Annotated in this window: 47 protein-coding genes and 1 rRNA gene (1 of these 48 cut by a window edge); 34 read left to right on the top strand and 14 right to left on the bottom strand. The window is 69.0% G+C overall.

What is annotated here, in order from left to right:
• The 9 genes from ACIPV5_RS00240 to ACIPV5_RS00200 all read left to right on the top strand — a co-directional run.
• Window positions 1-1,405 carry the 3' portion of a sugar ABC transporter ATP-binding protein gene (locus ACIPV5_RS00240; RefSeq protein WP_372984112.1) on the top strand. 143 nt of this gene lie to the left of the window's left edge, so 1,405 of the gene's 1,548 nt are visible here — the last part of the coding sequence; the start codon falls outside the window, past its left edge; its stop codon occupies window positions 1,403-1,405.
• A 180-nt stretch (window positions 1,406-1,585) separates the two neighbouring features.
• Window positions 1,586-2,581, top strand: a complete 996-nt coding sequence (locus tag ACIPV5_RS00235; RefSeq protein WP_053097901.1) for a substrate-binding domain-containing protein — start codon at window positions 1,586-1,588, stop codon at window positions 2,579-2,581.
• Window positions 2,582-2,667: 86 nt separating this feature from the next.
• A complete protein-coding gene (locus ACIPV5_RS00230; protein WP_053097899.1) occupies window positions 2,668-4,275 on the top strand; it encodes a sugar ABC transporter ATP-binding protein in 1,608 nt (535 codons plus the stop codon).
• Window positions 4,272-5,339 carry an ABC transporter permease gene (locus tag ACIPV5_RS00225; protein WP_053097897.1) on the top strand — a complete coding sequence of 356 codons (1,068 nt, stop codon included), beginning with the start codon at window positions 4,272-4,274 and terminating at the stop codon, window positions 5,337-5,339. Before ACIPV5_RS00230 ends, ACIPV5_RS00225 begins: the two co-directional genes overlap by 4 nt.
• Window positions 5,336-6,373 (top strand): ABC transporter permease, encoded by a 1,038-nt coding sequence (locus ACIPV5_RS00220; RefSeq protein ID WP_072591968.1) that lies wholly within the window; start codon window positions 5,336-5,338, stop codon window positions 6,371-6,373. Before ACIPV5_RS00225 ends, ACIPV5_RS00220 begins: the two co-directional genes overlap by 4 nt.
• A 166-nt stretch (window positions 6,374-6,539) precedes the next feature.
• The gene (locus tag ACIPV5_RS00215; protein ID WP_053097891.1) at window positions 6,540-6,830 is read left to right on the top strand and encodes a type VII secretion target; all 291 of its coding nucleotides are present in this window, start codon (window positions 6,540-6,542) and stop codon (window positions 6,828-6,830) included.
• A complete protein-coding gene (locus ACIPV5_RS00210) occupies window positions 6,830-8,143 on the top strand; it encodes a putative T7SS-secreted protein (RefSeq protein ID WP_400338819.1) in 1,314 nt (437 codons plus the stop codon). Before ACIPV5_RS00215 ends, ACIPV5_RS00210 begins: the two co-directional genes overlap by 1 nt.
• Window positions 8,140-8,640, top strand: a complete 501-nt coding sequence (locus tag ACIPV5_RS00205; RefSeq protein ID WP_400338816.1) for a hypothetical protein — start codon at window positions 8,140-8,142, stop codon at window positions 8,638-8,640. The genes ACIPV5_RS00210 and ACIPV5_RS00205 overlap by 4 nt, the downstream gene beginning before the upstream one ends.
• Window positions 8,640-8,924 carry a WXG100 family type VII secretion target gene (locus ACIPV5_RS00200; RefSeq protein ID WP_400338814.1) on the top strand — a complete coding sequence of 95 codons (285 nt, stop codon included), beginning with the start codon at window positions 8,640-8,642 and terminating at the stop codon, window positions 8,922-8,924. Before ACIPV5_RS00205 ends, ACIPV5_RS00200 begins: the two co-directional genes overlap by 1 nt.
• A 1-nt stretch (window position 8,925) precedes the next feature.
• On the opposite strand, the gene ACIPV5_RS00195 is transcribed toward ACIPV5_RS00200, so the two are convergent.
• The 4 genes from ACIPV5_RS00195 to ACIPV5_RS00180 all read right to left on the bottom strand — a co-directional run bounded on the left by ACIPV5_RS00195 (window position 8,926) and on the right by ACIPV5_RS00180 (window position 13,961).
• The gene (locus tag ACIPV5_RS00195) at window positions 8,926-10,794 is read right to left on the bottom strand and encodes a glycoside hydrolase family 127 protein (RefSeq protein ID WP_400338812.1); all 1,869 of its coding nucleotides are present in this window, start codon (window positions 10,792-10,794) and stop codon (window positions 8,926-8,928) included.
• Window positions 10,791-11,681 (bottom strand): carbohydrate ABC transporter permease, encoded by an 891-nt coding sequence (locus ACIPV5_RS00190; RefSeq protein WP_082297903.1) that lies wholly within the window; start codon window positions 11,679-11,681, stop codon window positions 10,791-10,793. Before ACIPV5_RS00190 ends, ACIPV5_RS00195 begins: the two co-directional genes overlap by 4 nt.
• A gap of 5 nt (window positions 11,682-11,686) precedes the next feature.
• A complete protein-coding gene (locus ACIPV5_RS00185) occupies window positions 11,687-12,592 on the bottom strand; it encodes a carbohydrate ABC transporter permease (RefSeq protein WP_053097880.1) in 906 nt (301 codons plus the stop codon).
• Between the two features lie 70 nt (window positions 12,593-12,662).
• Complete coding sequence (locus ACIPV5_RS00180; RefSeq protein ID WP_056280597.1) at window positions 12,663-13,961, bottom strand: sugar ABC transporter substrate-binding protein; 1,299 nt, start codon at window positions 13,959-13,961, stop codon at window positions 12,663-12,665.
• Window positions 13,962-14,153: 192 nt separating this feature from the next.
• On the opposite strand from ACIPV5_RS00180, the gene ACIPV5_RS00175 reads away from it, so the two are divergent.
• Window positions 14,154-15,176, top strand: coding sequence for a LacI family DNA-binding transcriptional regulator (locus tag ACIPV5_RS00175; RefSeq protein ID WP_053097877.1), 1,023 nt, complete (start codon window positions 14,154-14,156; stop codon window positions 15,174-15,176).
• Between the two features lie 49 nt (window positions 15,177-15,225).
• Here the strand turns inward: ACIPV5_RS00175 and ACIPV5_RS00170 are convergent, their stop codons facing one another.
• The 3 genes from ACIPV5_RS00170 to ACIPV5_RS00160 form a co-directional block, all read right to left on the bottom strand.
• Entirely contained in the window at window positions 15,226-15,963 is a 738-nt protein-coding gene (locus ACIPV5_RS00170) for a hypothetical protein (protein WP_400338807.1), read from the bottom strand.
• Window positions 15,963-16,595 carry a hypothetical protein gene (locus ACIPV5_RS00165; RefSeq protein WP_400338805.1) on the bottom strand — a complete coding sequence of 211 codons (633 nt, stop codon included), beginning with the start codon at window positions 16,593-16,595 and terminating at the stop codon, window positions 15,963-15,965. Before ACIPV5_RS00165 ends, ACIPV5_RS00170 begins: the two co-directional genes overlap by 1 nt.
• Before the next feature lie 106 nt (window positions 16,596-16,701).
• On the bottom strand, window positions 16,702-17,547 hold the full coding sequence (locus tag ACIPV5_RS00160) for an NAD-dependent epimerase/dehydratase family protein (protein ID WP_400338802.1): 846 nt from the start codon (window positions 17,545-17,547) through the stop codon (window positions 16,702-16,704).
• 57 nt (window positions 17,548-17,604) lie between these two features.
• Here ACIPV5_RS00160 and ACIPV5_RS00155 point away from each other — a divergent pair, with 57 nt between their 5' ends.
• The 5 genes from ACIPV5_RS00155 (at window position 17,605) to ACIPV5_RS00135 (ending at window position 23,682) form a co-directional block, all read left to right on the top strand.
• A complete protein-coding gene (locus tag ACIPV5_RS00155) occupies window positions 17,605-18,618 on the top strand; it encodes a LacI family DNA-binding transcriptional regulator (protein WP_394195398.1) in 1,014 nt (337 codons plus the stop codon).
• 245 nt (window positions 18,619-18,863) lie between these two features.
• Window positions 18,864-19,583 carry an L-ribulose-5-phosphate 4-epimerase gene (locus ACIPV5_RS00150; protein WP_363522687.1) on the top strand — a complete coding sequence of 240 codons (720 nt, stop codon included), beginning with the start codon at window positions 18,864-18,866 and terminating at the stop codon, window positions 19,581-19,583.
• Window positions 19,580-21,181, top strand: a complete 1,602-nt coding sequence (locus tag ACIPV5_RS00145) for a xylulokinase (RefSeq protein WP_400338797.1) — start codon at window positions 19,580-19,582, stop codon at window positions 21,179-21,181. The genes ACIPV5_RS00150 and ACIPV5_RS00145 overlap by 4 nt, the downstream gene beginning before the upstream one ends.
• Before the next feature lie 48 nt (window positions 21,182-21,229).
• Window positions 21,230-22,753 carry an L-arabinose isomerase gene (araA, locus tag ACIPV5_RS00140; protein ID WP_400338794.1) on the top strand — a complete coding sequence of 508 codons (1,524 nt, stop codon included), beginning with the start codon at window positions 21,230-21,232 and terminating at the stop codon, window positions 22,751-22,753.
• Window positions 22,753-23,682 carry an aldose 1-epimerase family protein gene (locus ACIPV5_RS00135; RefSeq protein WP_400338792.1) on the top strand — a complete coding sequence of 310 codons (930 nt, stop codon included), beginning with the start codon at window positions 22,753-22,755 and terminating at the stop codon, window positions 23,680-23,682. The genes araA and ACIPV5_RS00135 overlap by 1 nt, the downstream gene beginning before the upstream one ends.
• A 455-nt stretch (window positions 23,683-24,137) precedes the next feature.
• Here ACIPV5_RS00135 and ACIPV5_RS00130 read toward each other — a convergent pair whose 3' ends face one another.
• Entirely contained in the window at window positions 24,138-24,803 is a 666-nt protein-coding gene (locus ACIPV5_RS00130) for a type 1 glutamine amidotransferase domain-containing protein (protein ID WP_400338789.1), read from the bottom strand.
• A 93-nt stretch (window positions 24,804-24,896) separates the two neighbouring features.
• On the opposite strand from ACIPV5_RS00130, the gene ACIPV5_RS00125 reads away from it, so the two are divergent.
• Window positions 24,897-25,796: a LysR family transcriptional regulator gene (locus ACIPV5_RS00125; protein ID WP_400338785.1), complete on the top strand. Its 900-nt coding sequence runs from the start codon at window positions 24,897-24,899 to the stop codon at window positions 25,794-25,796.
• Window positions 25,797-26,175: 379 nt separating this feature from the next.
• Here the strand turns inward: ACIPV5_RS00125 and ACIPV5_RS00120 are convergent, their stop codons facing one another.
• Window positions 26,176-26,763 carry an antibiotic biosynthesis monooxygenase gene (locus ACIPV5_RS00120; protein WP_053097861.1) on the bottom strand — a complete coding sequence of 196 codons (588 nt, stop codon included), beginning with the start codon at window positions 26,761-26,763 and terminating at the stop codon, window positions 26,176-26,178.
• Window positions 26,764-27,133: 370 nt separating this feature from the next.
• Between ACIPV5_RS00120 and ACIPV5_RS00115 the strand changes: the two genes are divergently transcribed.
• Both ACIPV5_RS00115 and pulA read left to right on the top strand, forming a co-directional pair.
• Window positions 27,134-28,318, top strand: a complete 1,185-nt coding sequence (locus ACIPV5_RS00115; RefSeq protein WP_400338782.1) for a thiolase family protein — start codon at window positions 27,134-27,136, stop codon at window positions 28,316-28,318.
• 415 nt (window positions 28,319-28,733) lie between these two features.
• Complete coding sequence (pulA, locus tag ACIPV5_RS00110; RefSeq protein WP_400338779.1) at window positions 28,734-34,793, top strand: pullulanase-type alpha-1,6-glucosidase; 6,060 nt, start codon at window positions 28,734-28,736, stop codon at window positions 34,791-34,793.
• A gap of 69 nt (window positions 34,794-34,862) precedes the next feature.
• On the opposite strand, the gene ACIPV5_RS00105 is transcribed toward pulA, so the two are convergent.
• Complete coding sequence (locus tag ACIPV5_RS00105; RefSeq protein ID WP_400338776.1) at window positions 34,863-36,902, bottom strand: beta-galactosidase; 2,040 nt, start codon at window positions 36,900-36,902, stop codon at window positions 34,863-34,865.
• A gap of 169 nt (window positions 36,903-37,071) precedes the next feature.
• Here ACIPV5_RS00105 and ACIPV5_RS00100 point away from each other — a divergent pair, with 169 nt between their 5' ends.
• From ACIPV5_RS00100 to ACIPV5_RS00085, 4 genes are read left to right on the top strand one after another with little or no spacing between them, the layout of a single operon-like run.
• Window positions 37,072-38,574 carry a CoA-acylating methylmalonate-semialdehyde dehydrogenase gene (locus ACIPV5_RS00100; protein ID WP_400338774.1) on the top strand — a complete coding sequence of 501 codons (1,503 nt, stop codon included), beginning with the start codon at window positions 37,072-37,074 and terminating at the stop codon, window positions 38,572-38,574.
• A 26-nt stretch (window positions 38,575-38,600) separates the two neighbouring features.
• Window positions 38,601-39,782, top strand: coding sequence for an acyl-CoA dehydrogenase family protein (locus ACIPV5_RS00095; protein WP_072591951.1), 1,182 nt, complete (start codon window positions 38,601-38,603; stop codon window positions 39,780-39,782).
• Window positions 39,779-40,681 carry a 3-hydroxyisobutyrate dehydrogenase gene (gene mmsB, locus ACIPV5_RS00090; RefSeq protein WP_053097851.1) on the top strand — a complete coding sequence of 301 codons (903 nt, stop codon included), beginning with the start codon at window positions 39,779-39,781 and terminating at the stop codon, window positions 40,679-40,681. The genes ACIPV5_RS00095 and mmsB overlap by 4 nt, the downstream gene beginning before the upstream one ends.
• Window positions 40,682-40,725: 44 nt before the next feature.
• Window positions 40,726-41,502 carry an enoyl-CoA hydratase-related protein gene (locus ACIPV5_RS00085; protein ID WP_053097849.1) on the top strand — a complete coding sequence of 259 codons (777 nt, stop codon included), beginning with the start codon at window positions 40,726-40,728 and terminating at the stop codon, window positions 41,500-41,502.
• Window positions 41,503-41,623: 121 nt separating this feature from the next.
• Here the strand turns inward: ACIPV5_RS00085 and ACIPV5_RS00080 are convergent, their stop codons facing one another.
• Genes ACIPV5_RS00080 through ACIPV5_RS00070 form a run of 3 tightly spaced genes read right to left on the bottom strand, consistent with a single transcriptional unit; the run spans window position 41,624 to window position 43,072 of the window.
• Window positions 41,624-42,067, bottom strand: coding sequence for a YdeI/OmpD-associated family protein (locus tag ACIPV5_RS00080; RefSeq protein WP_400338772.1), 444 nt, complete (start codon window positions 42,065-42,067; stop codon window positions 41,624-41,626).
• Complete coding sequence (locus tag ACIPV5_RS00075; protein WP_400338769.1) at window positions 42,064-42,534, bottom strand: SRPBCC family protein; 471 nt, start codon at window positions 42,532-42,534, stop codon at window positions 42,064-42,066. Before ACIPV5_RS00075 ends, ACIPV5_RS00080 begins: the two co-directional genes overlap by 4 nt.
• Before the next feature lies 1 nt (window position 42,535).
• Complete coding sequence (locus ACIPV5_RS00070) at window positions 42,536-43,072, bottom strand: MarR family winged helix-turn-helix transcriptional regulator (protein ID WP_053099260.1); 537 nt, start codon at window positions 43,070-43,072, stop codon at window positions 42,536-42,538.
• A 133-nt stretch (window positions 43,073-43,205) separates the two neighbouring features.
• On the opposite strand from ACIPV5_RS00070, the gene ACIPV5_RS00065 reads away from it, so the two are divergent.
• From ACIPV5_RS00065 to ACIPV5_RS00055, 3 genes are read left to right on the top strand one after another with little or no spacing between them, the layout of a single operon-like run.
• Complete coding sequence (locus tag ACIPV5_RS00065; RefSeq protein WP_400338763.1) at window positions 43,206-43,982, top strand: electron transfer flavoprotein subunit beta/FixA family protein; 777 nt, start codon at window positions 43,206-43,208, stop codon at window positions 43,980-43,982.
• A 1-nt stretch (window position 43,983) separates the two neighbouring features.
• Window positions 43,984-44,955 carry an electron transfer flavoprotein subunit alpha/FixB family protein gene (locus ACIPV5_RS00060; protein ID WP_053097841.1) on the top strand — a complete coding sequence of 324 codons (972 nt, stop codon included), beginning with the start codon at window positions 43,984-43,986 and terminating at the stop codon, window positions 44,953-44,955.
• Window positions 44,956-44,957: 2 nt separating this feature from the next.
• A complete protein-coding gene (locus ACIPV5_RS00055) occupies window positions 44,958-46,670 on the top strand; it encodes a cytochrome b/b6 domain-containing protein (RefSeq protein WP_400338759.1) in 1,713 nt (570 codons plus the stop codon).
• Between the two features lie 109 nt (window positions 46,671-46,779).
• Here ACIPV5_RS00055 and ACIPV5_RS00050 read toward each other — a convergent pair whose 3' ends face one another.
• Entirely contained in the window at window positions 46,780-47,286 is a 507-nt protein-coding gene (locus tag ACIPV5_RS00050) for a GNAT family N-acetyltransferase (protein ID WP_053097837.1), read from the bottom strand.
• 130 nt (window positions 47,287-47,416) lie between these two features.
• Between ACIPV5_RS00050 and ACIPV5_RS00045 the strand changes: the two genes are divergently transcribed.
• The 9 genes from ACIPV5_RS00045 to ACIPV5_RS00005 form a co-directional block, all read left to right on the top strand.
• Window positions 47,417-47,977, top strand: a complete 561-nt coding sequence (locus tag ACIPV5_RS00045) for an acyl-CoA thioesterase (protein ID WP_056280685.1) — start codon at window positions 47,417-47,419, stop codon at window positions 47,975-47,977.
• A 4-nt stretch (window positions 47,978-47,981) separates the two neighbouring features.
• Window positions 47,982-48,806 (top strand): hypothetical protein, encoded by an 825-nt coding sequence (locus ACIPV5_RS00040; RefSeq protein ID WP_400338757.1) that lies wholly within the window; start codon window positions 47,982-47,984, stop codon window positions 48,804-48,806.
• Between the two features lie 130 nt (window positions 48,807-48,936).
• The gene (locus tag ACIPV5_RS00035) at window positions 48,937-52,638 is read left to right on the top strand and encodes a proline dehydrogenase family protein (protein WP_400338754.1); all 3,702 of its coding nucleotides are present in this window, start codon (window positions 48,937-48,939) and stop codon (window positions 52,636-52,638) included.
• 90 nt (window positions 52,639-52,728) lie between these two features.
• Window positions 52,729-53,163, top strand: coding sequence for a hypothetical protein (locus tag ACIPV5_RS00030; protein ID WP_072591946.1), 435 nt, complete (start codon window positions 52,729-52,731; stop codon window positions 53,161-53,163).
• On the top strand, window positions 53,163-53,393 hold the full coding sequence (locus ACIPV5_RS00025) for a helix-turn-helix transcriptional regulator (RefSeq protein WP_053097831.1): 231 nt from the start codon (window positions 53,163-53,165) through the stop codon (window positions 53,391-53,393). The genes ACIPV5_RS00030 and ACIPV5_RS00025 overlap by 1 nt, the downstream gene beginning before the upstream one ends.
• Before the next feature lies 1 nt (window position 53,394).
• Window positions 53,395-54,411: an NAD(P)-dependent alcohol dehydrogenase gene (locus ACIPV5_RS00020; protein WP_400338751.1), complete on the top strand. Its 1,017-nt coding sequence runs from the start codon at window positions 53,395-53,397 to the stop codon at window positions 54,409-54,411.
• Window positions 54,412-54,576: 165 nt separating this feature from the next.
• On the top strand, window positions 54,577-55,464 hold the full coding sequence (gene ddaH / locus ACIPV5_RS00015; RefSeq protein WP_053097827.1) for a dimethylargininase: 888 nt from the start codon (window positions 54,577-54,579) through the stop codon (window positions 55,462-55,464).
• On the top strand, window positions 55,461-56,672 hold the full coding sequence (gene rocD / locus ACIPV5_RS00010; protein WP_053097826.1) for an ornithine--oxo-acid transaminase: 1,212 nt from the start codon (window positions 55,461-55,463) through the stop codon (window positions 56,670-56,672). The genes ddaH and rocD overlap by 4 nt, the downstream gene beginning before the upstream one ends.
• A 595-nt stretch (window positions 56,673-57,267) precedes the next feature.
• A 16S ribosomal RNA gene (locus ACIPV5_RS00005) occupies window positions 57,268-57,550 on the top strand; the annotation flags it as partial.

The raw sequence follows: 57,550 nt of genomic DNA, 5'->3' as shown, positions 1-57,550 counted from the left end.
CAAGTCCACCCTGGTCGCGGTGATCACCGGCACCCTCGCGCCGGAGGAGGGCACGGTCCTCGTCGACGGCGAGCCCCGTCGGTTCTCGGGGGTCGCCGACAGTCGAGCGGCGGGGATCGCGACGGTGTTCCAGGAGACCCAGCTGAGCCCGAATCTCAGCGTCGCGGAGAACGTGATGCTCGGGCGGGAGCGCCGAGGACGGTTCGGCATCGACTGGCGGAGGACGAGAGCGGATGCCGCGGAGGCGCTGGCCAGACTCGGGCTCGACGGCCTCGATCCGAAGACGCCGCTCTCGCTGCTCACGCCTGCGCAGAAGCAGCTGGTCGCACTCGCGCGCGCGGTCGTCGACGAGCCGAGGGTGCTCGTCCTCGATGAGCCCACCTCCAGCCTCGACGTCGCCGAGGTCGCGACCCTGATGCGCGTCATCCGCGGTCTGCGGCAGCGGGGGGTCGCGATCCTGTTCATCTCGCACTTCCTCGAGCAGGCGTTCGCGATCAGCGACCGCATGACCGTGCTGCGCAACGGGCGGCGCGTGGGGGAGTATGCGACGCGAGACCTCGACCGGGCCGACCTGATCTCGAAGATGCTCGGCAAGGACATCGACAGCCTCCGAGCGCTCGGCTCTGAGCGCAAGGCCCACCACTACGCGTACGACGGAGAGCCCGCGATGCAGGCGTCCGGTGTGGGGCGACGCGGTGAGCTCGAGCAGATGGATGTCGAGATCCAACGCGGAGAGATCGTGGGCCTCGCGGGGCTGCGGGGTTCCGGGCGCACCGAGCTCGCGTCGCTGCTCAGCGGTTCGGCGCGGGCCGACAGCGGCGAGCTCTGGGTCGACGGCGAACGGGTGCAGCTGCGGAGCCCGTCGGCGGCGCTGCGACACCGGATCGCGCTGTCGGCCGAGAACCGGGGGACGCAGGGCATCATCGGCGAGCTCACGGCGCGCGAGAACATCATCCTGTCGCTGCAGGCGCTGCGCGGGTGGACTCGTCCGCTCTCGCACGCGGAGTCGCGGGGACTCGTCGAGACGTACGTCGAGGCCCTGCATCTGGATCCCGCCGACCTCGACCGCCCGGTCGGCCTGCTCTCGGGCGGAACCCAGCAGAAGGTGCTGCTGGCCCGTGCGCTGGCGGTGCGTCCGCACGTGCTGATCCTCGACGAGCCCACTCGGGGGATCGACATCGCGGCGAAGATCGATGTCCAGAGACGCATCAGCCAGCTCGCCGGTGACGGAGTGGCCGTGGTCTTCATCTCGTCCGAACTCGAAGAGGTGGTGCGGCTGAGCGATCGCATCATCGTGCTGAAGGACCGCGAGAAGATCGGCGAGCTCAGCAACGGTCCCGGTGTCACGGTCGACACCGTGGTCGAGATGATCGCCGCTGAGCTCAGTCACAGCGTCGAGCTGTGATCGGTAACAAGATCTTTCCCTTCATGCATCGTTGATTTTCGTTCGACCTCTTGTGTTCCAGAAATTGTTCCCGGTAACATCACCGCAGGACATGCGATGCAGGTGTCCTGCAATCACGATCGGACCATGACTGGTCCACCACCGCCGGAGTGACCACCGGCATCTCAACGAGGAGAAGAAATGTCCGCGAAGAAGCGCATTCGCATCGCGTTCGGCCTGGCAGCAGTCGGCGCACTCACCATCGGCCTTGCGGCCTGCTCGACCGGCGACTCGGGCGACGGGGGTGGCGACGGCGACGACGTCACCACGGTCGGCTTCGTGGCCGTCGGTCCCGAGGGCGCATGGCGCGAGGCCAACGAGCAGAACATCCAGGACACCTTCACGGAGGAAGCCGGATACGACCTCAAGTACGCACCCGCCACCAACCTCGACCAGAAGTCGCAGATCGACGCGTTCACGTCGTTCGTCGACGAGGGCGTCGATGTGATCCTGCTCTCGGCCACCGAGGCCTCGGGCTGGGAGGACTCGCTCAAGCGCGCACAGGAGGCGGAGATCCCCGTCATCCTGCTCGACCGCGGCATCGAGCCCGACGACGACAGCCTGTACGTCACCCGCATCGCTCCCGACAACGTCGAGGTCGCGAAGGAGGTCGGCACCTGGGCTGCGGCGACGTTCCCCGACGGAGGCAACTACGTCGTGCTCGAGGGCCCGGCCGGCGTCGGCGTCGTGAACGAGCGCAACACCGGCTTCGACGAGGGCCTCGGCGACTCGTCGCTCACCAAGCTCGACGCGCAGACGGCGAACTGGTCGGCGGAAGAGGGCAAGAGCGTCTTCGAGACGATGCTCAAGTCCTCGAACAACGACATCCAGCTCGTGTTCGCACAGAACGACGAGATGGGTCTCGGCGCTGCGCAGGCCGCTGAGGAAGCCGGCCTGGTGGTGGGCGAGGACGTCAAGATCGCCACGATCGACGGCACGAAGAACGCCATGCAGGCGCTCGCCGACGGCCAGCTCAGCTACGTGCACGAGTACAACCCGCTCTTCGGCGAGACGGCCCTCGAGGTCGTCGAGAAGGCTCTCGCGGGTGAGGACGTCGACTCGTACATCGTCGTCCCCAGCGAGGCGTTCGATTCCGCAGAGGCGGCACAGGCCGTGCTCGCCGACCGCAAGTACTGACCCCGCCGCCGGAGCGATCAGCCAGTGAGCCCGGGCGGTGCCGCCACAGCCGCACCGCCCGGGCTCTTCCGGAGGAGGAGACACCGATGAACGAAGCACTGCCCATCGTCGAGATGCGTGGGATCTCGATCGAGTTCCCTGGCGTGAAAGCCCTCGACAAGGTCGATTTCCGGCTGTTCCAGGGCGAGGTCCACGCGCTCATGGGCGAGAACGGCGCGGGCAAGTCGACCCTGATCAAAGCCCTGACCGGCGTCTACCGGATCGACTCCGGGTCGATCGTCGTCGCCGGGCAGGAGCGCAGCTTCGGCGGCGCCGGCGACGCGCAGGATGCCGGGATCTCGACGGTGTACCAGGAGGTCAACCTCGCCCCCAACCTCTCGATCGGCGAGAACGTGATGCTCGGTCATGAGACGCGAGGTGTGTTCGGCATCAACTGGACGGCCACCCACCGTGCTGCGACCGACGCCCTCTCCCGACTCGGCCTGGGGCACCTCGACACCCGCCGGCCGCTCTCGACCCTCTCGATCGCGCTGCAGCAGCTCGTCGCCATCAGCCGCGCGATGGCGATCAAGGCCAAGGTGCTCATCCTCGACGAGCCGACCTCCAGCCTCGACGCCGCCGAGGTCGAAGGCCTCTTCACCGTGATCCGGGCACTGCGAGACCAGGGGGTCGCGATCCTCTTCGTCTCGCACTTCCTCGATCAGGTCTACGCGATCAGCGACCGCCTGACGGTGCTGCGCAACGGACTGTACGAGGGTGAGTACCTCACCCGGGACCTCGACCGCCACGCTCTCATCTCGAAGATGATCGGCAAGGACCTCGATGCGCTCAAGTCGCTCGGAGGCAACCGCCGCCGCGCGCCACGCGAGGCCGATGAGAAGCCGCTGCTCGCGGCATCCGGAATCGCACGCCGCGGAGCGGTCGAGGCGACCGACCTCGACATCCGCCCCGGCGAGGTCATCGGGTTCGCCGGGCTGCTCGGCTCCGGGCGCACCGAGCTCGCCCGACTGCTCTACGGCGCCGACCGCACCGACGAAGGCACGATCGAGCTGCATGGACGCCGGGTCGACCTCAAGTCGCCCGCCGATGCGCTGCCTCGTCGGATCGCCTTCTCGACCGAGAACCGCCGCGACGAGGGGATCATCGGAGACCTGACCGTGCGCGAGAACATCATCCTCGCCGTGCAGGCGGAGCGCGGATGGGCGCGTCCCATGAGCCGCAAGGAACAGGATGCGATCGTCGACCGCTACATCGCGCAGTTCAACGTCCGTCCGGCCGACCCCGACCGGATGATCAAGAACCTCTCCGGCGGCAACCAGCAGAAGGTGCTGCTCGGCCGCTGGCTCGCCACGCAGCCCGAGCTGCTGATCCTCGATGAGCCGACCCGCGGCATCGACGTGGGTGCGAAGGCCGAGATCCAGGAGGCGGTGGCCGAGCTCGCCGAAGACGGCGTCGCCGTGGTGTTCATCTCTTCCGAGCTCGAAGAGGTCGTGCGCCTCTCCGAGCGGATCGTCGTGCTGAAGGACCACCGGAAGATCGGCGAGATCCAGAACGGACCGGACGTCACCGCGCAGGTGATCGTCGATGTGATCGCCGCTCACGGAGTCGAGGCCGCTGCCGAGACGCTCGACGACACCGACGGCGCCGTGCCCGATAGCATCGCCCCCACGACCGACAAGGAGGCAGCGCGATGACCGCGTCAGCCGGCACCACCATCTGGCGGGACCTGATCCACAAGCCGTTCTTCTGGGGCATCGTCGCGATCTTCGCGCTGCTCGCCCTGAACGTGATCAAGGACCCGACGTACCTCGCGCTCTCGATCAACCCCAACAACGGCAACCTCGTCGGCAACCTCATCGACATCCTGCGCCAGGCGGCGCCGATCATGATGATCGCGATCGGGATGTCGCTCGTGATCGCCACCGGTGGCATCGACCTCTCGGTCGGATCTCTGATGGCCGTCGCCGGAGCGGTCTCGATGGAGTTCCTCAGCGCCGCAGGCGACTCCTTCGGCGCAGCGCTCGCCGCGGTAGGACTCGCGCTGGTCATCACCGGCATCCTGGGGGCGGTCAACGGCGTCCTCGTCGCCTATGTCGGCCTGCAGCCCTTCATCGCCACGCTCGTGCTCATGCTCGCCGGCCGAGGCATCGCCAAGGTGATCACCGGCGGGCAGAACACGACGGCATCCAACGATGCGTTCCGGTGGATCGCGAACGGCTTCGTGATCGGCATCCCCGTGGTGTTCATCCTCGCGGTGCTGATCGTGATCGCCGTCGGCTGGGTGGTCAGGCGCAGCGCGCTGGGCCTCATGATCGAGGCGATCGGCATCAACCCCCGGGCCAGCCGCATGGCGGGTATCAAGCCGAAGGGACTGCTGCTCACGGCCTACATCATGAGCGGCATCCTCGCCGGGATCGCGGGCATCATGTCGGTCGGCAGCGTCATGACCGTCGACATCTCCCGCACCGGCTACCAGCTCGAGCTCGACGCGATCCTCGCGGTCGTCATCGGCGGCGCATCGCTGGCGGGTGGCAAGTTCTCACTCAGCGGCGCCTTCGTCGGCGCGTTGCTCATCGCGACCCTCGACAAGACCGTGCTGTATCTCGGCGTCTCGTCGTCGGCGACCCCGGCGTTCAAGGCCATCGTGATCGTCGTGCTGTGTCTGCTGCAGTCGCAGCGCGTGCGCAGCTGGTTCCGGACGCGACGCAGAGCCCGCCCGGTCGAACAGATCATCGCGAAAGAAGAGGTGTCCGCATGAGCGTCATGACCGCCCCTCCGGCCCCTCAGGCGACGGAGAGCGTCGCCGACCGTCTGCGACGCATGATCACGGCGAACCCCTCGGTGCTGCCGACGATCGCCTCGGTGGTCATCTTCGTCGGCATGGTGATCTTCGGCGAGGTGGCCTACGGCCGCATCCTGCAGTTCAACACGCTGTCGAACCTGCTCATCAACAATGCGCACCTCATCGTGCTCGCGGTAGCGCTGACCTTCGTGATCCTCACGGGCGGCATCGACCTCTCGGTGGGATCGATCATCGCGGTCTCGTCGGTCGCCGGTGTGATGCTCTCGAACGCCGGCTGGAACGCCTTCGCCGTGATCGTCGCGATGATCGGCATCGGCGTGCTCTTCGGCATCGTCTCGGGAGTGCTGATCCGGTACTTCGACGTGCAGCCGTTCATCGCGACACTGGCGATGATGTTCCTCGGCCGGGGCCTCGCCTCGCTGCTCAGCACCAAGCCCGAGCGGCTGGGTGAGGAGTCGCCGATCCGCTGGATCGGCACCCAGCTGAAGATCATCGACGGCCCGAAGGTCAACGACCTCGTGATCACCCCCGCAGTGCTCATCGCGGTGATCGTCGTGGCCGCCGCGTTCTTCGTTCTGCACCGCACACGCACCGGCCGCACCGTGTACGCGATCGGAGGATCGGAGAGCTCGGCGCTGCTCATGGGTCTGCCCGTGCAGCGCACCAAGGTGCTCGTCTACGTGATCAGCGGCGGTCTCGCCGGTCTCGCGGCGGTGCTCTACACCGCACGACTCGGCACCGCTCAGAACATCACCGGCATCGGGTGGGAGCTCGACGCGATCGCCGCGGCAGTGATCGGCGGCACCGTGTTGACAGGGGCTTACGGATACGTGCTCGGCTCGGTCGTCGGTGCGCTGGTGCTCGGTTTGATGAACGTGCTCATCACGCGTGACGGAGGCATCCCGCCCGAGATGACGACGATCATCACGGGCGGCATCCTGCTCGTGTTCGTGCTGCTGCAGCGGGCGGTGACACGCAAACGGGAGTAGCTTCCGCTCCATCGCCTGAATGGCCCCATCTCGCACCGAGGTGGGGCCATTCGCATGTCTGAGCACCCTGAAGGTCCCATCTCGGAACACCGGTATTTGAGCTGCGGATGTCGGTGACGTCCTCATATGAAGACGTAACGTTGTCGTTCGTGACCGATGGCGTGCGATGACGGATGTGGAGACCGACGAGCTGCGCGCCTTCGCGACGAAGGCCGCCAGTCTGCGGGGCGACTTCGGCTCGGCGGTGGTCGCGCAGTCGTCCGGGCTGGGCGCACGCTCGATCACCGCAGCGGTGGCGCGATTCGGCGACGCATGGACGACGGCACTGGGGCGCCGTCTCGCGGACGTCGACATGGTGGCGGAGAACCTGCGGCAGACGGCCGAGGTGTTCGACCGGGGCGATGAGGCGTCGAGCAGCGAACTCGACCAGATGATCTGGGCCGAGAGCGACTACTGATGTCCGAGCTGGGGATGACGAACGACCCGGTCGCGCTGATACCGGGCTCGTATGCCGCGGCGCATACGGTCGCGTCCGCGTGGAGGTCTCGGTCCGAGGCCGCCACTGCCCTTCAGGACGGGTTGCGGGGCCTCGAGGTCGATTCCGCGTGGACGGGGTACCCGTATGAGAAGTACCTCGAGCGGGCGGAATACGTGCGGTCGTCGTGGCAGAGGTGCGGCGAGTACTTGATGAGTGGCGCCGCCGCTCTGTCGGCCTATGGCGATGCTCTGCGATGGGCGCAGGACGAAGCCGCACGCGCCATCGACCTGTGGGAGCAGGCGGAAGCAGCGACGATCGCTTCACGCCAGGAGCACCAGGTGAAGGTGCGTGAGCTGGAACGCGACCTTCACCTGCGGCACGTCGAACTCGACGTCCCGTTCGTCGACGGCGGCGCGGACCTGCGCGCGCAGGCGGTCGACGTCTTGACGAACGCACGGGGTGTGCTGGATCGCTACGCCGTCGACGCTGCCAACGCCATCCACGCAGCGGCGGATGCCGCGCCCGTGCAGACGCCGAAGCAGGCCGAAGCCGCGACGAACTGGGCAGTCGTCGGGGCGGTCGGCTCGATCATGTTCGAGACCGCCGTACTCAACCCGGCGATCGAGCAACTGAACTTCATCGCCTCGATGGGCAACGCGCTCATCAACCACCCCGACATCCTCCTCGAACTCCTCGGCGGAGTCGCGCTCGTGGTCGGTGGCGGCACGATGATCGGCGGCGGAGGTGCGCTCGCGATCACCGGAGTCGGAGGCGTCCCCGGTGCCGGCCTCGCCTGGGCCGGCGTGGGTGTCGCGGGCGCAGGCCTCGCCGCTGCCGGGCACGCCGGGACGCGATGGATGAACGAGGCGACCGGGGATGATGCGGTCCGCATCGTGGAGCGCCCGCCACCCCACCCCGAACACGGGGGCCGTGACATCAAGGGCCACTGGAACGGCGACGGGCAACGCCCTTGGGTTGATACCGAGAAGATCGGGTTGGATCGAGTCGCTGACAGACGCAGCGTCGAGGTCATCCACGACAAAGTTCGTGCGACCATCGACGGGTACCGTCACCAGCCCGACGCGACGTCAGATCAACACCGCTACTACGACGGCCTCTACGAGAATGCCGATGGGACCTACACCGGCATCGAGGTCAAGGGCGGCACCGGCAGCCGTGACGCAGCCCAAAAGGGATTCGACAGCACGGTCAGTCCCGAACGCCCCGCGACCGCCACCCTCAACGGCAAGACGATACAGATCACCCGAGTGGTCCTGGAGACTGTGAAATGAGTACACCTACGCATATCGACCAGATCAATGGTGAGAGCCGTGGCCCTTTCGTCGACTACGTCCGCCCGTACCCGGAGCAACTGCGGGCGTCACTGAAGCGCATGAACGGATCCACGTTCTGGTCCTACAGTCTGTGGCGTGCGCCCGAAGGTGCGGACCTCCTCGAGCACATCCCGTTCAGTGAGGAGTACATGCAGTGCGCGGGAACCGCTGAGGCGCTGGCCCTGGAGGTGCGCCGCATCGAGGCCGACGGCACTCCCCGCCAGTACGCGATCGGCAAGCCCGGCGGCGACCGCACAGGCGAGCCCACCGAGGTGATCCACTACGACGACGGTCGCCACAGCACCACGGTCTACCCGCACGAGGTCTTCACCGCCGACGAGGCGGCGGTCGTCTTCTACACGTACTTCCTCACCGACGACGTGTCTCAGCCCTACGAGCTCCGCGATCTGCACGTGAGCTGGCCGAAACCTGAATCCGAAGAGGGCGCCGGCTGATGCGCATCCGCGTCGAGCACGAACCGCTCGCCCAGTCGATTGCGACGCTGGCCGACACCGCGCAGCATATCCGAGCGCTCCTTGACGACCTGGACGCCGAAGCAACCGGGCTGAGGCACCTGTGGACCGGGGCCGCCCAAGATGCCTACTCCCGCGCTCACCGCGAATGGAACGAGTGTGCCGACGGCATGCAGACCGCTCTCACCAGCGCCGCCACCGCGGCCGCCCGCGCGCAAGCACGCACTCGCGAGACCGAGGCTCACGTCGCCGACCTTTGGAGCTGACTCACACCGTCGGAATCCAGACCCGCATGGTCGACGGACCGCGCCGCGCCCAGTCGTGATAGGCGATCAAGGGGGCGTCGACCGTCTCGCCGGTCGAGCGGTGGCGCACCGGCAGCACCACGTGACCGTCGCGCTCGACGGGCTCCCCGGCCGCGACCGCGTCGCCGATGTCGCCGCCGAGGTCGATCGACTCGAGTGCCAGCACCTCGGGGCCGCGTTCGATCGCGACGCTGCCGCGCACGGCATCCACCATCGGATGCGGTGATGTGGTCCTCGCCACGATCGGCAGGTTCAGTTCGACGATGTCGCCGACGCGGAACGCACGAGCGACTTCGACCGCACCCGGAGGTGCAGGCAGCTCCGTGACCTCATTCCCGCTGTGCACACGCACCGTTGCTCCCGATGCCCACGACGGCACTCGCAGCGTCAGTGTGAACTTGGCATCCTCGGTGATCGTGACGCGAACATCGCCCTTCGCCGGGTAGTCCGTCGAGACATCGAACGCGACGATCCGGCCGTCCGGCAGTGTCGTGCGCACGGTCGACGGTGCGTACTGATGCAGCTGCACGCCGTCATCATCGGCCGTCGCGACATACGCGGAGAGGCTCGCGAACGTGCGCGCCACATTCGGCGGGCAGCACGACACCTCGAACCACGGCGCGCGCAGCGATGACGAGGCGCGCGGCGACGTGGCATCCGGATCCGCCGGGATCCCCGGCGTGCGCTGATGCAGGGTGTTGGCGTAGAAGAACGAGCGCCCGTCGTCACCGGGCGAGGTCGCGACGACGTTGAACAGGGTCCGCTCGATCAGGTCGGCGTACTGCGCCTCACCGGTCGCGAGCAGCAGCCGCCACGAGAACATGATCGACCCGATGCCGGCGCAGGTCTCGGAGTAGGCGCGATCCGGCGGCAGCTCCCAGTCGTCGCCGAAGGCCTCGTCCTGATGGTGCGACCCCTGGCCCCCCGTCACATAGGTGCGGCGTTCGACCGTGCGATCCCACTGCGACCGCAGGGCGTCGAGCAGCGAGTCGTCGGAGAGCTCGGCGGCGACGTCGGCTGCGGCGGAGGACAGGTAGTTCGCCCGCACGGAGTGCCCGCGAAGAGCCTCGGCGTCGCGCACCGACACGTCGTCCTGGAAGTAGCTGCGCCCCCACTCGATCTCGCCGAGCGACCCGCGACCGTGCCGCTCGACGAACAGCGCGGCCTGATCGATGTAGCGCTGCTCACCGAGCGCTCGGCCGAGCTCGGCGAGCCCCGCCTCGACCTCGGCATGGCCGCAGATCGCGTCCCGGCCGTCGACGCCGAACTCGCGGCAGACGAGATCCGCGGCGCGCCGAGCGATGTCTATCAGACCGTCGTCGGCATCCGGTCTCGTGCGCACCCGGGCGACGGCCGCCTGGAACAGGTGCCCGAGGCAGTACAGCTCGTGCCCCCACTGCAGCGCAGACCAGCGTTCGTCCTGGCCCTCGCGGCCGAACATCGTGTTGAGGTACCCGTCGGGCTCCTGCGCGGCGGCGACGCGGTCGACGACCCGGCGGAATCGCTGCTCGAGGTCGCTGTCGGCTGCGGCATCCGTCCGCCCGATCTCCCACGCCAGCGCCTCGAGGTACTTGTAGATCTCGGAGTCGGCGAACTCGCGTCCCCGACGCCCGTCCGGCAGCGTGCCGGCGGCGGCGAGGTCGAAGTTGGGCAGCCATCCCTCGGACTCGAGTCGCGACTCGATGTGGCTGAGAGTGGCAGTGCCGTTGACGGCCTGGCGGTCGGCCCAGAACCCTCCGGTGATGCGCACCTCGTCGAGGCCGAGCGGGCGCAGACGCCCGTGCGTGGGAACCACCGGGGCGGCCGGTGCAGTGGTGTCGAACATGGTCATCCCTTGAAGGCGCCGGACATGAAGCCGCGCACGTAGTGTCGTTGCAGGATCAGGAAGAGCAGGATGCAGGGGAGCGCCAGCACGACGACTCCCGCCTCGGTGGCGCCGTAGTCGACGACGCCCTGCACCTGTCCGCGGAGGTTCGCCACCGCGAGCGGCAGCGTCATGCGGTTGGTGTCGTTGATGAGGATCAGCGGTGCCATGAAGTCGTTCCAGGCGGTGAGGAACGCGAACAGCCCGACGGTCACGAGCCCGGGCTTGACGGCGGGGAGCAGCACCCGCCACAGGGCGCCCCAGCTCGAGCATCCGTCGACCATCGCCGCCTCGTCCATCTCCCGCGGGATCGACTCGAACGAGATGCGCATCATGAACATCGAGAACGGCAGCTGGAACATCGTGATCACCAGCGCGACGCCGACCAGCGAGTTCTGCAGGCCGACCGCATTGAGGATCACGTAGAGCGGAATGAGCAGGGTCGCATACGGCACCATCAGGATGGCGAGGGTGAGGAGGAACAGTGCGTTCTTGCCGGGGAACGAGAAGCGCGCGAACGCGTATCCGCCCAGCAGCGAGATGAACAGGGTGAGCGCGACGGTGAGCACCGAGACGAAGAGCGAGTTGCCCAGATACACCCAGATGCCGGCCTGGTATTCGCCGAGGGCCGCGTAGTTGCCGAAGCCCCAGCCGTCGGTCTGGCTGGTGCCGGCCATCGGGCTGACCGACGAGACGCCGGTCCAGATGAGCGGATAGAGGAAGATCACGGCCAGCGCGGTCGTGAACACCCAGTACGGGATGCCGAGGACGACGCGAGCGGCCTTCGAGCGATAGCGCGGCGGGGTCGGCTGATGGTTCGGAGCGACGATCGTGCGCGTCAGGGTCTGGGACATGGTTCTCAGCTCTCATCCGTGCGGCGGAACGCGCGCAGCTGGAAGACGTTGATGACGATGAGTGCGAGCAGCACGATCACCGAGAGGGCGCCGGCGATGCCGAGGCTGTTCTGCCCCTGGAATGCGACGTTGTAGATGAGCTGCACGACGGTCATGGTGCTGTTGTCGGGGCCGCCCTTGGTGAGGATGTAGAACTGCTCGAACGCGAGCAGCGACCCGGTCACGCACATCACCGTCGTGAGCGCGAAGGTCGGCTTGAGCAGCGGCACGGTGATGTCGCGGAAGGTCTGCCAGCGGTTCGCGCCGTCGATGCGGGCGGCTTCGTAGACGTCATCCGGGATTCCCTGCAGGCCCACCAGCATCAGCAGCATGTAGAAGCCCGCGTATCGCCAGACGATCAGGAAGATGGTCGACCACAGTGCGCCCTCCGGCGTGCCGAGGAACGTGATGCCCCACGACTTCATGAGGTTCGCGAACGGGCCGGCGATGGGGGAGTACAGCACGTAGAAGAGCAGTGACGCGGATGCCAGGCCGAGCGCGCTGGGGATCAGGAAGGCCGTGCGCAGGAACCCCTTCCAGCGGGTGGACTCCTGCACGAGCAGGGCCAGGCCGAGCCCGAGTCCGATCAGGATCACGGTCGTGATGACGGTGTAGAGCAGGGTGAAGCGGATCGAATCCCAGAAGAGGCGGTGCGTGACGGCATCCGCATAGTTCTCCGGGAAGTTGATTCCCTGGTTGCCGCTCAGCAGGGGCCAGTCCGAGGCCGACATCTGCAGCACCAGCACCAGCGGCACGATGAACAGCAGGGCGACGAAGATCGCCGTGGGGGCCGCGTACAGCCAGCCCTGCACCGGGCCGCCGAAGGCGGTGCGCCGTCTGCGGCGATGCAGCGGGAGTGTGGCCTGGGTCATCACGTTCTCTTTCGATGGGGGACTGACGAGGGGGGATGCGGGGGCGACGCGGCGCGCCGCCCCCGCATGATCACTGCGACAGGATCGCCGTGATCTCCTCGTTGTCGGCGGGCACCGAGTCGTCGCCGTTGAGCACGGCGTTGCGCACCAGGGTGAGCCACGGGCTGCCCGGGGCGTTGAACGCCTGCTGGAAGTTCAGGGCCACCGGGGTGTCGCCCTGGGCTGCGACCTCGTTGATCGTCACCAGTCGGGGATCGGCGGCCGCATACTCGTTGTCGGCCAGGTCTCCGCGGGAGACGGCGTTGCCGTCTTTCGCGAGCACCTCGACCTGGGCGTCCTCGGACATCATCCAGTTGAGGAAGTTCCAGGCCTGCGCGGCCTTCTTCGAGTCCTTCGAGATGCCGATGCCGTCGCCGCCGACGAACGTCGAGGCGCCGCCGTCGACACCGGGGATGCCGGCGACTCCCGCGTCGAACTCGAGCGAGGGGAGCAGCGTCGCGGGGAACGGCATCACGCCGACCTTGCCCTCGCTGAACGCGGCGGTCCAGGTGGGGCCGGCCTCATCGGTCGAGCTCGGGAGAACCGCACCCGCCTCTTCGAGGCCCGCCCACGTGTCGTAGACGGCCTGAGCCGAGTCGCCGTCGAGCAGGGACTCGGTGCCGTCGTCGCTCATGACCTCGTCGCCCGATGCCCAGATGGAGGGGAACCAGGTGAAGACCAGGCATCCGCCGCAGTTGAGGCCGGTCGCGGTGCCGTAGGTGTCCGGCTTGTTCAGCGACTGCACGGCCATGGCCGCTTCGGCGAACTCCTCGAGCGTGGCGGGCGCCTTCTCGGGGTCGAGGCCGGCCTCGGCGAAGAGCTCCTTGTTCCAGAAGAGCATCGAGAGGTCGAGGGCGAACGGCAGCACGTACTCGGCGCCGTCGACGGTGCCGGCCGACAGGTGCCCGGGGTTGATCTCGTCTTTGAAGTCGAGGGCGTCGATCTGCTCGGACATGTCCTGGAACAGGCCCTGCTGTGCCCAGTTCGGCACGTAGACGATGTCGGCGGCGAAGAGGTCGGGCAGGCCGCTCGACCCTGCGGCGGCGCCGACCTTCGCGACGTAGTCGTCGTTGGGCACGACTGTCAGCTCGACCTGGTTCTCGTGGCTGTCGTTGTAGGCGTCGACGAGCAGCTTGGCCTGGCGCTCGATCGGCGCGCGGGTCCACAGTGTCAGGGTCGTGCCGTCGTCGGTGCCTTCGGCGGGGATGGGCTCGTCGGAGGCGGCGTCATCGCCGGCGGGTGCGCAGGCGGCGAGTCCGCCGACGAGCAGGCCGGCCGCGATGACGGCGGCTGCTGCCCGACGTGCGGCGTGGGTGCGAATGGTGTTCATGGGCGGGGGCTCCTCTGGGCTCGTCCTCGAGCGGGTGCGGTGTGGCGCTTCGGCAGTGCAGCGCCGGGAGTGGAGATGAGGGTGGAGATCAGGTTCTTCGAAAGTTACGAAAACCCTTTCGAAAAGGTATAGCGTGGTTTCGGAGGGCGCGTCAACCCTCGTTCCGATAACCTTTCAGCACGAAGGAGTGGGATGACGGATACGACTGGAGCACGAGCTGCGACCCTCAGTGACGTCGCCGCGCGCGCCGGAGTCTCGATCTCGACCGCATCCAAGGCGCTGAACGATCGGGGCGACGTATCGGTCGCCACCCGCGCCAAGGTGCGCGCGATCGCCGAGGAGCTGTCCTTCACCCCCAATGCCATGGCGCGAGGACTCCTCGCCGGGCGCACCGGCACGGTCGGCCTTCTCACCAGCGACCTCGAGGGCCGCTTCATGCTGCCGATCCTCATGGGCGCGGAGGATGCGTTCGGCGCAGGTCGCATCAACGTCTTCCTGTGCGATGCGCGAGGTGACGCGATCCGTGAGCAGCACCACCTGAAGGAGCTGCTGAGCCGCAGGGTCGACGGCATCATCGTCGTCGGCCGTCAGACGGATCCGCGCCCCTCGCTCGGGCAGGAGATCCCCGTGCCCGTGGTCTACGCGTACGCCCCCTCGGATGACCCGCGCGACCTCTCATTGACCCCCGACAACTACGCGGGCGGGCGTCTCGCGATCGAGCACCTGTTGGCCTGCGGACGTCGGCGCATCGCGCACATCTCGGGCGACCCGACCTATGCCGCAGCCCAAGACCGCCTCGCCGGCGCCAGAGCAGCACTCGGCGAGGCGGGTCTCGAACTCGTGGGCGAGCCGATGTTCTCGGAGTGGACCGAGCACTGGGGTCGGGATGCCGCGGCGATGCTGCTGCAGCGGCATCCGGACATCGACGCCGTGTTCTGCGGATCCGACCAGATCGCTCGCGGTGTGCTCGACTCGGCCCGCGATCTCGGCCGCACCGTGCCGGACGACCTCGCGGTGATCGGCTACGACAACTGGGAAGTGCTCGCGACCAACGCCCGGCCCGAGCTCACCAGCATCGACGCGAACCTGCAGCAGCTCGGTCGTCAGGCGGCGCTGCGGGTGTTCGATGCGATCGACGGCATCGACATCGGCGAAGGCGCGCACCACCTGCCGGTGCGGCTCGTGATCCGCGGATCGACCATCGCCCGGCGCTGAGGGGCGCTCGCGCGTGCCGGAGTCAGGCCAGGCGTGGTCGCGCCGTCTATCAGCCGATGACGAGCTTACGTTGCTCCTCCGTCAGACCATCCAACCGTCCTCCAGGAAGAACGTCGGTGAGTTTCCCCGCTGCCCGCGCTCCCAGAAAGGGCCAAATCTGTTCGCCAGGGTCGGACGGGTTCGTGACGATGAATCCTTGAGGGCTCAGGAGGGGCCATCGGGGTTTGCCTGCCGCCTCAGCGTCGCCTGGCTCGACTCGATATTCCTCGGATACCTGGAGCTCTTCGTCCGTCAACGCATCGTCGAGATACGCCACCACGTCGAGGTCGCGAGGCAACGCATCTGCGACCTCCTGAGGATCCGGTGATGGAGAGGTCACGGGAATGTAGACGATGTCTCCCGGTTGAAGCGGTGACCCGCCGTTCTCAGTGACCTCGATGACCTCGACTTCGGCGAGGAGTGCTGCGCCGACGGGGGTTCCGGTGGCGGTGGTGACCTTGTCTCCCGCGAGCCAGCGATGCACGGTACCGGTGACCACAGCCGCGGAGCGATGGCCGAGGTCTGTCGTGTTCTGGAAGACGATCGTCGAGACGGCACTGATGTCGAGAGACAGAAGCATCTCGGCGGCGTCAGATTGTGTTGCGTCCTGCGTGACAGATGCCGCTGCCGGGTCGGTTCCCGGTGCCGTGGCACACGAGGTCAGCAGCAGCGCCAGTGCCGGCACCAGTATCAGGCTTACATGCGATCGTCGACTGCGTTGTGCGTTCATGATCGGTCCTGTCTTCATCAATGCGCAACGTTGATGTGATCAACGTGGTGCTGTGGATAGTAAAAGACTTGCGTCGATAGAGTGGAATCCATGCATCCTCCGACGCCGGTCTCGTGATAAAGACCGACGGCGTGCCCAATCTCATGGCAAAGGACGTTCCGGCGTGCATTTGCCAGTTGTCCGTCGCTCCATCCCCATGTGCGTGCCTGCAGCCATGACGAACGAATATTGAATATCAGACTGGCCTGATCGCATCGCGCGACTGCCGGCATCCGCTTTGTGCAGATGTACTGACCTAATACGTTATCGGCGAGCACAACTTCACCGGTAATTCCGTTGCGGTGGCCCCCTAGGTCTGTCTGGGTTCCGCACGGATTCATATAGGTGTCGTAGAGATCAGTTTGATTGTCGAGGTTGGACATCGCTTCTCCGAATCGCTGCCCAATCGCAGGGTCCCACGGTTCGACTGTGCAGTAGTCCATATTCGCGTCGTCGGCGCGGCAGGGGACCTGTGCTGCGGGCCACTGATTGCAGCTCGCGGAATATGTGTCGGCTCGAGCTGCGGTGTTATTGAATGGCACGAGGGCGATCACCGCAATCACGGCCGCTGCGAGAGAAATGCCTATACGAACGAAACTACGTTGTTTCATGGGGTGAGACTACGAGCTGACGGCCGATATGGTGGGATTCCATTATCGGCAGCGGCTCGTCAGAAGCGACCGACTTGTTGCTTGCCCAGCATCGTGTCGAACAGGGTCAGGCGTCGTCGCGCCAGGAGTGCTGCGGGTCGAACCCGAGCACGCGGCGGGCCTTGTCGATCGACAGCAGCGTCTCGTTCGGGCCGAACTCGCGGGCGACCGGCACATCGGGGAAGACCTCGGCGAGCAGCTCGGCGTTCGGACGCGTCATCACCGTGTCGGCCGCCGCGATGATGAAGTTGTCGAACCCGGGTGCCGCCACCTCGAGCGCACGCTCCACCGCCTGCGCACCGTCGCGGGCGTCGATGTATCCCCAGAGGTTCCACTTGCGGCGCAGGGCGTCGGCGTCGAAATCGGGGAACTCGGCGTAGTCCTCGGGGTTCATCACGTTCGAGAACCGCAGTGCGGTGATCGACAGGTCGGGATGCCAGCGCACGAGCTCCCTCGCCAGCTGCTCCTCGAGGGTCTTCACGAGCGAGTAGGCCGACTCGGGGCGGGCGGGGTAGTCCTCGTCGACCGGCACGTAGGGCGGCGGCACGTCGAATGGCAGGCCCAGCACGGTCTCGCTCGAGGCGTAGACGACACGGCGGATGCCGAGGCGCACCGCCGCCCAGAAGACGTTGAACGTGGCGGGCATGTTGTTGTGGAAGGTGGCGACGTCGCTGCGGATGCCGGGCGCCGGGATGGCGCCGAGATGCACCACGGCGTCGATGCCGTCGTGCCGGTCGCCGACGGCCGTGAAAGCATCCACGACCTGGCCGTAGTCCGTGAGGTCCACCTGCACGAAGTCAGGGCCGCGGGTGCCTGAGACGTCCATGCCGATGACCTCGTGTCCGTGAGCGCGGAGCTCCCGCGCGACGACGCTGCCGAGCTTGCCCGATGATCCGGTGAGTGCGATGCGCATGTCACCAGAGTGGCACGAAGACGAGGCGCCGGGGCCGCTCGGCATACACTCGTCGGCGTGAGTGACACCAGCAGCCAGCCGCCCCGCACCATCGGCGTGCGCGACGTCGCCGTGCGCGCAGGAGTGTCTCGGCAGACGGTGTCGCGCGTGCTCAACGACCACCCCGAGGTCGCTACCGAGACCCGCGAACGGGTGCTTGCCGCGATGGCCGAGCTCGGCTACCGCATGAACAACGCGGCCAGAGCGCTGGGCACCCGCCGCTCCCGCACCCTCGGGGTGCTCGCCACCGACGCACTGCACTATGGCCCGTCGCGCAGCATCGCAGCGCTCGAGGCGTCGGCCCGCGAGGTCGGCTACTGGCTGAGTGCGGCCTTCGCGGATGCGGGGGACACGGATGCCGTGGTCGCCGCGGTCGACCACCTCGTCATGCAGGGAGTCGAGGGCATCGTCGTCGTCGCGCCTCACGCCCACACCCTCGACGCGCTCGACTCGGTGCGCATCGGCGTGCCCGTCGTCACCCTGCACGCAGCCGATCGCGGCGCGCGCGGCCTCTCGGTCGATCAGGAGGCCGGGGCACGACTCGCCGTCGCGGCACTCGCCGACGCCGGGCACACACGCATCGCGCACCTCGCCGGTCCCGCCGACTGGCTCGAGGCCGAGTCCCGCGCTGAGGGGTTCCAGGCCGAGCTCGCCGCACGAGGACTCGCCGCCGGGCCGGTCATCGAGGGCGACTGGACCGCCGGCTCGGGCTATGCAGCGGCTCGCGCCGTGCGCGACTCGGGTGTGACGGCGGTATTCGCGGCGAACGACCAGATGGCCCTCGGGCTGCTCGGCGGTCTGCAGGAAGTCGGGCTCTCGGTGCCCGCAGACATCAGTGTCGTCGGGTTCGACGACACGCCGGATGCCGCCTACTACTGGCCGAAGCTCACGACCGTGCGGCAGGACTTCTCGGAATTGGCGCGTCGTGCGGTGGCGGCGGTGCTGGCGGGCAGTGCCGGAGCCGCGGCATCCGACCTCGCGCCGGTGGCACCCGTGCTCGTGACCCGCGATTCGGTGGCGCCGCCGCGCTGAACGGCGCCAGGGTGTGTGCCGGCGCGTTGCGGCGTCAGTTCCGCATGTGCGGCGCGGTGCGGGGTCAGTTCTGCACGTGAATACGCCGAATCCGATGCGAAAGTGACCCCGCACGAGACGGGAGATGCGAAAGTGGCCCCGAACACCGCGGCGCCGAGCGGTCGCCGGTGTCTTGACGGTCCGCCGACCTCCGTGACACACTTCTGTGACCGGTCACAGTGACCACCGCCGACCCTGAGGTATCCGTGAGCAACGAAGCCCCCGTCTTCTCCCCTGAGATCGACGCGTCCATCCAGGCCGTCCGCGAGGATGTCGCCCGTCTGCACGGCGAACTGGTCCGTTACGACCTCATCGTCTGGACCGGCGGCAACGTCTCGGGCCGCGTGCCAGGAGCCGACCTGTTCGTGATCAAGCCGTCGGGCGTCAGCTACGACGACCTCACGCCCGAGAACATGATCCTGTGCGACCTCGACGGCGCCGTGATCCCCGGCACTCCGGGAAGCGACCGCTCGCCCTCGAGCGACACTGCCGCCCACGCCTACGTCTACCGCCACATGCCCGACGTCGGAGGTGTCGTGCACACGCACTCGACGTTCGCCGTCGCGTGGGCAGCCCGTGGCGAAGAGATCCCCTGCGTCATCACGGCCATGGCCGACGAGTTCGGCGGTCCGATCCCGGTCGGTCCGTTCGCGATCATCGGCGACGACTCGATCGGCCGCGGCATCGTGCAGACCCTCACCGGCCACCGCAGCCGTGCGGTCCTCATGCAGAACCACGGCCCGTTCACCATCGGAGTCGACGCGAAGGATGCCGTGAAGGCCGCCGTCATGGTCGAAGACGTGGCCCGCACCGTGCACTACGCCCGTGAGGCCGGCCCGCTGATCCCGATTCCGCAGGAGGCCATCGACAGCCTCTTCAACCGCTACCAGAACGTCTACGGACAGAACTCGGACGCCCGACGATGAGCGACACGACCCGCACGACCGCCCGCGACGACATCCTCGCCGGCCGCACGAGCCTCGGCATCGAGCTCGGCTCCACGCGCATCAAGGCCTGTCTGATCGGATCCGACGCCACCGAGGTGCTCGCGACCGGGTCGTTCTCGTGGGAGAACCGCCTCCAGGACGGCCTCTGGACCTACGCGATCGACGAAGTGTGGACAGGCCTGCAGGCGGCATACGCCGGTCTCGTCGCCGACGCGGACGAGCGCCACGGCGTGCGCCCCGAGACGTTCGGCGCGATCGGGATCTCGGCCATGATGCACGGATACCTCGCGTTCGATGCGCAGGGCGAGCTGCTCACGCCGTTCCGCACCTGGCGCAACACCAACACGGGCGCCGCGGCGGCCGAGCTGACCGACCTGCTCGGCGTGAACATCCCGCTGCGGTGGTCGATCGCCCACCTGCACCAGGCGGTGCTCGACGGCGAGGCGCACGTGCCGCAGCTCGACTTCGTCACCACCCTCGCGGGCTATGTGCACACGAGGCTGACGGGCGAGCGCGTTCTCGGCGTCGGCGACGCCTCTGGCATGTTCCCGATCGACTCGGCCACCGGAGACTACGACGAGCGGATGCTGCAGGCCTACGACGCCCTCGCCGCCGACCGTCTTCCCGCCGCAGCCAAGGACCTGCTCCCGACCGTCCTTCCCGCCGGCGCCGCCGCCGGGACGCTCACCACCGAGGGCGCGGCCCTGCTCGATCCGTCGGGCGCGCTGCCCCCCGGCATCCCGCTCTGCCCGCCCGAGGGCGACGCGGGCACCGGCATGGTCGCGACGAACTCGGTGTCGCCGCGCACCGGCAACGTCTCGGCCGGAACCAGCATCTTCGCGATGGTCGTGCTCGAGCGCCCGCTCGCCGAAGTGCACCATGAGCTCGACCTCGTGACTACACCCGCGGGCGACGCCGTCGCGATGGTGCACTGCAACAACGGCGCGAGCGAACTGGCCGCCTGGGCAGGGCTCTTCACCCGTTTCGCCGCCGCCGCGGGGCAGCCGCTGAGCGATGACGCGGTCTTCGACACCCTCTTCCGCGAGGCTCTCGACGGAGAGGCGGATGCCGGCGGCCTGCTGGCCTACAACCACCTCGCGGGCGAGCCGATCGCCGGCCTCACCGAGGGGCGCCCGCTGTTCGTGCGCACCCCCGACAGCGCCTTCACGCTGGCGAACTTCATGCGCTCGCAGCTGTACGGCGTGTTCGGCACGCTCGCGCTGGGGATGCAGGTGCTCGCCGCCGAAGGAGTCGAACTCGACCGCATGTTCGCGCACGGTGGCATGTTCCGCACCGCGGGGGTCGCGCAGCGTTTCCTGGCCGGAGCGCTCGGCGCTCCCGTCGCGGTGGGCGAGCTCGCCTCCGAGGGCGGCGCGTGGGGCATTGCGGTGCTCGCGTCGTATCTCGCGCACTCCGAGACGGCGTCGCTGGGGGAGTACCTCGAGCGCGACGTCTTCGCCTCCGCATCCCTCGCGGTCGCCGACCCCGACCCTGCCGACGTCGCCGGCTTCACCGCCTACCTCGACCGCTACCGCGCGGGCCTCGCGATCGAAGCCGCCGCGACCACCGCTCTCTGACCCCCACGCGCACTCTTCACGCCGACACCGGAACACCCAAGGACTCTCATGCCCCGCACCCAGCTCACCACTTCGCTCGACGGCTACGAGGTCTGGTTCCTCACCGGCAGTCAGCATCTCTACGGCCCCGAGACGCTCGCGCAGGTCGCCGAGCAGTCGCAGGAGATCGCCCGCATCCTCGACGAGGCCGGCGAGGTGCCCGTGACCATCGTCTGGAAGCCGGTGCTGACGGATGCCGCAGCCATCAAGCGCACGGCCCTCGAGGCGAACGCCGACGACCGGGTCATCGGCCTGATCGCATGGATGCACACCTTCAGCCCCGCGAAGATGTGGATCGCCGGTCTCGACGCACTGCAGAAGCCGCTCGCGCACCTGCACACGCAGGCGAACGTCGAGCTGCCGTGGGCCGACATCGACTTCGACTTCATGAACCTGAACCAGGCGGCGCACGGCGACCGCGAGTTCGGCTACATCCAGACGCGTCTCGGCGTGCCGCGCAAGACCGTCGTCGGTCATGCGAGCGACCCGCGGGTGAGCCAGGAGATCGCGACGTGGCAGCGTGCGGCCGCCGGCCTCGCGGCCTCCCGTTCGCTCAAGCTCGCCCGCTTCGGCGACAACATGCGCTTCGTCGCGGTCACCGAGGGCGACAAGACCGAGGCCGAGCTGCGCTTCGGCGTGCAGGTCAACACGTGGGGCGTGAACGACTTGGCGGATGCCGTCGCCGCGGCATCCGACTCCGAGATCGACGCCCTCGTGGCCGAGTACGAAGAGCTGTACGAGGTCGTGCCGGAGCTTCGTCGCGGTGGCGACCGCCACCAGTCGCTGCGCGACGGGGCCGCGATCGAGATCGGTCTGCGGACGTTCCTCGAAGAGGGCGGCTTCGGCGCCTTCACGACCTCGTTCGAAGACCTCGGTGCCCTGAAGCAGCTGCCGGGCCTCGCGGTGCAGCGTCTGATGGCCGAGGGCTACGGCTTCGGCGCCGAGGGCGACTGGAAGACCGCGATCCTCGTGCGCGTCGCCAACGTCATGGGCGCGGGCCTGCCCGGCGGGGCGAGCCTCATGGAGGATTACACCTACGACATGACGCCCGGCGACGAGCTGATCCTCGGGGCGCACATGCTCGAGGTCTCGCCCTCGCTCACGACGGCGAAGCCGACCCTCGAGATCCACCCGCTCGGCATCGGCGGCAAGGAAGACCCGGTGCGCCTGGTCTTCACCGCCGACCCCGGCCCCGCGATCGTCGTCGCCCTCAGCGACATGCGCGACCGCTTCCGCCTCACCGCGAACGTCGTCGAGAACGTGCCCCCGCGCCAGTCGCTGCCGAAGCTGCCGGTCGGCCGCGCCGTGTGGAAGCCGCAGCCCGACTTCACCACCTCGGCCGCCGCCTGGCTGACCGCGGGTGCTGCGCACCACACGGTGATGTCGACCGCCGTCGGGCTCGAGGCCTTCCGCGATTTCGCCGAGATGGCCGAGGTCGAGCTGCTCGTCATCGACGATGCGACCACCCTGCCCGAGTTCCAGAAGCAGGTCCGCTGGAACCAGGCCTACTACCGTCTCGCGCAGGGGCTGTGATGACGGGAGCGGGCCGGCCGCGCTCGGGGCGTCAGCTGCGCATCACCGGGCACGGATACGACGCCGTGATCGCGAGCGTCGGCGCCTCGCTGCGCCTGCTCGCATTCGAAGGACGCGACCTGGTCGTGCCCTTCGACGCCGACGAGGTGCGGCCCGGATACCGCGGCACCACTCTCGCACCGTGGCCCAATCGCATCGTCGACGGTCGCTACGCGTTCGGCGGCGTCGAGCATCAGCTGGCCCTCACCGAGCCGGCCCGCGGACAGGCGCTGCACGGGCTGCTCGCCTGGGCGGAGTTCGAAGACCGACTGGTGCTCGACGACCGCGTCGTGCTCGCGGCCGTGATCGAGCCGCAGACCGGCTATCCGTTCCGCGTCGAGGTGGAGACCGAGTACCGCATCGACGGCGACGGCCTTCAGCAGACCGTCACCGCGCGCAACCTCGGGACGGATGCCGCGCCCTGGGGCACAGGGCCGCACCCGTATCTCGTCGCCGGACCCGATGGCCGGGTCGATGACTGGACGCTGACCGTGCCGGCATCCGAGGTGCTGACCGTCACCGACGACCGGCTGAGCCCGGTGGCGCTCGAGGGAGTGTCCGCGCATCCGCAGTGGGACTTCCGCGTTGCGCGCCCGATCGCCGACGTCTTCATCGACCACGCGTTCTCCGGCCTCGCCCGCGAGGGCGGAGTCGCCGAGGTGCGGGTGGTGACGGATGCCGGAAGCGGCGTCGTCATGACCTTCGACGAGCGCTGCCCGTGGGTGCAGGTGCACACGGCCGACAACCCCGGCATCGACGCGATCCATCGCATCGGCCTCGCGGTCGAGCCGATGACCTGTCCGCCGGACGCGTTCAACTCGGGGACCGACCTGGTCGTGCTCGAACCCGGCGCGACGCACGCGGCGTCCTGGCGGATCGCCGCCGTCTGACGCGTGGCGGCCGGCCCGAGTCGCTCGCGGCACGGTGGTGGCGCCGATGCGGGGCCAGTTCGGCATCCGGGACCCGGTGCGGGGCCAGTTCGGCATCCGGGACTCGGTGCGGGGCCAGTTCGGCATCCGGGACTCGGTGCGGGGCCAGTTCGGCATCCGGGACTGGGTGCGGGGCCAGTTCGGCATCCGAATGGGGCGTTTCCGGTGCGCAACTGGCCCCGCACGCGTGATGCCGTGCGAGAGCGGGCGATGCTGCCGGGTGCGGGGCCAGTTCGGCATCCGGGACTCGGTGCGGGGCCAGTTCGGCATCCGGGACTCGGTGCGGGGCCAGTTCGGCATCCGAACCGGGCGTTTCCGGTGCGCAACTGGCCCCGCACGCAGGGTGCGGGTGCGGGTGCGGGTGCGGGTGCGGGTGCGGGTGCGGGATGTCGCGCCTGCGGACCGCGCCTCTCCGATCAGGCGAGTGCCGCGACCAGCGCCCGGGCTGCGGATGCCGACGACTGCGGGTTCTGGCCGGTGATGAGCAGTCCGTCGACGATCGTGTGATCGCTCCACGGGTCGGTCACGTCGATGTCGGCGCCGAGCTCGCGCAGAGAGGTCTCGAGCAGGAACGGCGCGCGGTCCGCGAGCCCTCCGAGGCGCTCCTCCTCGTCGGAGAATCCGGTGATGCGCCGTCCGGCGACGAGCGGCTCGCCCGCAGCATCGCGTGCGGGCAGCAGGGCCGCGAGTCCGTGGCACACTGCGGCCAGCGGACGTCCCGCCGCGACGGTCGCCGAGATGAGCGCCGCCGAATCGGCATCCACAGCGAGGTCCTGCATCGGTCCGTGCCCGCCGGGGTAGTAGACGGCCGCGTAGTCGGCGCTGCCGACATCGGCGAGCACCAGGGGAGTGCTGAGCCCCGGGATCTCCGCGAGCGCCGCGGCATCCCCGTCGCCGAGGCTCGACGCATCGGCGACCGGCTCGACACCGCCGGGTGTCGCGAACACCACGTCGTGCCCCGCGGCGGTGAGCAGGCGGTAGGGGGCGAGCAGCTCTTCGGCCCAGTAGCCGGTGGGGTGCTCGGTGCCGTCGGACAGGGTCCAGGTGCGGGCGCCGGAGACGACGAAGAGGACGGATGACATGGATGCTCCCAAGGTTCGGACGACGGATGCCGTGCGGATGCGATATCCAGGACAACGGCCCGCCGTGACGAACGATTCCGATAGATTGCCGATATGAGCAATCGGAATGCCGATGGATTGCCCGATCTGGGGCTCTGGCGCACTTTCCTCATCGCGCACCGATCGGGGTCGGTGTCGGCGGCAGCGCGCAGGCTCGGACTCGCGCAGTCGTCGGTCACGACGCAGTTGCAGGCGCTGGAGGCGAGCGTCGGCGAGCCGCTGTTCGTCCGTCATGCCCGCGGCATCCGTCCGACGCCCCGAGCCGACGAGCTCGCCGCGCGGCTCTCGGGCCCGCTCGACGCGTTGGCGGATGCTCTCGGCACCCACCCGGCCCTCGAACCGCCGCTCATCCGCCTCGGCGGGGCGGGGGAGTTCCTGGCCGCCGTCGCAGCCCCGGCTCTCGCGAGTGCTGTGGCCGGCGGACTGCGGCTTGCGGTGACCACGGGCCTGGCCGACGATCTGCTCGATCAGCTGAGGGTCGGAAGCCTCGACCTGGTGATCTCCGCCGTGCGTCCTCGCGGGCGGGCGCTGCCGAGCATGCCGCTGTTCGACGAGGAATTCGTGCTCGTGGCCTCGCCGTCGCTGAGCATCGACCCGTCTCCGGCCCTCTCACCGGACGCGATCGCGCACGTACCTCTGCTGGCATACGACCGAGACGTCCCGATCGTCCGCCGGTACTGGCGCCACGTGTTCGGCATCCGTCTCGACCGGGAACCGGCTCTCGTCTTCCCCGACCTGCGCGCGCTCGCCGCCGCTGCGGTTGCGGGGGCGGGCGTCACCGCCCTGCCGACCTACCTGATCGCCGACGAACTCGCCGATGGCAGACTCGTCGACCTGCGACCCACCGAGGATCCGCCGATCAACACGCTGTATCTCGTGCGGCGACCGGGTCCGCTGTCCGACGGGGGCGCGGCCGTGGAGAAGGCGCTGCGCGCCGCCGTCGCCGACCTCTGACGCTAATCGCGGCGGCGGTGCGGGGTCAGGTGCGCATCTGGAGTCCGGTGCAGGGTCAGTTTCGCATCCACCATTCGGTACGGGGTCAGTTTCGCATCGGACATCCTGTGCGGGGTCAGTTTCGCATCGGAAACGCCCGATTCGGATGCGGTAGTGGCCCCGCACAGATGCACTGCCCGGCCTCACAGATGTGCAGCCGCTCGCGCGGCGAACGCATACGACGGACGGATGCCGCACCTCACGGACGCACGCGTCTCGCGGACGCACGCGTCTCGCGGACGCGCGCACCTCACGGACGCACGCCCCTCATGCACGCCACTCACGGACGGACCGCACACGGCAGGTGCGGCAGACCCGATGCGGCAGTGGCGACCGAACCTCAGCGGTTGAGCCAGTGGCGCAGCGTGCGCGTGACCCAGGGCAGCACCCAGTAGGTCATGATCGGCGTGAGCACGACGGTCGTCGCGAGCACGCGCAGCCAGATCGGCAGCTCGTTCCAGCCGGGCACGGGGCTCAGCGCATAGGTGAAGGCGAGGTTCAGCGGGAAGAACCCGAGCCAGATCGACACGGCCTGCTTCCACCGCGGCGGAGTGCTGACCATCGCGACGGTGGTCGTCGAGCCGTCAGCGCGGGGGAGGGTGATGGTGTCGGTGGTCGGCTCGTCGAACCAGCCCTCGATGCCCGTGCGGCGGCGCACGCGCTCACTGCGCACGAACTGCTCGCCGGTCGACTTCCACCACTCGCGCTCGCCCGACTGCTCCCACGCCACAAGCGACTTCTCGTCGGAGAAGCGGTACAGCATGTGCCAGACATGCGAGTCCTCGCCGTCGCGCACCCAGCCGGATCCGAGGAACCCCGGGTATCGGTGCGCCAGATTCACGCCGGTCTGCACCCAGGCGGTGGCGGCGGCGACATGCTCGGGGTCGACCTCGCGGCGGATGGAGACAGTGATGGGTTCGCTGGACATGGTGGGGTCCTCGGAGAGAGCGGATCGCCCGGGTCACGGGCGCCTCGACGGTGGGGGATGCGCCGGGGTGCGGGCGCGTGTTCGATTGTATTTCGGATGCCGGGTGTCGCCGGTCGTTTTTCGCCGCGCGCGAAGACGGCATCGAGGTGCATGGCCGATGCCGATGCCGGATGCCGATGCCGGGTGCCGGGTGCCGGGTGCCGGGTGCCGGATACCGATGCCGGGTGCCGGGTGCTTCAGAAGGCCGAATGCGCCTGCGACGGCCGGATGCCGGGAATCCGGCCGTCGCGGGCGCGCATGGCCGAGGCTGGTGCAGGGCAGCGACGCGGCATCCGTCCCCGCACTCCGCGACAGGGTGAGAATAGGAGGCATGAGCACGCGCAGCGAAGCCGTCCTGATCGATGTCGTCCGCACTCCCGTCGGACGCGGCAAGCCGGGCGGCGCGCTCTCGGGCGTGCATCCTGTCGACCTCGCGGCGGGTGCTCTCGCCGCGATACTCGAGCGCAGCGGGCTCGAGTCGAGGCAGATCGACGACGTGCTGCTCGGTTGCGTGAGTCAGGTGGGGGACCAGTCGTCGAACATCGCGCGGCAGGCTGTGCTCGCCGCGGGTTTCGACGAGTCGATCCCCGCGACGACGATCGACCGCCAATGCGGGTCCAGCCAACAGGCCGTGCATTTCGCCGCGCAGGGGATCATGGCCGGCGCGTATGACGCGGTCATCGTCGGCGGCGTCGAGTCGATGAGTCGGGTGCCGCTCGGATCGTCTGCGGCCGGCGGGTCGCCGATGTCGCCTCGCCTGCGTGAGCGCTACCCCGAGGGACTCGTGAACCAGGGCGTCTCGGCCGAGCTGATCGCCCAGCGCTGGGGCATCGATCGCGCAGCGCTGGATGCGTACGCTGCCGAGTCGCACCGCCGCGCGGCCGCCGCGTGGCACGAGGGATTCTTCGACCGCACCGTCATTCCGGTCGCCGAGGCTCCGGATGCCGCGGGCGACGAGACCGTGCGCGCCGGCACGACGGCCGAGCGGCTCGGGGGACTCAGCCCCGCGTTCCGCACCGACGCTCTTGCCGCCCGATTCCCGGACGTCGACTGGCGGATCACTCCCGGCAACTCCTCGCCGCTGACCGACGGAGCATCCGCTGCGCTCGTGATGAGCGCCGAGCGTGCCGAACAGCTGGGACTCACGCCACGGGCGAGGTTCCACGCGTTCACGGTGGTCGGCGACGATCCGCTCATGATGCTGACCGGCCCGATTCCCGCGACGCGGCGCATTCTCGAACGCACCGGACTGACGATCGATGACCTCGACGCCTACGAGGTCAATGAGGCCTTCGCGTCGGTGCCACTGGCCTGGGCCGCGGAACTCGGGGCGGATGCCGCCAAGCTCAACCCGCGCGGAGGTGCGATCGCCCTCGGGCACGCACTGGGCTCGTCGGGCACCCGCCTGCTCGGCACCCTGATCGACCACCTCGACGCGGTCGGCGGCCGCTTCGGACTGCAGACCATGTGCGAGGGCGGTGGCATGGCGAACGCCACGATCATCGAACGGCTGTAGGCCGGCATCCGGCATCCGGCATCCGGCATCCGGCATCCGGCATCCGTCACCCGGCATCCGCTGTGCCCCTGCCGGGTCGATGTTCGCCGGACAAGACAGAGAAGACCCCCGCCGACCCGATTCGGCGGGGGTCTCTTCGGGAGCAGACGCTCACCGTATGCGCGGATGACGTGACTACCCGATCCGGTCTGAGTCTGTGTCCGCGCATCTGCAGTTGTAGTCGGCGAAGGTGTCCGGGCGGTGAACGCGGCGAGAAATCCTCCTCACCCGGGATTCGCGATCCTGGAAGCGTTTGCGACTTAAGGCCAGCAGTAGCATTCACACCCCTGACTTTTCGCCAGAACGCAACTGCAAGCGCTTGCAGTCATAGAGCCCGCCCTGCTAACTTCACTCGCAAGCCTCCGGACACGTCGTCGTGTCCGCCGCCATCAGGGAGCATCATTTGTTCAAGTCGGCTCGGTCGAACACGACCGCTTCACGTCCGCTCGCTCTACTCGCCGCCACCGCGCTCGTCGTCTCGGGCTTCGGCGCGGCCGGCACTCTCGGCGGCTCATCCGCCGCGGCGGCCGATCGCACCGTGGCTCTCGTGGGCTCGCTGCAGTCCGAGCTCGGCTGCGCGGCGGACTGGGCGCCCGACTGCACCGAGACCGAGCTCGAGCCCACGGGCGCCGAGGGCATCTACTCCGCCGAGTTCGAGGTCCCTGCGGGCACGTGGCAGTACAAGGTCGCGGTGAACGACGGCTGGGACGAGGCGTACGGGCTCGACGGCGGGGCCGACGACATCCCTCTGACGGTGGCCGGCCCGACAACCCTCCGCTTCACGTTCGACGACACGCTCAAGCGCGTCGGGCTCGAGTCCACCGACCTGCGCGGCGGCTACACCTCCGACGATGAGGCGCTCATCGCGAGCCCGGCGCGACAGGCGGGTGCCGGCGAGCAGTTCTACTTCGTGATGACCGACCGCTTCGCGAACGCCGACACGGCCAACGACACCGGCGGTCGCGAGGGCGACCGGCTCACCACCGGTTTCGACCCCACGGACAAGGGCTTCTATCAGGGCGGCGACATCGCCGGAATCCGCGAGAACCTCGACTACATCGAGGGGCTCGGCACATCGGCGATCTGGCTGACGCCGAGCTTCGCCAACAAGCCGGTGCAGGGTGAGGGCGCCAACGCCTCTGCCGGCTATCACGGCTACTGGATCACCGACTTCACCCGCATCGACCCGCACCTCGGCACCAATGAGGAGCTGCAGGCGCTGATCGCCGACGCGCACGCCCGCGACATCAAGGTGTACTTCGACATCATCACCAACCACACCGCCGACGTCATCGACTACGCCGAGGGGCAGTACTCCTACATCGACCAGGCGACGAGTCCCTACACGGATGCCGCGGGTACGGCGTTCGACCCGGCCGACCACGCGGGCACCGACGGGTTCCCCGAACTCGACCCGGCGACGAGCTTCCCCTACACGCCGGTGATCGACGACAGCGAGGCCGACGTCAAGGTGCCGGCCTGGCTGAACGACCCGTCGCTCTATCACAACCGCGGAGACTCGACCTGGTCGGGGGAGTCGGTCACATACGGCGACTTCAGCGGACTCGACGACCTGATGACCGAGCACCCGACGGTGGTCAACGGCTTCGTCGAGGTCTACGACAAGTGGATCGACCTCGGCATCGACGGCTTCCGCATCGACACCGTCAAGCATGTGAACTTCGAGTTCTGGGAGAAATGGACCGCCGACGTCCTCGACTACGCGCACGAGAAGGGCAACGACGACTTCTTCATGTTCGGCGAGGTCTACGACGCCGACCCCGTGAAGCTCGCACCGTACGTGCGAGACACCGACATGAACTCGATCCTCGACTTCACGTTCCAGTCCTCCGCCGTCAGCTACGCGTCGGGCAATTCGGCCAAGGGCCTGCAGTCCCTGTTCGCGGGCGACGATCGCTACACGACACCCGACTCGTCGGCGACGGCACTGCCCACGTTCCTCGGCAACCACGACATGGGCAGGGTCGGATCCTTCCTCCAGACGACGGATGCTCCGCTCGAGCGCGACGAGCTGGCGCACGAGCTCATGTTCCTCACCCGGGGTCAGCCGGTCGTCTACTACGGCGACGAGCAGGGCTTCACCGGCCCCGGCGGCGACAAGGACGCCCGGCAGTCGCTCTTCGCCACCCAGGTCGCCGACTACGCGAATCAGAACCTCATCACCGGCGAGCAGGCCGGCTCGGTCGACCGCTATGCGACGGATGCCGCGCTCTACGAGCACATCGCCGCGCTGTCAGAGCTCCGGGAGTCGAACCCGGCGCTCAGCGAGGGCGCGCAGATCGAGCGGTACGCGGCGTCCGGTGCTGGTGTGTACGCGTTCTCCCGCGTGGATGCCGACGACAAGGTCGAATACCTGGTGGCCGTGAACAACGCCGCCACCGCGCAGACGGTCGACCTCACCACGCTGACCGCCGACGCCTCGTACGAGGTGCTCTACGGTGACGCGGCGTCCCTCGCCACGGATGCCGGTGCGGCCGCCTCGATCACGGTGCCGGCTCTGTCGGCGGTGGTCTGGAAAGCCGACTCGACCGTCACGGCGCCGTCCGAGGCGGCATCCGTCGAGGTCGTCGTGCCCGCCGCCGGAGCCGGTGTCACCGGACAGTCCGCCGTGCAGGCCGACATCGCCGATCAGTGGGCGCAGACGAGCTTCGCCTGGCGCGTCGTCGGCTCCGAGCAGTGGCAGGCGCTCGGCACCGCGGAGGACACCGACCCCCGCGTCTTCCACGACATCCGCGATCTCGCGAACGGCACGCTCGTCGAATACCGGGCCGTGACGACGGATGCCGCGGGCAACCACGCCGCAGCCTCGACGTACGCGTCGGTCGGCAACGCCGTGACGCTGACGGCCGGCGAGGAGCCCGAGTCTCCGATCGACATGGTGACCGTGCCCGGCAGTCTCAACTCCGAGATGGGCTGTGCGGGCGACTGGGACCCTGCCTGCGAGAAGGCGAAGCTGACCCTGCGCGCCGACGGCGTATGGGAGGGGACCTTCGATCTGCCGGCCGGCGACTACGAGTACAAGGCGGCGATCAACGGCAGCTGGGCCGTCAACTACGGAGCGAACGGTGTGTCGGACGGCTCGAACGTCACGCTCACCCACGCGGGCGGGCCGATCACCTTCTACTTCGACCCGCGCACGAACATCGTGCAGTCCTCGGCCGACGGACCCATCGTGACGCTGCCGGGCTCTCTGCAGGACGAGCTCGGCTGCGCGGCGGACTGGTCTCCCGACTGCCTCGGCACCCTCATGGCCGACGGCGACCGCGATGGCGTCTACGAGTTCTCGACCGCCGACCTCCCCACCGGAGCCTACGAGCTCAAGGTGGCGCACGGCCTGAGCTGGGCTGAGAACTACGGCGCCGACGGAGTGCCGGGCGGCGCGAACATCTCGTTCAGCGCGGCCGAGGGCAGCGTGACGTCGTTCCGCTACACGCTGGCGACGCACGTTCTCGAGGTCGTGAGCGCGGACCCGCAGCTCCCCGGCGCCGGAGAGCAGCGCGCACAGTGGGTCGACGCCGAGACGATCGCCTGGCCGGCGACTCTCGGGTCTGTCGACAAGGCCGCCTATCAGCTGTACTCCTCGGCGGACGCCTCGCTCGCGGTGGCAGACGGCGACATCGCGGGTGGCGAGTCGATCGCGCTCGAGGTGATCGAGGGCGGCCTGACGGACGAGCAGCTCGCCCGGTTCCCCGCGCTCGACGGATACCTCGCCCTGCGGGTGACGGATGCCGATGCGGCGGCACTGCTGCGAGCGCAGCTCGCGGTCGTCCAACGTGACGAGACGGGTGCGCCCTCCGCATTCACCGGCGTGCAGATCGCCGGGGTTCTCGACGATCTCTATGCCGCAGCCCTCGACGACGTCGACCTGGGCGTGACGTTCTCGGGCAAGAAGCCGACGTTCCGGCTGTGGGCGCCGACGGCGCAGAGCGCGACCCTTCTCACCTGGGACGAGGGCGCCGAGGGCGACCCCGCTCGGCACGAGGCCGCGTGGGATGCGGCGTCCGGCGTCTGGTCGGTCGCGGGCGCCAAGGATCTCAAGGGCGACGAGTTCCTGTGGGAGGTCGTGGTCTATGCGCCGACGACCGGTGCGATCGAGACGAACCGGGTCACCGATCCCTACTCGACGGCGCTCACTCTGATCTCGCGGCGTTCGGTCGCCATCGACCTCGACGACAAGGCCTGGCAGCCGAAGCAGTGGCAGAAGGTCGAAGCGCCGGTCGTCGAGCGCGCGGTCGACCGGGCGATCTACGAGCTGCACATCCGCGACTTCTCGATCAGCGACGAGACGGTTCCGGCCGACGAGCGCGGCACGTACCTGGCGTTCACCCGCGACAGCGCGGGCACCGATCAGCTGAGGCAGCTCGCGGATGCCGGAATCAACACCGTGCACCTGCTGCCCTCCTTCGACATCGCCTCGATCGAGGAGGACCGCGCAGCGCAGGCGGTGCCCGACTGCGACCTCGCCTCGTTCGGCCCGGCCGACGCGGCACAGCAGGCGTGCATCCAGGCGGTCGCGGATGCCGACGGCTTCAACTGGGGCTACGATCCGTACCACTACTCGACGCCCGAGGGCTCGTACGCGGTCGACGCCGACGGCGGCGCCAGGGTCAGCGAGTTCCGGTCGATGGTCGGCGCTCTCCATGACATGGACCTGCAGGTCGTGCTCGATGAGGTGTTCAACCACACGGCGGCATCCGGTCAGGCCGAGAAGTCGGTGCTCGACCAGGTCGTGCCCGGCTACTACCACCGGCTGAACGCGGCCGGCGGCATCGAGACCTCGACGTGCTGCCAGAACGTCGCGACCGAGCACCTCGCCGCGCAGAAGCTCATGGTCGACTCGATCGTGACCTGGGCGCGCGACTACAAGGTCGACGGCTTCCGCTTCGACCTCATGGGTCACCACTCGACGACGAACATGCAGGCGATCCGCGACGCGCTCGACGCCCTGACCCTCGCGAAGGACGGCGTCGACGGTTCGGCGATCCATCTGTACGGCGAGGGCTGGAACTTCGGCGAGGTGGCGGACGATGCGCTGTTCGAGCAGGCCACCCAGGGGCAGCTGGGAGGCACCGGCATCGGCACGTTCAACGACCGCCTGCGCGACGCCGTGCACGGCGGCAGCCCGGTCGACTCGTCGTCGACGTTCCGTCAGGGCTTCGGCACCGGTCTCGGCACCGACCCGAACGGCGATCCGATCAACGGCACGGTCGAGCAGGCGCTCGCCGACCTCGGCCACGAGACCGATCTCGTCAAGCTCGGGCTGGCGGGCAATCTGCGCGACTTCGAGTTCACGACGAGCGACGGCTCGGTGACGGCGGGAGAGGCGATCGACTATCGCGGCTCCGCGGCGGGCTATGCCGATCAGCCGGACGAGACGATCAACTACGTCGATGCGCACGACAACGAGACGCTCTACGACCTCTCGGTGCTCAAGCTCCCGGTCGACACGACGATGGCCGACCGCGTGCGGATGAACACGCTGGAGCTCGCGACCGTGACGCTCTCGCAGTCGCCGTCGTTCTGGCACGCAGGCACCGAGCTGCTGCGGTCGAAGTCCCTCGATCGCAACAGCTACAACTCCGGTGACTGGTTCAACCGCATCGACTGGACGGGTCAGGAGTCGACGTTCGGCTCGGGGCTGCCGACCGCGGCCGACAACGAGGAGAAGTGGCCGATCATGGCGCCGCTGCTCGCCGATCCTGCGCTGAAGCCGGCCGCGGCCGACATGGCGGCCGCAGAGGCATCCGCTCTCGATCTGCTGCGCATCCGCGACGAGGTCGATCTGCTGCGGCTCGGCTCGGCCGAGCTGATCCAGCAGAAGGTCACGTTCCCGAACGGCGGGGCGGGGGCGGCTCCGGGCGTGATCCTGATGCAGATCGACGACCTGACGGGTCCCGACGCCGACGCCGATCTCGACGGGGCGCTCGTCGCGTTCAACTCCTCTCCTGCGCCGGTCACGCAGACCGTCGCGGGGCTGGCCGGGCGTTCGTTCGCGCTGACCCCGGCTCAGGCGAACGGAGCGGATGCCGTGGTCAAGACCACGACCTGGGACGCCGCGACCGGCACCGTGACGATCCCCGCCCGGTCGGTCGCCGTGCTGGTCGACGACCAGGTGCAGCCGATCGATACGCGGGTGCGCGCCTCCTCCGACCTGCTGGTGAAGTCGGGCAAGAGCGCCACCGTGAAGGTCACCGTGGCGGCCGACGACGGCAGCGCGCCGGTGGGCACGGTGACGGTGCACGACCGCGGCAAGGTCGTCGCCACGGTCGAGCTGGCTCCCTCCGACAAGGGCAGGGTCACCGTCTCGGTGCCGAAGCCGAGCCGTGGCGTGCACCTGCTCACGGTCCGCTTCGACGGCACGGAGCCGTGGCAGGACTCCCGCAGCACGCGCAGCCTCCCGGTGATCGTCTACTGAGGTCGAGGCGAGGGGTGCGGCCGCGCGCCGCACCTCTCGACTCGCGCGACCGCGGCCGTCCTCGCGTGATCAGTCCCGCGCGTCGACCCCGCTCGTGTCGATGAACGCCCAGCCGTATGCACCGAGCTCGCGGCGCGCCGCGGTCGACCCCGTGAGCACATCGCGGCCGGGCACATCGACCGCGAACGGCTCCGCACTGTGGTTGATGGCGGTGAGGATGCCGCCTCGGCGTGCGATCTCGACGTGCTCGGGAAGGCCCTCGATCTCGGCGGTCACTCCCGCCTCGGCGGCGAGCCAGCGCAGCACGGCTGCCATGCCGGCGTCGTCCGGGATCGTCGCGAGGTAGTAGCCGTTGCCGTCCCCGAAGGCCTTGCGGGTGAACGCCGCTCGCCCGGCGGTGCGACCCTCGGTGAAGCGACCCAGCACCTCGGCATCCTGCACGAGGAGCTCTTCCGCGAAGTACTGGCCGACGATCGTCCCCGCGGGGCCGTCCACTGGCGCCTCCGACTGGCCCGGCCCGTCGGGCACGGCGTGGCTCGCGACCTCTCCGGCCGAGTCGGCCGATCGCACCGACTCGGGCGGCACCAGCGCCCCGAAGTCCTCTAGCGCGACGCCGAGCGCGTCCCGCAGCGAGACGATGAAGCCGCCCTCGCGGAACGCGTCGTCCTGGTCGACGACATCGCTGAACGCCGAGACGAACAGGTTGCCGCCCTGCGCGACATACGCCGTGAGATTCGCGGCGCCCTCATCGCTCAGCAGATACTGCTGAGGCGCGACCACGAGTGAATAGCCGCGGAGATCGCTCGTCGTGTTCACGATGTCGACCGCGAGGTTCTGCCGATGCAGCGCCGCATGCCAGCGGTGCGAGAGCGTCAGGTAGTCGAGCACGATCGGGTGGTCGCGCCCGTCGATCGCCCACCAGTTCTCCCAGTCGAAGACGAGAGCGATCTTCGCCCCCGACGAGACGTCCGGCATCTCGGGGAGCTGCGCGAGCTGTCCGCCCAGCTCGACGACCTCCCGCCGGGTGCGGGTGTCGAGCCCGGCCTGCGGCACCATCGCCGAGTGGAACTTCTCGCTGCCGCGGCGCGACTGCCGCCACTGGAAGAACATGATCCCGTCGGCGCCTCGGCCCACCGCCTGCGCGCTGATCGCCGCCATCTGACCGGGTGCTTTCGGGGCGTTGGTGGGACGCCAGTTCAGGGCATTGGTGGACTGCTCCGTGAGGATCCAGGGCACCCCGGGCTTGAGGCCGCGCATCAGCTCGCGTGCGAACGCGGCCCCGCGGAACGACTCGGGGTCGTTGGGATCGGGGTAGTTGTCGTCGCTGATCACGTCGACCTCGGCCGCCCACTTCCAGTAGTCGGCCGGCGGGAACGCGCCCATGAAGTTGGTCGTGATCGGCTGGGTCGCTCCCGCGGCGCGGATGATGTCGCGCTCCATCACGTACAGCTCGAGCAGGGTGTCGGAGGTGAACCGCTTGAAGTCCAGCACGCTGGTCGGGTTGATGCTGTACGGCGCCTTGCGCGGCGGCACGATCTGATCGAAGGCGGTGTAGCGCTGCGACCAGAAGTCCGTGCCCCAGGCGTGGTTGAGGGCGTCGATCGTCGCGTACCTGCGCTGCAACCATGCGCGGAACGCGTCGCGCGCGGCGTCGGAGTAGTCGTAGTGCAGATGGCATCCGTACTCGTTGTTGACGTGCCACAGCACGACGGCAGGATGCTGCGCGTAGCGCTCCGCGAGAGCGGTGACGAGTTCGGCCGCGAGGCGACGGTAGACGGGAGAGGAGGGCGCGAAGGCCTGGCGGCTGCCGGGCCAGAACGTCGAGCCGTCGGCATCCTGCGGCAGCATCTCGGGGTAGGCGGTCGAGGCCCACGGCGGCGGGGATGCGGTGGCGGTGGCGAGGTCGACCTGGATGCCGCCCTCGTGCAGCAGCCCGATGATCTCGTCGAGCCACTCCCAGTCGAACTCGCCCTCGGCCGGCTGGATGCGCGACCACGAGAAGATCCCCAGGCTCACGAGCGTCACGCCGGCCTCGCGCATCAGCCGGACGTCGTCCGGCCACACCTCTCGCGGCCACTGCTCGGGGTTGTAGTCGGCGCCGTAGTGCATGAGTCTCCTGGGTCGGGTGTTCGGCCTGCTCTCTCGACCCTAGCGGGGAAGCGCTTTCCAGCACAGTCGTTCGGCGTGCTTCCGCAACTGCAAGGACTCCCTAGTAAATATGCGGATGCCGAAGTACCATCGTCATAGTGCCAACGACGGCGCGAAGGGACATCGCACAATGACTCGTACCATTCCCCACTTCGTAGGCGGAAAGCACCTCACCCCCGAGGGAGGGCGCTTCGCCGACGTGTTCGATCCGAGCACGGGATCCGTCCAGGCGCGCGTGCCGCTGGCCTCCGCGCAGGAGGTCGCCGATGTGATCGCGAACGCCGAGGCCGCACAGGCCGAGTGGGCGGCGACCAACCCCCAGAAGCGCGCACGGGTGCTGCTGCGGTTCCTCGATCTCGTGCAGCGCGAGATGACCGAGCTCGCCGAGCTACTTGCGAGCGAGCACGGCAAGACGGTCGACGATGCGAAGGGCGACATCCAGCGGGGTCTCGAGGTCATCGAGTTCTCCGCGGGCGCGCCGCACCTGCTCAAAGGCGAGTACTCGACGGGTGCCGGCGCCGGCATCGACGTCTACTCGATGCGGCAGCCGCTCGGAGTGGTGGCGGCGATCACCCCGTTCAACTTCCCGGCGATGATCCCCCTGTGGAAGGCGGGCCCCGCCCTCGCCGCCGGCAACGCCGTGGTGCTCAAGCCCAGCGAGCGTGACCCCTCGGTGCCGGTGCGCATCGCCGAGCTGTTCCTCGAGGCGGGGCTGCCCGCCGGAGTCCTCAACGTCGTGCACGGTGACAAAGAGGCCGTCGACGCGCTGCTCACCGACGACCGCATCCGCGCCGTCGGCTTCGTGGGCTCGACATCGATCGCCGAGTACATCTATTCGACGGCGGCCGCGCACGGCAAGCGCGCGCAGTGCTTCGGCGGCGCCAAGAACCACATGATCGTCATGCCCGACGCCGACCTCGACCAGGCCGTCGACGCGCTGATCGGCTCGGGATACGGATCGGCGGGCGAGCGCTGCATGGCGATCTCGGTCGCGGTGCCGGTCGGCCAGGAGACGGCGGATGCTCTCGCCGCCAAGCTCACCCAGCGCGTGGCGCAGCTGCGGATCGGCCCGTCCCTCGCCTCCGACGTCGACTACGGGCCACTCGTCACCCGGGCTGCCGTCGAGCGGGTCGAGGGGTACATCCAGCAGGGGGTCGACGAGGGCGCGACCCTCCTGGCCGACGGTCGAGGTTTCACGGTGCCCGGTCATGAGCAGGGCTTCTACCTCGGACCGACGCTGTTCGACGACGTGACCACCGACATGGCGATCTACCGCGAGGAGATCTTCGGACCGGTGCTCGTGATCGCCCGCGCCGCCGATTACGAGGAGGCGCTGCGCATGGCATCCGAGCACGAATACGGCAACGGCGTCGCGATCTTCACGCGCGACGGAGACGCGGCACGCGACTTCGCCGCACGGGTCGAGGTCGGGATGGTCGGCGTCAACGTGCCGATCCCGGTGCCGATCGCGTATTACACGTTCGGCGGCTGGAAGCGCAGCGGGTTCGGCGACCTCAACCAGCACGGCGCCGATGCCTTCCGCTTCTACACGAAGACCAAGACGGTCACGAGCCGCTGGCCGTCGGCCGGCATCCGCGACGGCGCCAGCTTCGTGATCCCCACCATGCACTGACCTCGCGACGCCCACAAGGAATCGACATGACAATGACCACCGTCACCACCACCGCCGAAGAGCGCGAGGCCATTCTCGACGCCGTCCGCGAGTTCGCCGAGACCGAGCTCGCACCCTTCTCCGCCGAACGCGACGAGAAGCACATCTTCCCCCGCGAGTCGCTCGGCAAGGCCGGAGAGCTGGGCCTCGGCGGCATCTACGTGAGCGAGGAGTTCGGCGGCACGGGCCTCAGTCGCTCGGACACCGTGGCGATCTTCGAAGAGCTCGCGAAGGGCGATCCCGCCGTCGCCGCCTACATCTCGATCCACAACATGGTGGTGTGGATGATCGACACCTACGGCGACGATGCACAGCGCGGCCGCTGGCTGCCCGACCTCACCGCCATGCAGGAGTTCGGGGGCTACTGCCTGACCGAGCCGGGCGTCGGATCCGATGCCGCGAACGTCGCCACGAGCGCGGTGCGCGACGGGGACGACTACCTCCTCACCGGCGTGAAGCAGTTCATCTCGGGTGCCGGCGAGGCCGCCGTCTACGTGGTGATGGCCCGCACCGGCGAGCCGGGAGCCCGGGGCATCAGCGCCTTCCTCGTTCCCGGCGATGCCGAGGGACTCAGCTTCGGGGCGCCCGAGAAGAAGATGGGCTGGCACGCCCAGCCCACCCGTCAGGTCATCCTCGACGGCGTGCGCATCCCCGCATCCGGAATGCTCGGCGACGAGGGCCGTGGCTTCGCTATCGCGATGTCGGCGCTCAACGGCGGTCGTCTCAACATCGCGGCCTGCTCCATCGGAGGCGCCCAGTGGGCCCTGGATCGGGCGGTGCAGTACGTGCATGAGCGCGTGGCGTTCGGCGAGCCGCTGGCCGAGAAGCAGTCGATCCTGTTCGCGATCGCCGACATGCGCACCGACCTGCAGGCCGCTCGCCTCATGGTGACCGACGGCGCGCTGGCGGTCGACGAGCACGCCCCGGATGCCACGATGCGATGCGCGATGGCAAAGCGCTTCGCGACGGATGCCGGATTCGACGTCGCCAACCGCGCGCTGCAGCTGCACGGCGGCTACGGCTACCTGCAGGACTACGGCATCGAGAAGGTCGTGCGCGACCTGCGGGTGCACCAGATCCTCGAGGGCACGAACGAGATCATGCGCCTGATCGTCGGGCGCGAGATGCTGCGACCGGCGGGATCGGCCTCGATGCGGAGCGCATCATGAGCGAGTCGTCGAGCGTCCGGATCGCCTTCCTCGGACTCGGCCACATGGGGCTGCCGATGGCGAAGAACCTCGTCGCCGCAGGGCACGAGGTGCACGGGTTCGACCTGGTGCCCGCGGCGATCGAGGCGGCGCAGGCCGCCGGCATCCCCGTCGCGGCCAGCGGAGCGGATGCCGTCGCCGACGCCGACGTCGTCATCACGATGTTCCCGGCGGGAAGGCACGTGATCGACGCGTACCGCACCGAGCTGCTCGCCGCAGCCCGCCCCGGCACCCTGTTCATCGAGTCGTCGACGATCGCGGTCGACGAGGCCCGTGCCGCCCACGCGCTCGCGCTCGCCGCGGGGCATCGCAATGTCGACGCCCCGGTGTCCGGCGGCGTCGTCGGTGCCGAGAACGGCACGCTCGCGTTCATGGTGGGCGGCTCGGACGAGGACTTCGCCGCCGCACTGCCGGTGCTCGAGATCATGGGCACGCGCATCGTGCACTGCGGGGGGTCGGGGCTCGGCCAGGCCGCGAAGGTGTGCAACAACATGGTGCTCGCCGTCTCGCAGATCGCGGTGGCCGAGGCATTCGTGCTCGGCGAGCGGCTCGGGCTCGAGCACCAGGCGCTGTTCGACGTGGTGTCGCAGGCGTCCGGTCAGTGCTGGTCCATCACGACCAACTGCCCCGTCCCCGGCCCCGTTCCGACGAGCCCGGCGAACCGCGACTACCAGCCGGGCTTCGCCGGTGCTCTGATGGCAAAGGATCTCGGGCTCGCGCTGCAGGCGATCGAGCAGACGTCGACCGACGCGCGGATGGGGCGGCTCGCCCAGCAGCTCTACGCCGCCTTCGCTGCGGGCGACGGCGCGACCCGCGACTTCTCCGGCATCATCACCGACATCCGCGACGGCAGCGTGTGAGCCGCGCGAGATACTGAGATGACCACGACGGAGAGGCCCTCACGATGACGGAATACGAGACGATCCTGGTCGAGCAGCGCGGACGTGTGGGGTGGATCACCCTGAACCGCCCCGAGGCGCTCAACGCGTTGAACAGTCGCCTCGCCGACGAGGTCACCGCGGCCGCTGTGGCCTTCGACCTCGACGACGGGGTCGGCGCCATCGTCGTGACCGGGTCTGAGAAGGCGTTCGCCGCCGGCGCGGACATCAAGGAGATGGAGGGCATGTCGGCCTCCGAGATGCTCGAGACCGATCATTTCGGCGTCTGGCATGAGTTCGCCGCGGTACGCACGCCCGTGATCGCCGCCGTCTCGGGGTTCGCACTCGGGGGAGGATGCGAGCTCGCGATGATGTGCGACATCATCCTCGCCGCCGACACCGCGAAGTTCGGGCAGCCCGAGATCAACCTCGGCGTCATTCCCGGCATGGGCGGCACGCAGCGACTCATCCGCGCCGTGGGCTACTACAAGGCGGCCGAACTCGTGCTGTCCGGTCGGTTCATGGGCGCCGAGGAGGCGGAGCGCTCCGGCCTCGTGTCGCGCGTCGTGCCGGCATCCGACCTCCTCGCCGAGGCTACGAGGCTCGCCGAGACCATCGCGTCGAAATCGCTGCCGTCGGTGTTCGCCGCGAAGGCCGCGCTCGACGCGGCGATGGAGACGACGCTCGCCGATGGCCTCGCCCACGAGAAGCGGGCGTTCGCCGAGCTGTTCGACACCGCCGACCAGAAGGAAGGCATGTCCGCCTTCCGGGAGAAGCGTGCGCCCGACTTCCAGAACCGCTGAGCGCCGCTCCACAACTCCGGAGGACCGCGCCCGTTCCGTGCCGAGCACCCGCCGGCAAGCCCGAACCCCCTCGGATCTCCGGAGTCATGGAGCAGAGCCTGCACGCAGGCGGCGGGAGACCTCAGCCGGGCAGCGCGTCGACGATCTTCGCCACGCGCCGCTCGCGGGTCGCATCCTGTTTGGCCTCCGCCACCGAGCGGGCGTGCTCTTTGCGCACGGAATAGGGGAGCGCGTCGAAGGCGGCGCGCAGCGCGGTGTCGGCGTCGAGCGCCTCCGCGAGGGCGGCGGGCACCTCGACAGTGCGCTCGGCCGCATCCAGCCGGATCACCGCATCGACCTCCTCGTCGATCTCGACGCCGAGGTCGGTGCGCACAGCCTTGCTGAAGCCGATCATGTTCGCACCTCCCATCCGGGCCAGGCGCAGACGGGCGGTGCGTCCTCCGATCGTGACCGCGACGGGGAACGCCTTCCCCGCTCCGAACGAGGCGACCTGCTCGTCGGTGAGGATGATCGCGGCGGCGGGGCCACGGCCTTCGAGGATGGTGTGCAGGCGCAGTTCGCTCATGCGGGCAGTGTACGCCCGCGTCCCTCGGCCTCGGATGCCAGGTGGGCGTTGCGCTCCTCGATCAGGCGTCGCATGTACTCGCGAAGGATCAGACGGTCGACGAGGCGTCCGATCGGACCGAACGGCGAGTGGAAGACGATCGTGTCGCGGGCCAGGGTTCCCTGCGGATGCTCCTCGAACATGTGCTCGTGCTCGAACGCTCCGAACGGCCCGGAGAGCTGCCGATCGCGGAACCCGCGCGGCGGGTCGACGTCGTACACGATCGTCCGCAGCCGGAACGGGATGCCGAAGTGCCGTGCTCGCCACGTGACGGTCGACCCCTCCGTGAACACGCCGCCGGCGGGAGCCTCGATCATGGTCTCCCGGTATCGCGCCATCGACCGCAGGTGCATCCCGGGGTCGAGAGCGACTGCGAACACCGTCTCACGCGGTGCGGCGATGACCGTCTCGAGCACGAACGCGGCCATGTCAGAGCGGCTCGGGCTGCGGCCTGGGGTCGGTGAAGTCGCCGGCGGCCTTGCGCATGCGGGCGACGATCGCGACGAGCTCGGCGGCATCCTCGCGGCTCATCCCCGGGTCGGCGAAGACATCGGCGTTCAGGGCGTCCGTGGCGCGAGCGACCAGTTCTCGGCCCGACTCGGTCAGGGCGAGCAGTGCCGCACGGCCGTCGTGCGGGTGCGGTTCGCGCACGATGAGTCCGTCGCGCACGAGGCGCTCCGCGGTGCTCGTGACGGTCGTCGCGTGCACCTGCAGTCGGGCGACGACGCTCGACAGCGGCAGTCGGCCCGACCGGCTGAACGCCAGCAGACGCAGCATCTCGTATCGGGCGAAGCTGAGCGCGAAGGGCTTGAGCGTCGCGTCGACCCGCGCGAGCAGCAGCTGCTGCGCGCGCATGACGGAGGTGACGACGGTCATGCCGTCGGCGGCATCGGTCCATCCGTGCGCGAGCCACTGCCGCTTCGCCTCGGCGAGCGGATCGACGGGCAGCGGACGCGGTCGGTTCACGGTTCTACGGTAGGCCATCGCGTCGCCGCAGCCGGGACCCGGCACCCGGGAGCCGACTGGTGGTCCTCAGTCGCTCGTCGGGTGGAACTCAGTATCAAGGGACTAGAATCGACGCAGTCGTGAGGAGCAATCGATGAAGATCTTCGTCCTGGTCAAAGAGGTGCCGGACACCTATGGCGACCGCAAGCTGAACCTCGAGACCGGCCTCGCCGACAGAGGCGCCGGCGACGTGGTGCTCGATGAGATCACGGAGCGCGCGCTCGAGGTCGCGCTGAGTCATGCCGACAAGAATGAGGGCACCGAGGTGGTCGCGGTCGCGATGGCTCCTGGCGGCTCGACCGCATCGGTGCGCCGAGCGCTCGCGATCGGCGCAGGCTCCGCAGTGCACATCGCCGACGAGCAGCTCGCGGGGGCCGACCTCGGCCTCACTGCCGAGACGCTGGCCGCGGCGATCCGTCGCGGCGAACCCGACCTGGTGGTCACCGGCAACCTGTCGACCGACGGCTCGGGCGGCGTCATGGCGGCGATGCTCGCCGAGCACCTGGGGTGGGCGCAGGCGACGGCGCTGACCTCGGTCGAGATCTCCTCGGACGGCATCACCGGAACCCGAGGGGCGGATGCCGGAGCGCAGCCGATCTCGGCATCCCTCCCGGCGGTGATCTCGATCACCGAGGCACTGCCCGACGCGCGCTTCCCCAACTTCAAGGGCATCATGGCGGCGAAGAAGAAGCCGCTCGAGGTGCTCACCCTCGACGACCTCGGTGTCTCCGCGGACCCGGCGGCCGCACCGCGCACTATCATGACGTCGGTCGCCGAGAAGCCGCCGCGCGCGGCCGGCGTGAAGATCGTCGATGAGGGCGATGCCGCCGAGAAGCTGGTCGAGTACCTCGTGCAGAACAGGCTGGTGTGACATGACCTACCCCGAGAACCCCATCCTCGTCCTGGTCGACCTCGACCCGGCGGGCAACCCCGCCAGCAGCACGGCGGCACTGATCGGCGCGGCCTCGACCGTCGGCGCTCCGGTCGCGCTCGTCGTCGGAGGGTCCGCAGACGCGGCGGCTCAGGTCGCCGCGGCCGGAGCGTCGGTCGTGCTCACGGCCGACGGCGACCCGACGGTGCTCACCGTGCCGATCGTCGATGCACTGCACGCGGCCTTCGAGCAGGTGCGGCCGGACGCGGTGCTGATCTCGAACTCGATCAGCGGACGCGATGTCGCCGGGCGGTTCGCCGTGCGCGCGAAGCTGGCGCTGTCGGTCGACGCCGTCGGCGTCTCGAGGGATGACGAGGGCATCGTCGCCCACCACTCCGTCTACGGAGGCGCGTACCTCACCGACTCGGCTCCCACGTTCGGCGCACCGGTCATCACGGTGCGTCAGGGCGCGGTCGATGCGCGAGCCGAGGCGGTGGAGTCGCCGACGATCGACGCGCTCTCCGTGTCGGCATCCGGCACCGTCGGGGCGACCGTCGGCGCGGTCGAGGCCGTCGAGTCCACGTCGACGCGGCCTGAGCTGCGCGGCGCCACGCGGGTCGTCTCGGGTGGTCGCGGCCTCGCCTCGAAGGAGAAGTTCGTGCTCGTCGAAGAGCTCGCCGACGCTCTCGGCGCAGCGGTCGGCGCCTCGCGCGCGGCGGTCGACGCCGGCTACATCCCCCAGTCGCATCAGGTCGGTCAGACGGGCGTCTCGGTCTCGCCGCAGCTGTATGTCGCCCTCGGCATCTCGGGTGCGATCCAGCATCGCGCGGGCATGCAGACGGCGAAGAACATCGTCGCGATCAACAAGGACGGCGAGGCGCCGATCTTCGACGTCGCCGACTTCGGCATCGTCGGCGATCTGTTCACGATCGTCCCGCAGGTGATCGCGGCCCTCGAGGCGCGGAAGAAGTAGCCATGGCGACGCGGATGCTCAGGCGCGGGCTCCCGCGCGTTCCCGGCGGCGAGCCGTGGCCTCCCGGCGACATCGCCGTGGAGGCGCCTGCGGATGCCGAGTACGCATCGCCGCTCTCGGCGCCGTCGACCTCGCTCGATGAGTCGGAGGAGGCCGCCCCGGCGGCTGCCGCTCCGGTGGCTACCGTGCCGGAGCCCGAGTCCTCGGTCGTCGAGCACGCGGTGCCGTCTGCGGCGAGTGGCGCGTCTCTTCGCCGGGGCCTTCCGCGCACGCCGGGTGGCGAACCGTGGCCTCCCGCGAGCGTGGCGGCTGTCGCAGGCGCAGGCGCAGGCGCTGCCGCGGCGCGGACATCGTCTTCGACGCCGGAGCCGGCGGATGCTGCCACCGACGCCGCGGCAGACGTGCCGACCCGGTCCGCCTCGCCGTCCACGCTCGACGAGCCGACGCCTGAGTCGGCCCCGGTCGTCGCGCAGACGGGATCCGTGCGTCGCGGTCTGCCGCGAGTCGCCGGCGGAGATCCGTGGCCCCCGGCGGATACCGTTCCGCTGATCGCAGTCGCCTCGGACGCGGCCTCCTCCATCGCCGTCGATGCCCCGGCTGCCGCGGATGCCCCGGCCTCCGCGGATGCAGCCTCCGAGGTCGCGGCATCTGCACCGGCATCCGCACCGGCCGCCGCTCCGGCATCCGCACCCACCACGGCCGTCGCCACCGCGGCCGCGTTCGCGCTCGGGGATCCTTCGATCCCGCTGCCCGCTCCCCGCACCGTCTGGAACGGCAGTGCGCCTCGGCACGTCACGGCGACGGCTCCGGCATCCGACCGACCTCGGCCGACCTGGACCCAGGCGATCGCCGTCCTCCTCGGCGCCGCGGCGCTCGGCATCCTGGCGGCCGCTGCCGTGGCGTTCGTGCGGGCGCTGCTGAGCTTCCCGTTCATGCAGGACTTCCTCGCCGCGTTCCCCGGCGAATACGAGCCGGCCGTCGCCGTCGAACCGGGATTCGCCCCGTGGACCAACTGGGCGCACTTCTTCAACGTGTTCCTGATGGTGCTGATCATCCGGTCGGGCCTCCGCATCCGCAACGAGAAGCGCCCGACCGCGTTCTGGACCCCGCGCAACGATCCCAAGGGCAAGGTCAGCCTGACGATCTGGTTCCACCAGGCGCTCGACATCCTCTGGCTCGTGAACGGCGTGATCTTCGTGGTGCTGCTGTTCGTCACCGGACACTGGGCGCGCATCGTGCCGACGAGCTGGGAGGTCATCCCGAACGCGCTGTCGGCCGCGCTGCAGTACGTGTCGTTCGACTGGCCGACCGAGCACGGCTGGGTGAACTACAACAGCCTGCAGCAGCTGGCCTACTTCGTCACGGTGTTCATCGCGGCTCCCTTGGCGGCGGCGACCGGGTTCCGCATGTCGGGGATGTGGCCGAAGAAGGCCGAACGTCTCTCGAAGGCCTACCCGATCGAGTGGGCCCGCGCGCTGCACTTCCCGATCATGATCTACTTCGTGGTGTTCATCATCGGACACGTCGCGCTGGTGTTCCTCACCGGGTTCCTGCGCAACCTCAACCACATGTACGCCTCCTCGGACGCCGTCGGCTGGACCGGGTTCTGGGTCTTCGTGGCATCGCTGGTGGTGATCGCCCTCGGCTGGGTCGCCGCCCGGCCGCTCGTCATCGCCCCGATCGCGAAGCTGTTCGGCACCGTCTCCGGACGTTGACCCGTCCACGATTCAGCCCAGACCGCTTCCGACGCAGCGAAACGGCCCCCTGCCTGAGGCAGGGGGCCGTTCATGCGAAAACGTGAGCGCGAGGCCACGAGGCGCGGGCTCAGCGCACGAAGCGCACCTCGGTCAGCGTCTCGCCGAGGAACGGCTCGGTGTGGCTCGCGCCGTCGAGCGTGAATCCGTTGCGCGTGTAGAAGCGGTGGGCGCGGGGGTTGTCCTCCGCGACCCACAGGTAGAGAGGTTCGTCCTTCTCGACGGCGGCGTCGAACAGCTTCTGGCCGATGCCCGTGGAGTGGTACGCGTCGAGCAGGTAGATGAAGTACAGCTCGCGGAACGCCGGGGCGTCCTTGTCGCGGGCGGGGCCGGAGCCGACGAACCCGACGATCTCTCCGTCGACGAGCGCGGCGCGCATGGTGAACTCGGGGCCCTGCGAGGCCCAGTGCGTCCACAGCTCGGCCATGCGGCGGGGCGAGACCTTCTCGAGGGCTGCCTTGCTGATCAGGTGGTCGTAGGTCTCGTGCCAGCACTGCGCGTGCACGCGACCCAGGGCTTCCGCATCCACATCACGGACCGGACGGACGATGACTTCAGGCTGGGCTTCGGCGCTCATATCGCGACTCTACGCGCGGGGTCCGCGAAGAGGAAATCGAACGGAAGCGTTCCCGCAGCACCGATATGCCGCTGGAGACATCGCACAACGATGTTCGCGAATCGTTCGTCGCTGGCTACGATCAGTGCTCGTGAACGTGATCTGGCGCACTCTCCTCGTGATCCTCTCCGCCCGTCGCCGCGTGCGGCGAGGCAAGACCCTCGACGCGGGCTCCGTCAGCAGCATCACACTGACGACGCTCCCCACCGACATCGACATCCTGCGCCACATGAACAACGGTCGATACCTGTCGCTGTTCGACCTCGGTCGCTGGGACCTGCTGATCCGCACGGGGCTGTTCGACGCGATGAACGAGCGCGGCTGGTACGCCGTCGTGTCGAGCGAGACCGTCACCTTCCGCAAGTCCCTGCAGCTCTGGCAGCGGTTCGAGGTGCAGTCCCGGTTCATCGGACACGACGACAAGGCCGTGTTCCTCGAGCACCGAGCCGTCGTCGGCGGCGAGATCTACGCGCGGGTGATCGTGCGCTCGCGGATGCTGCGCCGCACCGGAGGCACGGTCAGCAACGAAGAGCTGTTCGCCGCAGTGGGCAAGCCCGAGGGCGTGCCCGAGATCGATCCGTGGGTGCACGACTGGGCCGCGGCATCCGCTCTGCCTCCCGTGCGCACCTCCGCGCCGAGCGTGTGGAACTGACCCCGTGACCGATCCGTGGGGTCTCGAGACGCGCGCACCGGGCTCGGTGCTGCTGGTGGGATGCGGCAAGCTCGGCGTGCGACTCGGCGAGCGGATCGTCGAGCAGGGCGCACAGGTCACGGCCATGCGCCGGAGTGCAGGGGAGCTGCCCTTCCCGACGATCGAGGCGGACCTGCGGCATCCGCTCGACCGTGACCTTCCGGCCTTCGACTCGGTCGTGATCACGCTGCCGCCCAGCACCGAGGGCGACTCGATCTATCCACCGGCGCTGCGCGGGCTCGCGAAGGCCCTGCCGTCGATGCCGGAGCGGGTCGTGTTCGTGTCATCGACGCGCGTGTTCGAGGGGCGTCCTGGCGAGACACCGCTGACCGAGCGCGACGCGACGCGGGTCTCGAGCGAGCGAGGCGGCGATCTGGTCGAGGGCGAGCAGCTGGCCATGGAGCTGTTCGGTGCCCGTATCGTGCGGCCCGCCGGCATCTACGGCCCGGGACGCGACTTCCTCATCCGACGGGTGCGAGAGGCGGCACCGGTCGACCACACGCGTCGCACGAACCGGATCCACGAGACGGACCTCGTGCGTCTGCTCGAGGCGATGCTGTGCGCCGACTCCGCGCCACCGCTGATCCACGCCGTCGATCGGGAGCCGGTGCTGCTCGGAGGCGTGGTCGCGCATATCGCCACCCGGCTCGGCGTCGAGCCGCCGCCGCACCTCGACCCCGAGGTCGGCGGCGGGACGGTGCTCGACGGGCATCTGCTGCAGGAGTTCCTCGGCGATCTCGACTACCCGACCTTCCGCGAGGGATACGACGAGATGATCGCCGCGCTCTGAGCGGTTTCACCTCTTCCGGTCGCAGTTCGTGCCGCCCGCCCGCGCGTTCGACGGCACGAACTGCGACCGGAACCGCACGACGCGATCGTCGCTCAGGGCCAGGCGCTCACCGCGGTCCTAGGCTGAGCTCATGGCCGACCCGATGCCCTCCACGGATCCCGAATCCGTCTCGCTCGCGGACCGTGCGGTCGAGCTCGCCCGCCGCTGGGCGATCGAGGCCGCGGCCGCCGATGTCGATCCGGCGGCCGAGCGCCTGGCCGGTGTGCTGCAGGATGCCAACGGGCTGCCGTTCACGCTCGGATTCGTCGACGGGGTCATGCGCCCCGAGAGCCTCAGCGCCGCGGCATCCCAGCTGCACCGCATCGCCCCGATCGTGCCCGACTTCCTGCCGTGGTACCTGCGGTCGGCCGTGCGCATCGGCGGCGGAGTCGCACAGATGCTGCCGAGCCCCGTGGTGCCCATCGCCCGCCGGGTGCTGCGCGAGATCGTCGGTCACCTGGTCGTCGACGCCCGACCGGCGAAGCTCGGTCCTGCGATCGCGAAGATCCGCGAATCGGGCGCACGACTCAACCTCAACCTGCTGGGAGAGGCCGTGCTCGGCGAGGCCGAGGCGCAGCGGCGGCTCGACGGCATCCATGAGCTGATCCGTCGTCCCGATGTCGACTACGTCTCGGTGAAGGTGTCGGCGATCGTCAGCCACATCTCGATGTGGGCGTTCGACGAGGTCGTGCAGTCGGTCGTCGAGCGACTCCTTCCGCTGTATCTGACCGCCGCGTCGGATCGCACCTTCATCAACCTCGACATGGAGGAGTATCGCGACCTCGATCTGACGATCGCGGTGTTCACACGCATCCTCGAGGATCCGCGGCTCGAAGGTCTCGAGGCCGGCATCGTGCTGCAGGCCTATCTGCCCGACGCCCTGCCGGCGCTGCAGCAGCTCACCGCCTGGGCTCTCGAGCGCGTCGACCACGGCGGCGCCCCCATCAAGGTGCGGCTCGTCAAGGGAGCCAACCTCGCGATGGAGCGGGTCGAGGCGCGGATGCACGGATGGACGCAGGCGACGTACGACACGAAGCTCGACACCGACGCCAACTATCTGCGCTGCCTCGACTGGGCGCTGCGCCCCGAGAACGTCGCCGCCGTGCGTCTGGGGATCGCGGGTCACAACCTGTTCGGCATCGCCTATGCGTGGCTGCTCGCGGGGGAGCGGGGTGTCCGCGCTCTCGATCCGGGATCGGCGACCGCCGCGAACTCGCAGCCGCCGATCGAATTCGAGATGCTCCTCGGCATGGCGCAGGGGCAGGTGCAGGCCGTCTCCCGCGAGGTCGGCGAGGTGCTTCTCTATGTCCCGGTCGTGAAGCCGAGCGAGTTCGACGTCGCCATCAGCTACCTGGTGCGCCGGCTCGAAGAGAACGCGTCGAGCGACAACTTCCTGTCCGCAGCATTCCGCCTCGGTGACGACGAGGCGCTGTTCGTGCGTGAGCGCGACAGGTTCCTCGATGCGGTCGACCGCTCGGCGTCCCCGACGCTGCAGGTGGGGGCGCTGCGCAGCCAGGACCGACTCGCACCCGTGCACGAGTCCATGCGCCCCGTGCCGGTGGCGCCTGCGCCCGAGGAGGGGCTGACCCAGGCGGTGCTCGGAATCTCGCGCGGATCGGATGACCCGACCGGGCCGTTCCTGGAGACCGCGGTCTACGCCCCACGCGAGATCGATGAGGCGACCGGCGGCGCGCCGGGCTTCGCGAACACGCCCGACAGCGACCCGTCGCTTCCGGCCAACCGGGACTGGGCCCGCGAGATCACCGCCCGGATCGACGACTCCAGCCTCGGCGTCTCGACGATCGAGGCCGCCCGGATCGACGATGCGGAGACGCTCGAGGCCACGATCGCGGGCGTGCACGACGCCGCGGCGCTCTGGGGTGCTCGCCCCGCCGCCGAGCGGGCCGAGGTGCTGCTGCGCGCGGCCGCCGCTCTGGAAGGGCGCCGCGGAGACCTGATCGAGGTCGCCGCCTCCGAGACCGGCAAGGTCTTCGCCGAGGCCGACGTCGAGGTCAGCGAGGCCGTGGACTTCGCGCGCTACTACGCCGCCAAGGCGCGGGAGTTGGATGCCGTCGCCGGCGCCACGTTCGACCCGGCGCGCGTGACGGTCGTCACCCCACCGTGGAACTTCCCTCTCGCGATCCCCGCGGGCGGCGTGCTCGCCGCGCTCGCCGCGGGCTCCGGAGTCGTCTTCAAGCCGGCTCCGCAGGCTCGCCGCTGCGCGGCGGTCATCGCCGAGACGCTCTGGGAGGTCGGCGTTCCCCGCGACGTGCTCGCCCTCGTCGACATCGAAGAGGGCGATCTCGGCCGCGAGCTGATCTCGCACGAGTCCGTCGATCGGGTCATCCTCACCGGTTCGTGGGAGACGGCGGCGCTGTTCCGCTCGTGGCGCCCCGAACTGCCGCTGCTCGCCGAGACCAGCGGCAAGAACGCGATGATCATCACCCCCTCGGCTGATCTCGATCTCGCGGTCGCCGATCTGGTGCGCAGCGCCTTCGGGCACGCGGGGCAGAAGTGTTCGGCGGCCTCCCTCGCGATCCTCGTCGGACCCGTCGGACGCTCCCAGCGCTTCGCCCGTCAATTGGCCGATGCCACTCGGTCGCTGCATGTCGGCTGGCCCACCGATCCGCTCGCCGAGGTCGGACCCGTGATCGAGCGACCCGAGGGCAAGCTCGCGTGGGCGCTCACCGAGCTCGAGGGCGACGAGCAGTGGCTCATCGAGCCCGCCGTCTCGACCGACGACCCCACGGGGCGTCTCTGGCGACCCGGCATCCGTGTGGGAGTGCAGCCGGGTTCGCGGTTCCACACCGAGGAGTTCTTCGGCCCGGTGCTCGGCGTCATGCACGCGCCGACGCTGGAGCGGGCGATCGATCTACAGAATGCGGTCGAGTACGGTCTGACCGCCGGACTGCACACGCAGGATCCGGCTGAGCTCGCGCTCTGGCTCGACCGCGTGCAGGCCGGCAACCTCTACGTGAACCGCGGCATCACCGGTGCGATCGTGCAGCGCCAGCCGTTCGGCGGGTGGAAGCGCTCCTCGGTGGGCCCCGGCGCCAAGGCCGGCGGCCCGAACTACCTCATCGGACTCGGATCCTGGCGGTCGAGCGGGTCCGGCACCGTCTCGAGCACTCTCCATCTGCGCGGGCTGGACTCGCGCATCACCGACCTCATCGAGTCAGCGCAGCCGTCGCTCGACTTCGAGGCCTTCGAGTGGCTGCGTCGTTCTGCGCTCTCGGATGCGCTCGCCTGGGACCGCGAGTTCGGGCAGGTGCGCGACGTGTCGCACCTCGGGATCGAGCGCAACCTGTTCCGCTACCGCCCGGTGCCGGTCGCGATCAGAGCCACCGCGGATGCCGGCTGGCAGGAGCTGCTGCGCGTCGTCGTCGCCGCGGTGCGCGCCGGCGCCCGGTTCGTGCTGTCGACGCCCGTCGGTCTTCCGGCGCCGGTTCGCCGCGCTCTCGGCGAGCTCGGCGCCATCGTCCACATGGAGAGCGACGACGAGTGGATCGAGCGGATGCGGCGGCGCGGCGAGCAGCCGTCCACGACGCTCGAATCCCTCGACGACGAATTGCGACCGAGCCGGGTGCGACTGGTCGGGCCCCGCGACTCCGTGGCAGCGCTGCACCGCGCACTGGCGACAGCCGTCGGCGGCGATCCCGACCTCGCGGTGTACGACGGCGAGGTCACCTCCGCCGGGCGCATCGAGCTGCTGCCCTTCGTGCACGAGCAGGCCATCGCGATCACCGCGCACCGCTACGGCAACCCCGACGCCTGGAGCGCTTCCGTCATCTGACGCCGCGCGAGCGCGGTGTAAAGAATTCTTGACACAGCGGCTGCAGCAGGCGTAACCTCGTGTCAAGAATCTTTTACACGGGAGGGTGTCATGGTCTACGAGGAGCGCAACGTCTGGGTCGGTCTCGTCGTCAGCCTGATCGCCATCACGGCGTACGTCGTCGCGGTGCTGCAGCAGGCGGCCGGCGGTCCCGTGACCGAGGTCGACTGGCCGCCGCTGATGCTGTGGATGATCGGCGGCGGAATCGTCGTGACCATCGCGATCAGCATCATCTGGGGCATGATCGCCGGCGCACGTGACCCCGAGGGCGTGGGCAAGTCCGACATCCGCGATCGGGACATCGGTCGCATGGGGAGTCGTGTCGAGCAGGCGTTCGTGGCCATCGCGGGCACCGGCGTGATCCTGCTCTGCGCGATGAACGCGGACGTCTTCTGGATCGCCCACGCCATGTTCGCGGGCTTCGCGATCGCGACGATCGTGGGCGGGATCGCGCGGGTCGTGGCCTATCGAAGGGGTCTCGTCTGATGGTCAAGCCGACGCTCGTCTCCAACCGCATCCGTGCGCATCGGGAGGCCGCCGGTCTGACCCAGGCCGAGCTCGCCCGCCGCGTCGGCGTGACTCGCCAGACGCTGATCGCGATCGAGCAGGAGAAGTACTCGCCGACCCTCGAACTGGCCTTTCAGATCGCCCGGGCATTCGGCGTCGGCATCGACGACCTGTTCCAGTACCCCGAGCCCACGACCACGGAGGTGTGAGATGACCGAGACGATGCCTGCCTGGGTGCGTGAGACGTACGGCCCGTCCGACGGAGTGCACCTCGAGCAGATCCCCGTTCCGATCCCGCGTCCGGGCGAGGTGGTGCTGCGCGTCGAGGCGACCGCCCTCAACGCCGGTGATATCCGCCTCATGCTCGGAGACCCCCTGCTCGTGCGTCCGGTCTTCGGCCTGACGCGCCCGAAGCATCCGGTGCGGGGAATGGAGGTGGCCGGCACCGTCGTCGCCGTCGGATCCCAGGAGATCGGCGCCGAGGTCGGCGAGCGCGTGGTGGGCGAGCTCGTCGGAGGAGGGGGACTCGCATCGCATGTCGCTGTGCCCGCGACGCGCCTCGTCCCGATCCCGCCGGATGTGACCTCCGAGACTGCGGCCTGCCTGCCGATCGCCGCAGGTACCGCATGGCAGGCCCTCGACCACGCGGGGATCGGCTTCCGCTCCGTCAAGCACACTGCGGCGGGCCATGTCCCTCGAGTCCTGGTGCTCGGCGCCTCCGGGGGAGTGGGCACCTTCGTGGTGCAGCTCGCGGCGCTGCGCGGTGCCGAGGTCTGGGCGACGTGCGGCGAACGCAACGCGCGCCTCGTCGAGCACCTCGGCGCCGTGCGCACCCTCGACCACCGTCGCTCGCCGCTGACGGAGCTGCCCGCAGCGCACTTCGACGCGGTGATCGACATCGCCGGAGGGATGCCGCTGCGCGACCTGCAGCGCCTCGTGATCTCCGGCGGACGGGTGGTGCTCGTGACGGGTGACGGCGGCCCCGTGCTGGGCCCGATCCCGCGGATGGTGAAGGCGGCGTTCCTGTCGATCGGTTCGAGCCGCCGCATCCGCCCGCTGGCGGCGAGCCCTCGTTCGGAGATCCTGGCGAAGCTGCTCGAGCTCACCGCCGAGGGGCGGATCACACCCGTGATCGAGCGCGAATTCGGATTCGACGAGGCCCGCGCGGCCCTCGCGCACCTCGAAGCCGGTCATACGGTCGGCAAGGTCGTCGTCCGCGGAGCCTGAGCGAGAAGCGCCTGCGCTCTGGCGGCGTCCAGGGGGCGGGTGACAGAATGGATGCTGGCGTGCCCGAGTCGCATCTTCCCCGGGCGCCGGCTCTCATCGAGCGGCGCGGGTCGAAGGACCGCCGGGCCCCTGGACAGCGTCCGCCGCATCCGTTCGAGGAGCCCCATGTCTGTCGAAACCACTGCGCCGGCATCCGAGACCGCAGCCCCGGTCCGCACCGCACACCACCGTCACTACCTGATGTGCACGCCGTCGCACTTCACGGTGAACTACTCGATCAACCCGTGGATGGAGCCCTCGAAGCCGACCGACACGGCCAGGGCGGTCGAGCAGTGGCAGAAGCTGCACGACCTGTACCTCGAGCTCGGCCATGAGGTCGAGCTGATCGAGCCTCTCGCCGGGTTCCCCGACATGGTCTACACGGCGAACGGCGGGTTCCTGATCGACGGCCGCGCCTACGTACCGAAGTTCCGCTTCGTCGAGCGCCAGGGTGAGGCGCCCGCGTTCGCCGACTGGTTCCGCGCCGCGGGCTACGACACCGTGATCCCCGAAGAGGTCAACGAGGGCGAGGGCGACTTCCTGCTCGTCGGCGACGTGATCCTCGCCGGCACCGGGTTCCGCTCGACCGGCGACAGCCACCGCGAGGTCGGCGACGTCTTCGGCCGTGAGGTCGTGTCGCTCAACCTGGTCGACCCGCGCTTCTACCACCTGGACACCGCGATCGCGGTGCTCGACCCCGTTCAGGGCGTAGAGAACGGCGGCCCCGAGCGCGCGAACATCGCGTATCTGCCCGGCGCGTTCGATGACGAGAGCCGGGCGATCCTCGAGGAGCGCTTCCCCGAGGCGATCCTCGTGTCCGACGAGGACGGATCCGTCTTCGGTCTCAACTCCGCGAGCGACGGCTACAACGTGATCATCTCGCCGCGCGCGAAGGGCTTCGAGAAGCAGCTGCGCGAGCGCGGCTACAACCCGATCATGATCGACCTGTCCGAGCTGCTGCTCGGCGGCGGCGGCATCAAGTGCTGCACCCTCGAACTGCGCGGTGCGGTGTGACCGCCGTCGACTCGGGCGTGAGCGCCGAGGTGACGGCGGAGCCGCACGTCGCCCACAACTACCACCCGCTGCCGGTCAACATCGCCCGGGGTGAGGGTGCGTGGGTGACGGATGTCGAGGGCAAGCGGTACCTCGATCTGCTCGCCGCCTATTCGGCGGTGAACTTCGGGCACCGGCATCCGGCTCTCGTGGCGGCCCTGACCGAGCAGCTCGGTCGCGTCACCCTCACGAGCCGCGCCTTCATGAGCGATCGGCTCGAGCCGTTCGCCGCCGCGCTGTCGACTCTCGCCGGCAAAGACATGGTGCTGCCGATGAACACCGGCGCCGAAGCGGTCGAGACCGGCATCAAGGTCGCTCGCGCATGGGGGTATCGCGTCAAGGGCATCGCGGACGACCAGGCGCGCATCATCGTCGCGGCCGGCAACTTCCACGGCCGCACCACGACCATCGTCAGCTTCAGCGACGACCCCGAGGCGCGGACGGACTTCGGCCCGTACACGCCGGGATTCGACGTGGTTCCCTATGGGGACGCGGATGCCGTCGCAGCGGCCATCACCGAGAACACCGCCGCCGTGCTGATCGAGCCGATCCAGGGCGAGGGCGGAGTGGTGATCCCCCCGGAGGGATACCTGCGCCGCATCCGCGAGATCTGCGACGAGAAGAACGTGCTGTTCATCGCCGATGAGATCCAGTCGGGTCTCGGCCGGGTCGGCGAGACCTTCGCCTGCGATCGGGAGGGCGTCGTGCCCGACCTGTATCTCCTGGGCAAGGCGCTGGGCGGCGGGATCCTTCCGGTGTCGGCGGTCGTCGGCGACGCGGATGTGCTCGGAGTCATCCGCCCGGGTGAACACGGTTCGACGTTCGGGGGCAACCCGCTCGCCGCGGCCGTCGGCCTGCGGGTCGTCGAGATGCTCGAGTCCGGGGAGTTCCAGGAGCGCGCTCGCGCACTCGGCGCCCACCTCGCCGCCGGCCTCGAGCCGCTGATCGGGCACGGGGTGACCGAGGTGCGCATCGCCGGGCTGTGGGCCGGCGTCGACATCGACCCCGCCAAGGGCACCGGCCGCGAGATCGCGGAGAAGCTCCTCGACCGGGGTGTGCTCGTCAAGGACACCCACGGTCAGACGATCCGCATCGCCCCTCCGCTGGTGATCCGCGCGACCGAACTCGACTGGGCGGTCGAGCAGCTGAAGCTGGTTCTCGGGGCGTGACGCCCTGTCCGCCGGGCGACACGCCCGGCGGACAGCCCGGATTTGCCGGAACCCCGGAACCCACGTAACTTATTACTTGTTCGCCCCACAGGGAAGCGGAGAGGCCGAGAGCCTTACCCCCCTCAAGCGGAGAACCACCTCCACTCGATCAGCTCCTCGGAGCAGATCGCAGACACACTTCTGTCTGACCTGGAGCTTCCACTTCGGAGAAACGGTCGATTTGACAGCGACTCCGGAACGGATAAGCTAGTGAAGTTGCCTCGGCGGCCTTGAGCCCCGAGCTGCAGATCTGGTTCTGAGCCTCACGGCGTGTCGATTTGACAGGCCGAATGGCACAGATAAGATAGAGAAGTTGCCCTTCGGGCCTGGTTGTGATGACTGGGTCGTGGGAGCATCCGATCCTTGAGAACTCAACAGCGTGCACTTGTCAAATGCCAAATAACCTCGATTCAGCTTCGGCTGGATGAGATTCCTTTGGATCAAAGACCAACCTCCTTGTGGGGTTGGCAACGGATAAAGTCAGCAATGATTTGTCTCTTTGGTCAGCATCAAACTCGCTGCGTCACCGTTTTCCCGGTGTCGTATGCATTTCTTTTTTACGGAGAGTTTGATCCTGGCTCAGGATGAACGCTGGCGGCGTGCTTAACACATGCAAGTCGAACGGTGAACACGGAGCTTGCTCTGTGGGATCAGTGGCGAACGGGTGAGTAACACGTGAGCAACCTGCCCCTGACTCTGGGATAAGCGCTGGAAACGGCGTCTAATACTGGATACGAGTAGCGGCCGCATGGTCAGTTACTGGAAAGATTTATTGGTTGGGGATGGGCTCGCGGCCTATCAGCTTGTTGGTGAGGTAATGGCTCACCAAGGCGTCGACG

Source organism: Microbacterium sp. NPDC090014 (assembly GCF_044748285.1).
Classification (GTDB): domain Bacteria; phylum Actinomycetota; class Actinomycetes; order Actinomycetales; family Microbacteriaceae; genus Microbacterium.
Note: the sequence above shows the minus strand (reverse complement) of the source record. Positions and strands in the feature narration are given on the sequence as shown.

Bases quoted from the DNA above. Each gene is read 5' to 3' on its own strand.
- ACIPV5_RS00225 (WP_053097897.1), top strand. From the start codon at position 4,272: ATGACCGCGTCAGCCGGCACCACCATCTGGCGGGACCTGATCCACAAG.
- ACIPV5_RS00210 (WP_400338819.1), top strand. From the start codon at position 6,830: ATGTCCGAGCTGGGGATGACGAACGACCCGGTCGCGCTGATACCGGGC.
- ACIPV5_RS00035 (WP_400338754.1), top strand. From the start codon at position 48,937: ATGGCCGACCCGATGCCCTCCACGGATCCCGAATCCGTCTCGCTCGCG.
- ACIPV5_RS00130 (WP_400338789.1), bottom strand. From the start codon at position 24,803: ATGTCATCCGTCCTCTTCGTCGTCTCCGGCGCCCGCACCTGGACCCTG.
- ACIPV5_RS00095 (WP_072591951.1), top strand. From the start codon at position 38,601: ATGACAATGACCACCGTCACCACCACCGCCGAAGAGCGCGAGGCCATT.
- ACIPV5_RS00165 (WP_400338805.1), bottom strand. From the start codon at position 16,595: ATGAAACAACGTAGTTTCGTTCGTATAGGCATTTCTCTCGCAGCGGCC.
- ACIPV5_RS00200 (WP_400338814.1), top strand. From the start codon at position 8,640: ATGCGCATCCGCGTCGAGCACGAACCGCTCGCCCAGTCGATTGCGACG.
- ACIPV5_RS00220 (WP_072591968.1), top strand. From the start codon at position 5,336: ATGAGCGTCATGACCGCCCCTCCGGCCCCTCAGGCGACGGAGAGCGTC.
- ACIPV5_RS00170 (WP_400338807.1), bottom strand. From the start codon at position 15,963: ATGAAGACAGGACCGATCATGAACGCACAACGCAGTCGACGATCGCAT.
- araA (WP_400338794.1), top strand. From the start codon at position 21,230: ATGCCCCGCACCCAGCTCACCACTTCGCTCGACGGCTACGAGGTCTGG.
- ACIPV5_RS00060 (WP_053097841.1), top strand. From the start codon at position 43,984: ATGACCTACCCCGAGAACCCCATCCTCGTCCTGGTCGACCTCGACCCG.
- ACIPV5_RS00180 (WP_056280597.1), bottom strand. From the start codon at position 13,961: ATGAACACCATTCGCACCCACGCCGCACGTCGGGCAGCAGCCGCCGTC.
- ACIPV5_RS00145 (WP_400338797.1), top strand. From the start codon at position 19,580: ATGAGCGACACGACCCGCACGACCGCCCGCGACGACATCCTCGCCGGC.
- ACIPV5_RS00050 (WP_053097837.1), bottom strand. From the start codon at position 47,286: ATGAGCGCCGAAGCCCAGCCTGAAGTCATCGTCCGTCCGGTCCGTGAT.
- ACIPV5_RS00205 (WP_400338816.1), top strand. From the start codon at position 8,140: ATGAGTACACCTACGCATATCGACCAGATCAATGGTGAGAGCCGTGGC.
- ACIPV5_RS00075 (WP_400338769.1), bottom strand. From the start codon at position 42,534: ATGGCCGCGTTCGTGCTCGAGACGGTCATCGCCGCACCGCGTGAGACG.
- ACIPV5_RS00030 (WP_072591946.1), top strand. From the start codon at position 52,729: ATGGTCTACGAGGAGCGCAACGTCTGGGTCGGTCTCGTCGTCAGCCTG.
- ACIPV5_RS00080 (WP_400338772.1), bottom strand. From the start codon at position 42,067: ATGAGCGAACTGCGCCTGCACACCATCCTCGAAGGCCGTGGCCCCGCC.
- ACIPV5_RS00105 (WP_400338776.1), bottom strand. From the start codon at position 36,902: ATGCACTACGGCGCCGACTACAACCCCGAGCAGTGGCCGCGAGAGGTG.
- ACIPV5_RS00215 (WP_053097891.1), top strand. From the start codon at position 6,540: ATGACGGATGTGGAGACCGACGAGCTGCGCGCCTTCGCGACGAAGGCC.
- ACIPV5_RS00120 (WP_053097861.1), bottom strand. From the start codon at position 26,763: ATGTCCAGCGAACCCATCACTGTCTCCATCCGCCGCGAGGTCGACCCC.
- mmsB (WP_053097851.1), top strand. From the start codon at position 39,779: ATGAGCGAGTCGTCGAGCGTCCGGATCGCCTTCCTCGGACTCGGCCAC.
- ACIPV5_RS00115 (WP_400338782.1), top strand. From the start codon at position 27,134: ATGAGCACGCGCAGCGAAGCCGTCCTGATCGATGTCGTCCGCACTCCC.
- ACIPV5_RS00230 (WP_053097899.1), top strand. From the start codon at position 2,668: ATGAACGAAGCACTGCCCATCGTCGAGATGCGTGGGATCTCGATCGAG.
- ACIPV5_RS00025 (WP_053097831.1), top strand. From the start codon at position 53,163: ATGGTCAAGCCGACGCTCGTCTCCAACCGCATCCGTGCGCATCGGGAG.
- ACIPV5_RS00125 (WP_400338785.1), top strand. From the start codon at position 24,897: ATGAGCAATCGGAATGCCGATGGATTGCCCGATCTGGGGCTCTGGCGC.
- ACIPV5_RS00175 (WP_053097877.1), top strand. From the start codon at position 14,154: ATGACGGATACGACTGGAGCACGAGCTGCGACCCTCAGTGACGTCGCC.
- ACIPV5_RS00190 (WP_082297903.1), bottom strand. From the start codon at position 11,681: ATGTCCCAGACCCTGACGCGCACGATCGTCGCTCCGAACCATCAGCCG.
- ACIPV5_RS00135 (WP_400338792.1), top strand. From the start codon at position 22,753: ATGACGGGAGCGGGCCGGCCGCGCTCGGGGCGTCAGCTGCGCATCACC.
- ACIPV5_RS00185 (WP_053097880.1), bottom strand. From the start codon at position 12,592: ATGACCCAGGCCACACTCCCGCTGCATCGCCGCAGACGGCGCACCGCC.
- ACIPV5_RS00195 (WP_400338812.1), bottom strand. From the start codon at position 10,794: ATGACCATGTTCGACACCACTGCACCGGCCGCCCCGGTGGTTCCCACG.
- ACIPV5_RS00100 (WP_400338774.1), top strand. From the start codon at position 37,072: ATGACTCGTACCATTCCCCACTTCGTAGGCGGAAAGCACCTCACCCCC.
- ACIPV5_RS00085 (WP_053097849.1), top strand. From the start codon at position 40,726: ATGACGGAATACGAGACGATCCTGGTCGAGCAGCGCGGACGTGTGGGG.
- ddaH (WP_053097827.1), top strand. From the start codon at position 54,577: ATGTCTGTCGAAACCACTGCGCCGGCATCCGAGACCGCAGCCCCGGTC.
- ACIPV5_RS00160 (WP_400338802.1), bottom strand. From the start codon at position 17,547: ATGCGCATCGCACTCACCGGATCATCGGGCAAGCTCGGCAGCGTCGTC.
- ACIPV5_RS00020 (WP_400338751.1), top strand. From the start codon at position 53,395: ATGACCGAGACGATGCCTGCCTGGGTGCGTGAGACGTACGGCCCGTCC.
- ACIPV5_RS00235 (WP_053097901.1), top strand. From the start codon at position 1,586: ATGTCCGCGAAGAAGCGCATTCGCATCGCGTTCGGCCTGGCAGCAGTC.
- ACIPV5_RS00055 (WP_400338759.1), top strand. From the start codon at position 44,958: ATGGCGACGCGGATGCTCAGGCGCGGGCTCCCGCGCGTTCCCGGCGGC.
- ACIPV5_RS00065 (WP_400338763.1), top strand. From the start codon at position 43,206: ATGAAGATCTTCGTCCTGGTCAAAGAGGTGCCGGACACCTATGGCGAC.